The organism is Saccharopolyspora endophytica (genome assembly GCF_018070075.1).
Lineage (GTDB): Bacteria > Actinomycetota > Actinomycetes > Mycobacteriales > Pseudonocardiaceae > Saccharopolyspora > Saccharopolyspora endophytica.
Map to the genome: position 1 here is coordinate 227,972 of NZ_JAGPXE010000011.1, position 48,530 is coordinate 276,501.

General features: G+C 70.0%; 31 protein-coding genes and 1 pseudogene (1 of these 32 cut by a window edge). 9 read left to right on the plus strand and 23 right to left on the minus strand.

Going from position 1 to position 48,530, the window contains the following annotated elements; genetic code table 11:
* From KBO27_RS24380 to KBO27_RS24420, 9 genes and pseudogenes are all read right to left on the minus strand, one after another.
* A protein-coding gene (locus tag KBO27_RS24380) for a type I polyketide synthase (RefSeq protein WP_281420862.1) crosses the window boundary here: on the minus strand, positions 1-2,700 show its 5' portion. It extends 3,591 nt beyond the left edge of the window; only the first 2,700 of its 6,291 coding nucleotides appear in the window; it begins with the start codon at positions 2,698-2,700; the stop codon falls past the left edge of the window.
* Positions 2,697-15,065 carry a type I polyketide synthase gene (locus KBO27_RS24385; protein ID WP_210972213.1) on the minus strand — a complete coding sequence of 4,123 codons (12,369 nt, stop codon included), beginning with the start codon at positions 15,063-15,065 and terminating at the stop codon, positions 2,697-2,699. Before KBO27_RS24385 ends, KBO27_RS24380 begins: the two co-directional genes overlap by 4 nt.
* Positions 15,066-15,159: 94 nt before the next feature.
* Positions 15,160-16,365: a cytochrome P450 gene (locus tag KBO27_RS24390; protein WP_210972214.1), complete on the minus strand. Its 1,206-nt coding sequence runs from the start codon at positions 16,363-16,365 to the stop codon at positions 15,160-15,162.
* Complete coding sequence (locus KBO27_RS24395) at positions 16,358-18,613, minus strand: pyridoxal-phosphate dependent enzyme (protein ID WP_210972215.1); 2,256 nt, start codon at positions 18,611-18,613, stop codon at positions 16,358-16,360. Before KBO27_RS24395 ends, KBO27_RS24390 begins: the two co-directional genes overlap by 8 nt.
* Positions 18,603-19,538: a GHMP family kinase ATP-binding protein gene (locus KBO27_RS24400; protein ID WP_210972216.1), complete on the minus strand. Its 936-nt coding sequence runs from the start codon at positions 19,536-19,538 to the stop codon at positions 18,603-18,605. The genes KBO27_RS24395 and KBO27_RS24400 overlap by 11 nt, the downstream gene beginning before the upstream one ends.
* Positions 19,535-20,992, minus strand: coding sequence for a lyase family protein (locus KBO27_RS24405; RefSeq protein WP_210972217.1), 1,458 nt, complete (start codon positions 20,990-20,992; stop codon positions 19,535-19,537). Before KBO27_RS24405 ends, KBO27_RS24400 begins: the two co-directional genes overlap by 4 nt.
* Positions 20,989-22,578 carry a condensation domain-containing protein gene (locus KBO27_RS34695; protein WP_210972218.1) on the minus strand — a complete coding sequence of 530 codons (1,590 nt, stop codon included), beginning with the start codon at positions 22,576-22,578 and terminating at the stop codon, positions 20,989-20,991. The genes KBO27_RS24405 and KBO27_RS34695 overlap by 4 nt, the downstream gene beginning before the upstream one ends.
* Positions 22,550-23,354 (minus strand): annotated as a pseudogene (locus KBO27_RS34865) (thioesterase II family protein). The gene KBO27_RS34695 and the pseudogene KBO27_RS34865 overlap by 29 nt, the downstream one beginning before the upstream one ends.
* A 29-nt stretch (positions 23,355-23,383) precedes the next feature.
* Positions 23,384-24,550, minus strand: coding sequence for a glycine amidinotransferase (locus KBO27_RS24420; protein WP_210972219.1), 1,167 nt, complete (start codon positions 24,548-24,550; stop codon positions 23,384-23,386).
* 171 nt (positions 24,551-24,721) lie between these two features.
* Between KBO27_RS24420 and KBO27_RS24425 the strand changes: the two genes are divergently transcribed.
* Together KBO27_RS24425 and KBO27_RS24430 are read left to right on the plus strand one after the other, a co-directional pair.
* Entirely contained in the window at positions 24,722-25,753 is a 1,032-nt protein-coding gene (locus tag KBO27_RS24425) for a methyltransferase (protein ID WP_210972220.1), read from the plus strand.
* 309 nt (positions 25,754-26,062) lie between these two features.
* A complete protein-coding gene (locus KBO27_RS24430) occupies positions 26,063-26,986 on the plus strand; it encodes a sulfotransferase domain-containing protein (protein WP_210972221.1) in 924 nt (307 codons plus the stop codon).
* A 222-nt stretch (positions 26,987-27,208) separates the two neighbouring features.
* Here the strand turns inward: KBO27_RS24430 and KBO27_RS24435 are convergent, their stop codons facing one another.
* Together KBO27_RS24435 and KBO27_RS24440 are read right to left on the minus strand one after the other, a co-directional pair.
* Positions 27,209-27,415 (minus strand): MbtH family protein, encoded by a 207-nt coding sequence (locus KBO27_RS24435; RefSeq protein ID WP_210972222.1) that lies wholly within the window; start codon positions 27,413-27,415, stop codon positions 27,209-27,211.
* 464 nt (positions 27,416-27,879) lie between these two features.
* Positions 27,880-28,167: a DUF3040 domain-containing protein gene (locus KBO27_RS24440; RefSeq protein ID WP_210972223.1), complete on the minus strand. Its 288-nt coding sequence runs from the start codon at positions 28,165-28,167 to the stop codon at positions 27,880-27,882.
* A gap of 418 nt (positions 28,168-28,585) precedes the next feature.
* Here KBO27_RS24440 and KBO27_RS24445 point away from each other — a divergent pair, with 418 nt between their 5' ends.
* From KBO27_RS24445 to nhaA, 3 genes are all read left to right on the plus strand, one after another.
* Complete coding sequence (locus KBO27_RS24445; RefSeq protein WP_307870588.1) at positions 28,586-29,737, plus strand: PucR family transcriptional regulator; 1,152 nt, start codon at positions 28,586-28,588, stop codon at positions 29,735-29,737.
* Between the two features lie 75 nt (positions 29,738-29,812).
* Positions 29,813-31,012, plus strand: a complete 1,200-nt coding sequence (locus tag KBO27_RS24450; protein ID WP_210972224.1) for a site-2 protease family protein — start codon at positions 29,813-29,815, stop codon at positions 31,010-31,012.
* Positions 31,013-31,180: 168 nt separating this feature from the next.
* The gene (gene nhaA, locus KBO27_RS24455) at positions 31,181-32,434 is read left to right on the plus strand and encodes a Na+/H+ antiporter NhaA (RefSeq protein WP_210972225.1); all 1,254 of its coding nucleotides are present in this window, start codon (positions 31,181-31,183) and stop codon (positions 32,432-32,434) included.
* A gap of 371 nt (positions 32,435-32,805) precedes the next feature.
* Here the strand turns inward: nhaA and KBO27_RS24460 are convergent, their stop codons facing one another.
* The 4 genes from KBO27_RS24460 to KBO27_RS24475 form a co-directional block, all read right to left on the minus strand.
* Positions 32,806-33,801, minus strand: a complete 996-nt coding sequence (locus tag KBO27_RS24460) for a TerC/Alx family metal homeostasis membrane protein (protein WP_210972226.1) — start codon at positions 33,799-33,801, stop codon at positions 32,806-32,808.
* A 296-nt stretch (positions 33,802-34,097) separates the two neighbouring features.
* A complete protein-coding gene (locus KBO27_RS24465; RefSeq protein WP_210972227.1) occupies positions 34,098-35,390 on the minus strand; it encodes an Nramp family divalent metal transporter in 1,293 nt (430 codons plus the stop codon).
* 270 nt (positions 35,391-35,660) lie between these two features.
* A complete protein-coding gene (locus KBO27_RS24470) occupies positions 35,661-36,098 on the minus strand; it encodes an FHA domain-containing protein (RefSeq protein WP_210972228.1) in 438 nt (145 codons plus the stop codon).
* A 193-nt stretch (positions 36,099-36,291) separates the two neighbouring features.
* Positions 36,292-36,900 (minus strand): hypothetical protein, encoded by a 609-nt coding sequence (locus tag KBO27_RS24475; RefSeq protein WP_210972229.1) that lies wholly within the window; start codon positions 36,898-36,900, stop codon positions 36,292-36,294.
* Positions 36,901-37,382: 482 nt separating this feature from the next.
* Between KBO27_RS24475 and KBO27_RS24480 the strand changes: the two genes are divergently transcribed.
* Positions 37,383-39,305: an acyl-CoA dehydrogenase family protein gene (locus KBO27_RS24480; RefSeq protein ID WP_210972230.1), complete on the plus strand. Its 1,923-nt coding sequence runs from the start codon at positions 37,383-37,385 to the stop codon at positions 39,303-39,305.
* Between the two features lie 82 nt (positions 39,306-39,387).
* Here KBO27_RS24480 and KBO27_RS24485 read toward each other — a convergent pair whose 3' ends face one another.
* Positions 39,388-40,632 (minus strand): sensor domain-containing diguanylate cyclase, encoded by a 1,245-nt coding sequence (locus KBO27_RS24485; protein ID WP_210972231.1) that lies wholly within the window; start codon positions 40,630-40,632, stop codon positions 39,388-39,390.
* Entirely contained in the window at positions 40,633-40,854 is a 222-nt protein-coding gene (locus KBO27_RS24490) for an alpha/beta fold hydrolase (RefSeq protein ID WP_307870589.1), read from the minus strand. It lies immediately after the preceding gene.
* Positions 40,855-41,000: 146 nt separating this feature from the next.
* Here KBO27_RS24490 and KBO27_RS24495 point away from each other — a divergent pair, with 146 nt between their 5' ends.
* Together KBO27_RS24495 and KBO27_RS24500 are read left to right on the plus strand one after the other, a co-directional pair.
* Positions 41,001-41,507 carry a MarR family winged helix-turn-helix transcriptional regulator gene (locus KBO27_RS24495; RefSeq protein WP_210972232.1) on the plus strand — a complete coding sequence of 169 codons (507 nt, stop codon included), beginning with the start codon at positions 41,001-41,003 and terminating at the stop codon, positions 41,505-41,507.
* A 137-nt stretch (positions 41,508-41,644) separates the two neighbouring features.
* Positions 41,645-42,406 carry a class I SAM-dependent methyltransferase gene (locus KBO27_RS24500; RefSeq protein WP_210972233.1) on the plus strand — a complete coding sequence of 254 codons (762 nt, stop codon included), beginning with the start codon at positions 41,645-41,647 and terminating at the stop codon, positions 42,404-42,406.
* Positions 42,407-42,718: 312 nt separating this feature from the next.
* Here the strand turns inward: KBO27_RS24500 and KBO27_RS24505 are convergent, their stop codons facing one another.
* The 5 genes from KBO27_RS24505 to KBO27_RS33935 all read right to left on the minus strand — a co-directional run bounded on the left by KBO27_RS24505 (position 42,719) and on the right by KBO27_RS33935 (position 47,018).
* Positions 42,719-43,237 (minus strand): hypothetical protein, encoded by a 519-nt coding sequence (locus tag KBO27_RS24505; protein ID WP_210972234.1) that lies wholly within the window; start codon positions 43,235-43,237, stop codon positions 42,719-42,721.
* A 34-nt stretch (positions 43,238-43,271) separates the two neighbouring features.
* Positions 43,272-44,003, minus strand: coding sequence for a DUF2267 domain-containing protein (locus tag KBO27_RS24510; protein WP_246537909.1), 732 nt, complete (start codon positions 44,001-44,003; stop codon positions 43,272-43,274).
* 252 nt (positions 44,004-44,255) lie between these two features.
* Entirely contained in the window at positions 44,256-44,738 is a 483-nt protein-coding gene (locus tag KBO27_RS24515; RefSeq protein ID WP_210972235.1) for a DUF4383 domain-containing protein, read from the minus strand.
* A gap of 579 nt (positions 44,739-45,317) precedes the next feature.
* Positions 45,318-46,211 (minus strand): oxygenase MpaB family protein, encoded by an 894-nt coding sequence (locus KBO27_RS24520; RefSeq protein WP_307870590.1) that lies wholly within the window; start codon positions 46,209-46,211, stop codon positions 45,318-45,320.
* 132 nt (positions 46,212-46,343) lie between these two features.
* Complete coding sequence (locus KBO27_RS33935) at positions 46,344-47,018, minus strand: YbhB/YbcL family Raf kinase inhibitor-like protein (protein WP_246537910.1); 675 nt, start codon at positions 47,016-47,018, stop codon at positions 46,344-46,346.
* Between the two features lie 353 nt (positions 47,019-47,371).
* Here KBO27_RS33935 and KBO27_RS24530 point away from each other — a divergent pair, with 353 nt between their 5' ends.
* Positions 47,372-47,824, plus strand: a complete 453-nt coding sequence (locus KBO27_RS24530; RefSeq protein ID WP_246537911.1) for a hypothetical protein — start codon at positions 47,372-47,374, stop codon at positions 47,822-47,824.
* A gap of 363 nt (positions 47,825-48,187) precedes the next feature.
* On the opposite strand, the gene KBO27_RS24535 is transcribed toward KBO27_RS24530, so the two are convergent.
* The coding region (locus tag KBO27_RS24535) for a DUF6766 family protein (protein WP_210972236.1) at positions 48,188-48,530 on the minus strand (343 nt) is incomplete at its 5' end.

Here is a 48,530-nt window from a genome sequence, read left to right on the forward strand (position 1 = left end):
CTGGTCGTGGAGCGACAGGCGTCCGGTGAACAGGTGTCCGTCCGTGCTCGGCAGCACGACGCCGCTGCCGAGCAGGGCGTGCCCGGTGGTCGCCATCCCGTGCGCGGCGGCGTCGCCGACACCGCGATGCCGAAGCCAGAAGCGGCTTCGCTGGAAGGCGTAGGTCGGCAGCTCGACCCGGCGGGCGCCCACGCCCTCGTAGGCCCACTCGACCGGTGCTCCGGCGACGAAGGCCTCCGCCACCGACCGCAGCACGCGCTCGTGGCCGCCCTCATCACGACGAAGAGTGCCCACCACTGAGACCTGGACGTCCCCGGCGGCCTCCTCGATCCCCGGCGTCAACACCGGATGCGGGCTCACCTCCACGAAGTGCCGGAAGCCCAACCTCACCAAACCTCGGACGGCCTCCTCGAAGCGCACCGGGCTCCGCAGATTCCGATACCAGTACTCGGCATCCGGAACCTGCTCACCCAGCCACGAACCCGTGACCGTCGAGAAGAACGGAACCACCGCACGCAGCGCCTCGACCGGAGCGAGATCGGAAAGGACGCATTCCTCCAACGCCTCCACCTGCGCCGAGTGCGACGCGTAGTCCACCGCTACCCACTGGAACCGCACGCCCTCCGCACCACAACGCTCCTCCAGCGCCGCCAGCGCCTCCGGGGTACCCGACACGACGGTCGTCGTGGGCCCGTTCATCGCCGCGACCGACACGTCCGCGAGATCCCCGAGAAGCCGACCCACCTCCTCCGCGGAAGCCCGAACGGCAGCCATACCGCCACGGCCCGACAACCCGGACGCCACAGCACGGCTGCGCAACGCCACGATCCGGGCCCCGTCCTCCAACGACAACCCACCGGCCACGACAGCAGCCGCGATCTCGCCCTGGGAGTGCCCCACCACCGCTGCGGGCTCCACGCCGTAGGAGCGCCACACCTCGGCCAGCGACACCATCACGGCCCACAACACCGGCTGAACAACCTCAACCCGCTCAAGCGCAACCGGGTCGGTCAGCACATCCAGCAGCTGGAAATCCACAGAGGACTCCAGGGCGACCGCGCACTCCCCCATGCGCGCGGCGAACACCGGCGACGACTCCAACAGCTCGACCGCCATCCCGACCCATTGCGAACCCTGCCCGGGGAAGACGAACACCACGCGCTCGTCCGAGGAGACAGCGGTTCCGCGGACGACGGCCGGGTCGCGCAAGCCCTCGAGCGCTGCGCGCCGCTCGGCGGTGCTCGTGCCGAGGACGACCGCACGGTGGTCGAAGCGGGCACGAGTGGTCGCCAGCGCGTGCCCCAGTTCCGCGGGTGACGCGCCGTCGAGCAGCGGCAGCAGTCGCCGGGCCTGTTCCCGCAGCGCCGCATCGGATGTGGCCGACACCGGCAACGGCACGACCTCCCCGTCCGGGACGGCACCGCTGGGCACCACCTCCTCGTCCGGCCCCTGTTCCAGGACGACGTGGGCGTTCGTGCCGCTGACGCCGAACGAGGAGACACCCGCGCGCCGGGGGCTCCCGGTGTCCGGCCAGTCGCGCGACCGCGCCAGGAGCCGCAGAGCACCGGAGGACCAGTCGACGTGCGTCGTGGGTTCGTCGGCGTGCAACGTCCGCGGGAGTCGCGCGTGCCGCAAGGCGAGCACGGCCTTGATGATCCCGGCCACGCCGGCGGCGGCCTGGGTGTGCCCGATGTTGGACTTCACCGATCCCAGCCACAGCGGCCGAGCCGCGTCCCGCCCCTGGCCGTAGGTCGCCAGCAACGCGCCCGCCTCGATCGGATCACCCAGCTTCGTCCCCGTTCCGTGCGCCTCCACCACGTCCACGTCCCCGGCATCCAGACCCGCGTCCGAGAGAGCGGCGCGAATGACCCGCTGCTGAGCGACACCGTTCGGCGCTGTCAGACCGTTCGACGCCCCGTCCTGGTTGACGGCGCTTCCGCGCACGACCGCCAGCACCCGGTGCCCGTTGCGCCGGGCGTCCGACAGCCGCTCGACGACGAGCACGCCCACGCCCTCGGCGAAGCCGGCCCCGTCGGCGTTCGCGGCGAACGCCTTGCTGCGACCATCGGGAGCGAGCCCTCCTTGGTGGGTGAACTCGGTGAAGATCCCCGGTGTGGACATGACGGTGACGCCGCCGGTGAGGGCGAGGTCGCATTCGCCCTGCTGCAGCGATCGGGCGGCGAGGTGCAGGGCGACCAGCGACGAGGAGCACGCGGTGTCGACGGTGATGGCCGGTCCTTCGGCGCCGAGCACGTAGGCGACCCGGCCGGACAGCACGCTGCCGATGTTGCCCGTGCCCGCGTAGCCGACGGCCTCATCGGGAGCGCCAGGCCCCATGGCGAGGTAGTCGCCACCGTTGCTGCCGGTGAAGACCGCCGCGCGGGTGCCGCGCAGCGTCGTCGGGTCGATTCCCGCGTCCTCCAACGCTTCCCACGACGTCTCCAGCAGCTGCCGTTGTTGCGGGTCCATCGCGAGGGCCTCGCGCGGGGAGATGCCGAAGAAGTCGGCGTCGAAGTCACCCGCGTCGTGCAGGAAGCCGCCCTCCCGTGCGCACGAGGTTCCGGGGCCCTCACCGCTCCAGAGGCGCTTGGTGTCCCAGCCGCGATCCTCCGGGAACGGGGTGATGGCGTCACCGCCCGCTTGCAGCAGACGCCACAGGTCCTCCGGAGAGGCCACGTCGCCGGGGAATCGGCAGCTCATGCCGACGATGACGACGGGGTCGTCGTCGACCACGGTGCTCGGCGTGGACGCTGCTTCCGGGGCGTCGCCGAGGAGTTCGCCGTGCAGGTACGTGGCCAGGCGTTGGGGTGGTCGAAGACGATGGTGGACGGCAGGCGCAGCCCGGTGACCCTGGTGAGCTGGTTGCGCAGTTCGACGGCGCTGACGGAGTCGAACCCCAGCTCCCGGTAGGAGGTCGCGGGGTCGACCGAGTCGGGACCCGCGTGGCCGAGCACACCGGCCACCTGCTCGCGGACGAGCGTCAGGAGCGCGGCCTGCTGCTCGGCTCGGCCGCCCATCGCGGCCAGCCGCCCGGCCGGTGTGGTGGCGCGGACAGCCGGTGCGTCGGCCTCGGCGAGCCGGCGCACGTCGGGCAGGTCCGCGAGGAACGGGCTGGGCCGCGTGGCGGTGTAGGCGACGTGGAACCGGTCCCACTCGACGTCCGCGACGACGACGGCCGGGTCCCCGTCACCGGTGACCGCCCTCAGCGCGGTGGCCGCGAGCTCGGGGGCCATGACGGGCAGACCGTGGCGGCGGGCCATCGCACCGATGCCGTCCTCGGTGGCCATGCCGCGCTCGTCCCAGATGCCCCACGCGATCGAGGTGGCCGGCAGTCCGAGCGCGTGCCGCTGCTCGGCGAGGGCGTCCAGGTACGCGTTGCCGGGAGCGTAGTTGCCCTGCCCGGTCGCGCCGAAAGTGCCGGCGACGGAGGAGAACAGCACGAAAGCCTCCAGGTCGCGGGTCAGTTCGTGCAGGTGCCAAGCGCCGTCGGCCTTGACGCGCAGGACGCGATCGAGCTGGTCGGGGGTGAGGTCCTGGACGAGGCCGTCGTCGAGGACGGCGGCGGTGTGCACCACGGCCGTCGGCGAGATGCCGTCGAGCAGCCGGGCGAGGTCGGCGCGGTCGCCGACGTCGCAGGCCGCGATGGTCACGCGCACGTCGGCGGCCTCCAGCTCGGCGCGCAGCTCGGCGGCCCCCGGCGCGTCGGGGCCGCGGCGGCTGGCCAGCACGAGGTGTTCGGCACCGGTGCGGGCCAGGTGGCGCGCCACGGCGGCACCGAGTCCCCCGGTACCCCCGGTGATGAGCACGGTGCCGCGCGGACGCCACGCCGGGCGCGAACCGGACGTGCGGGCGAGTCGCCGCACGTGGGCGCCGGTCGAGCGGAGCGCGACCTGGTCTTCGCCGGTCGTGCCGGAGAGGACTCCCGCGAGCAGGCCACCGGTGCGGGTGTCCGGCTGGGCGGGCAGGTCGACGAGGCCGCCGAACCGCTCGGGGTGTTCCAGCGCGACGATCCTGCCGAGTCCCCAGACCATGTGCTGCGCCGCCGCGTCGTCGCGGTGAGACCTGGCGTCCTCGTCGGTGGCCGTGACCGCTTCCCGGGTCAGGCACCACAGCGGCGCGTCGATCCCGGCGTCGAGGAGGGCTTGGAACAACGCGACGGTCGCGGTGAGGCCGGCGCGCGAGACGCCGCCTTCGGTCGCCGGGTGGTCGGCGGCGGAGAGCAGGGACAGCACTCCCGCGTACGGCCGGTGGTCCAGTCGACGGGCGATGTCCCCCCGCGTCTCGGTCACCGGGACGTCGAGGGTGACGACGTCACCGCCGTGGTCTCGAATCGCGTCCGCGACAGCGTGACCGGCGGAGCCGGTGGGCACCACCAGCAGCCAGGTCCCGCTCAGGACCGGGGCTCCGGGCATGGTCGCGGGGACCCAGCGCGCGCGGTAGCGCCAGGAGGCCACCTCGGCCGCCGACGTCCGATCGCGGTTCCAGGCGCGCAGCGCGGGCAGGACCGGGAGGAGGGACGCGCCGTCGACGTCCAGGGTCTCCGCCAGGATCGAGACGTCGTCGTGGTCCACGGCCGCCCAGAAACCGCTGTCGTCGGTGCTCTTCCGGGACACGGCGGGGGCGTCCCACCAGTAGCGTTCGTGCTGGAAGGCGTAGGTGGGGAGGTCGACGAGGCGATTGTCGGTTCCCGCGAACGCCGGCGCCCAGTCCACGGGCACGCCGCGGACGAACGCCTCCCCCAGCGACGTCAGCAGTTGCCGCTGATCCCCGGCGTCGCGCAGCAGCGAACCCACGACGGCCGCCTCGTGGCCCGCCACCTCCAGGGTGTGCTCGATGTCCCCGGTCAGAACGGCGTGGGGGCTGCACTCGATGAACGCGCCGATTCCTTCGGCAGCGAGAGCCCGCACGGCTTCCTCGAAGCGGACGGGGTGACGGAGGTTGCGCGCCCAGTAGGCCGCGTCCGGCACCTCCTGCCCCAGCCGGCCACCGGTCACCGTGGAGAAGAACGGAACGTCCGCGGGCCGCGCCTCGATCGGGTCGAGGTCGGCGAGGATCCGGTCCCGCAACGCGTCCACTTGCGCCGAGTGCGACGCGTAGTCCACCGCGACCCGCCGGAACCGCACGTCTTCCGCACCGCATCGGGCTTCCAGCGCGTCGAGTCCCGCCGGCGTACCGGACGCGACCGTCGTCTCGGGCCCGTTCATCGCCGCGATCGACACCTCGGCCAGATCAGCGACGAGCCGATGCGCGCGTGCCGCCGACACGCGCACGACGGCCATGCCGCCGTGTCCCGCCAACTCGGCGGCGATGGCGCGGCTGCGCAACGCGACCGCGCGCGCTCCGTCCTCCAGCGAGAGAGAACCCGCCACGACGGCCGCCGCGATCTCGCCTTGGGAATGCCCCACCACCGCTGCGGGCCGGACGCCGTAGGACTCCCACACCGCGGCCAACGACACCATCACCGCCCACAACGCGGGCTGGACCAGCTCCACCCGCTCCAGCGCCTCCGCGTTGCCCAGGATCCGCAGCAGCGGGACGTCCACGTGGGGCTTCAGCGCCGCGGCGCACTCCCGCATCCGCGAGGCGAAGACCGGCGACTCGGCCAGCAGTTCCACCGCCATGCCCGGCCACTGCGATCCCTGTCCCGGGAACACCAGCGCCACCCGCGGCTCGCCACCTTCGCCGCGCACCTCGCCGCTGACACCGGCACCGTCGGCCAGCGCCCGCACCCCGTCGAGGAGTTCGTCTCGGCCGGAGCCCGCCACCACCGCGCGATGCTCGTGCACCGCGCGACGGAGCAAGGACGCTCCGATGTCCATCATGGACTCAGTCGGGTGCGCCTGCACGTAGCCCGCGAGGCGCTCGGCTTGCCCGCGCAACGCCGCCGCATCACGGCCCGAGATCACCCACGGCACCGCCGAAGTCGCACCACGCCCTGCCGGTTCCTCGGCAGCGGGAGCCTGCTCGATGATCACGTGCGCGTTCGTCCCGCTGATGCCGAACGACGACACCCCCGCACGCAGCGGACGATCTGCGAGCCACTCCCGCGATTCCGCCAAGAGCCGCACGCCGCCGGAAGACCAGTCGACGTGCGGCGTGGGCTCATCGGCGTGCAGCGAAGCGGGCAGCACACCGCGCCGCATCGCCTGCACCATCTTGATGACACCGGCGACACCGGCGGCGGCTTGGGTGTGCCCGATGTTGGACTTCACCGACCCCAACCACAACGGCCGCTGCGAGCTCCGCTGCACGCCGTAGGTGGACAGCAGGGCATCCGCCTCGATCGGGTCGCCGAGGGTCGTGCCGGTGCCGTGCGCCTCGACCGCGTCCACCTCGTCCGGAGCCAACCCCGCGTTCGCCAGCGCCGCCCGGATCACCCGCTGCTGCGAGGGACCGCTCGGCGCGGTGAGGCCGTTCGACGCCCCGTCCTGGTTCACCGCGCTACCGCGCACCACGGCCAGGACCCGATGCCCCTTGCACCGGGCGTCCGACAACCGCTCCAGCGCCAGGACGCCCGCGCCGTCGGAGAAGCCCGTGCCGTCGGCGGCCGCCGAGAACGGCTTGCACCGGCCGTCCGGCGCCAGACCGCGCTGACGTCCGAAGTGGACGAAGGCGCTCGGGGTCGCCATCACGGTCACGCCACCCGCCAGCGCCACGTCGCACTCGCCGGACCGCAGCGCCTGTGCTGCCAAGTGCAACGCCACCAGCGACGACGAGCACGCCGTGTCGACGGTGACCGCCGGGCCCTCGAAACCGAAGGCGTAGGCCACCCGGCCGGACAGCACGCTGCCGGTGTTGCCCGTCAGCATGAGGCTTTCCACGTGCTCGGGAGCCCGGTCCAGGGGCGGGGCGTAATCGTGGTAGACCTGGCCCGCGAACACGCCGGTGGCCGAACCGCGCAGACCCGACGGGTCGAGACCGGCGTGTTCCAACGCCTCCCACGACGTCTCCAGCAGCAACCGCTGCTGCGGATCCATCGCCAACGCCTCCCGCGGCGAGATCCCGAAGAACCCGGCGTCGAAATCGCCCGCGCCGTGGAGGAAACCGCCCTCGCGGGTGTAGGAGGTGCGGGGGTGGTCGGGGTCCGGGTGGTAGAGCGCGTCGAGATCCCAACCGCGGTCGGTGGGGAACGGGCCGATGCCGACGCCGCCGGTGAACACCAGCTCCCACAACGATTCCGGGTCCGTCACACCGCCCGGGAAGCGACAGGCCATCCCGACGATCGCCACCGGGTCGTCGGCCGGTTCGGCCGGGTCGGCAGCTGCTGCCGCCTGCGCGGCCTCCTCCACAACGGGCTCCGCGCGCACCGGCTCGTCCGTTGCCTCGGTGAGCCGGTCCACCAGGTACGTGGCGAGCGCGGTGGGCGTGGGGTGGTCGAAGAGCAGCCCCGCGGGGAGCCGCTCGCCGGTCTCGGTGTTGAGGCGGTTGCGCAGCTCGACCGAGCCGAGCGAATCGAAACCGATGTCCTGGAACGGCCGGGTGGCGTGAATCCGCTCCGGTGAATCGAACCGGAGGACGGCCGCGGCCTGCGTTAACACCAGATCGAGCGCGAGACCGTGCCGCTCACCGGGTGGGAGGGCTTCCACACGGTCGGGGAAGGAGGAACTTCCCTCCGTCACCGGCAGCGGAACGATCCGGCGCAGCAACGGCGGCACGCCGTCCCGCGCCGCACGCTCGCGGACCGAGCGCACGTCCAGCTTCGCCGGGACCAGCTGCGGCCTCGGGTCGGCAACCGCGCTGTCGAACAGGGCGAGCGCCTCGTCCTCCGGCAGCGGCACCACGCCGAGCCGCGCCAGTCGCGCCCGGTCGGTGTCGTCGAGGCCCGAGGCCATGCCACCGCCCTGGTCGTCCTGCTCCCACACGCCCCAGGCGAGGGCCTGCCCCGGGAGACCGAGGTGGGCGCGGTGGGCCGCCAGCGCGTCCAGGAAGGCGTTGCCCGCGGCGTAGTTCGCCTGCCCGGAGGTGCCGAGCACCCCGGAGACCGAGGACAGCAGGACGAACGCGGTCAGCGGCTCCTCGCGGGTGAGCTCGTGCAGGTTCCACGCGGCGTCCACCTTCGGCCGCAGCACCGTGGCGAGCTGGTCGGCGGTCAAGGACGTGACAGCTCCGTCGGCGAGCGTGCCCGCGGCGTGCACCACGGCGGTGACGGGAACCCCGGCGGTCGTGAGAGCGGCGGCGAGGGCGTCGCGGTCGGCCGGGTCGCAGGCGAGGTTCGTCACCGCGCAGCCCGCTTCGGTGAGTTCCTCGGTGAGTTCGCGGGTCGCGTCGGCACCGCGTCGGCTGAGGCACAGCAGCCTGCGCACGCCGTGCTCGTGGACCAGGCGCCTGGCGAGCAGACCGCAGATCCGCCCGGAAGCACCGGTGAGCAGGACCGCGCCGTCCGAGCCGAAGGGGGTGGCGGCCTCGGCTGCGGTGGCGCGGGTGAGCCGGGGCGCGTGCGCGCGACCGGCGCGGAGTGCGAGCTGCGGTTCACCTCCAGCGGTCGTGGAAGGCAGCAGCCGCAACGATTCCCGGTGCCGGTCGGTGTCGACGAGCACGAACCGACCGGGTGTTTCGGTCTGCGCGGTGCGCAGCAGACCCCAGACGGTGGCCGCGGCGATGTCGGTCACGGCCTCCGGCCCGGTGGCGCCCTCGGTGACGACGAGGAGGCGCGCAGCGGTCAGCCGGTCGTCGAGGAGCAGGGCGTGGGCGGTGTCCAGCGCCGTCGTCGCGTGCGCGTGCGCAGCCGTCACCGGGTCGCCGTCCGTGCGCGGCACGAGCCAGACGAGGACGTCGGGAACGGCTCCGGCGTCGAGGGCGACGCGCAACTCGCCGACGTCCCGGTACGTGGCGGTACCGCTGGGAAGGCCGAGGTCGAGCGGACTTCCGTCACCGCTGAGCAATGCCCAGCGGCCGGTGGGCGGCGAGTCGCTCATCGACAGCTCGTCCCACTCCACGGCGAACAGCGACCGGGCGGCGCCGGTCGGACCGCCGAGCCGGGTGGCGTCCGCAGGCCGCGTGGTGAGGGCACCGATCGCGGCCACCGGGCGCCCGTTCGCGTCGGCGAGGTCGAGGGTGACGTCGTCCTGTCCGGTGCGCGCGATGCGAGCGCGCAGGGAACGGGTGCCCGTGGTGTGCAGGGCGACGTCACCGAACGCGTAGGGCAGGCGCAGCTCGTCACCCAGCACGGCGTGCAGGGCCGAGTCGAGGAGGGCCGGGTGGATCGCGTAGCCGGCGCCCTCGTGCTCCGGCAGGGCGAGTTCCGCTTCGGCGTAGACGGTCCCGTCGGTGTCCGTCCACATGCGACCGAGTCCGCGGAAAGCGGGCCCGTAGGTGTAACCGGTGTCGGCCAGGTCCGCGTAGAGGGCGCCCGTGTCGACCGGAGTCGCTCCGGGAGGTGGCCAGCTGGTGGCCCAGTCCGAGGCGGGCGGGGTGGCGGGAGCCGGGCCGAGCGTCGCGGTGGCATGCAGCGTCCACGCCGCGTCCTCGGTGGCGGGACGTGCGTGGAGGGTGGCCGTGGCACGGCCCGGCCCCTCGGACGCGGCCACCGTGATCTGGAGGTCCGTGGCCCCGCCGTCCGCGGGCAGCACCAAGGGGGTGTGCAGGACCAGTTCGTCGACGTGCGGGGCGCCGTAGCGGTCTCCCCCCTGCACGGCCAGTTCGAGCAGTGCCGTCGCGGGCAGCAGGGCGACGTCGCCGACGGTGTGATCGTAGAGCCATGCGTGGTTCTGCGCGTCGATCCGCCCGGTCAGCAGCAGAGAACCGCCGTCGGCGGTGTGCACGGCGGCACCGAGCAGCGGGTGCCGGGCGGGGGTGAGGCCCGCGGCCGACACGTCGAGGGTCCCGGCGTCCGCGTCGAGCCAGTAGCTCTGCCGCTGGAAGGCGTAGGTGGGCAGGTCGACGGTGCGGGCTCCGAGGTCCGCGAAAGCCGTGCTCCAGTCCACAGCGACGCCGCGGGTGAAGGCCTCGCCCAGCGACGTCAGCAATTGCCGCTGGTCACCGGCGTCGCGCAGCAGCGAACCCACGACGACCGCGTCCCGGCCGGCCGACTCCGCGGTGTGCTCGACGTCCTCGGTCAGGACGGTGTGCGGGCTGCATTCGACGAACGTGCCGAAATCTTCGGCGGAAAGGGAGCGCACGGCTTCTTCGAACCGCACCGGGTTGCGGAGATTCCGGTACCAGTACGCCGCATCCGGGACCTGCTCCCCCAGCCACGAGCCCGTCACCGTCGAGAAGAACGGGACCGCCGCAGGCCGAGCCCCGATCGGAGCGAGGTCGGTGAGGATCTGTTCCTCCAGCGCCTCCACCTGCGAAGAGTGCGACGCGTAATCCACCGGAATCCACCGGAACCGCACGCCTTCCGCACCACATCGGGCTTCCAGCTCTTCCAGTCCCTGCCGCGTACCCGACACGACCGTGGTCGCGGGCCCGTTCATCGCCGCGACCGACACGTCCGCGAGATCCCCGAGGAGCCGACCCACCTCCTCGGAAGAAGCCCGAACGGCTGCCATACCGCCACGGCCCGACAACTCAGCGGCGACGGCGCGGCTGCGCAACGCCACGACCCGCGCGCCGTCCTCCAGCGACAACCCGCCCGCCACGACAGCAGCCGCGATCTCACCCTGCGAATGCCCGACCACCGCCGCGGGCCGGACCCCGTACGACTCCCACACCGCGGCCAACGACACCATCACGGCCCACAACACGGGCTGAACGACCTCAACCCGCTCCAGTGCGTCCGCATCACCCAAGACATCGAGCAACCTGAAATCCACAAAGGACTCCAGAGCTACCGCGCACTCCCCCATTCGCGCAGCGAACACCGGCGACTCGACGAGCAAATCCGCCGCCATCCCCACCCACTGCGAACCCTGCCCCGGGAACACGAAAACCGCCCGTGATTCGGCGGTTCCGGCCGCCCCCGCCCCAGCGCCGCGAGCGACCGCCCGAACGGATTCGAGCAACTCGCCATGATCAGCGCCCACCACCACCGCGCGGTGCTCGTGCGCCGCACGACCGGCCAGAGCGGCTCCGATGTCCACGATGGACGTCTCGGGCCGCGCGTCGACGAATTCCGCCAGGCGCCGCGCCTGGTCGCACAACGCCGCGCTGTCGCGTCCCGACAGCACCCACGGCACCGCCGAGGACTCGCCACGTACCGGCTCCACGACGAACGGAGCTTCCTCCACGATCACGTGGGCGTTCGTCCCGCTGATCCCGAACGACGACACGCCCGCGCGTCGCGGACGGCCCTCGTCCAGCCAATCCCGGGATTCCGCGAGCAGTGCGAGGCCGCTCGACGCCCACTCCACACGCGGCGTCGGCTCGTGCGAGTGCAACGTCGCGGGCAACGTCTCGTGCCGCATCGCCTGCACCATCTTGATGACACCGGCGACACCGGCGGCGGCTTGGGCGTGCCCGATGTTGGACTTCAGCGACCCCAACCACAACGGGTGCCCTGGTCGCCGCTGCCGCCCGTACGCCTCCGCCAGCGCCTGCGCCTCGATCGGATCGCCCAGCCGCGTACCGGTACCGTGCGCCTCGACCGCGTCCACGTCCTCCGCCGACAGCCCCGCGCTCGCCAACGCCGCCCGGATCACCCGCTGCTGCGAGGAGCCGTTCGGCGCCGTCAGGCCGTTCGACGCGCCGTCCTGGTTCACCGCGCTTCCCCGCAGGACGGCCAGGACCCGGTGTCCGTTGCGCTGCGCGTCCGACAACCGCTCCAGTGCCAGCACGCCGACGCCTTCGGCCCACGACGTGCCGTCGGCGTCCGCCGAGAACGGCTTGCAGCGACCGTCCGCCGCCAAACCGCCTTGCCGGCCGAATTCGACGAACATGCCGGGGGTGGCCATGACCGTCACGCCACCCGCCAGCGCCACATCGCACTCGCCCGAGCGCAACGCCTGCCCTGCCAAGTGCAACGCCACCAGCGACGACGAACACGCCGTGTCCACCGTCACCGCCGGACCCTCAAGACCCAGCGAATACGCCACCCGGCCCGACAGCACGCTCGGGGTGCCACCGGTGAGGAGGTATCCGGTGAGGTGGTCGGGCGCGCGGTGCGCGCGAGGACCGTAATCCTGCGTGGTGGCACCGACGTAGACGCCGGTGGCCGAACCGCGCAGACCCGACGGATTGAGACCCGCGTGTTCCAACGCCTCCCACGACGTCTCCAGCAGCAACCGCTGCTGCGGATCCATCGCCAACGCCTCCCGCGGCGAGATCCCGAAGAACCCGGCGTCGAAATCGCCCGCGCTGTGGAGGAATCCGCCGACCTGCGCGTGGCCACCGGACGCGAGGTCCCAGCCGCGGTTGGTGGGCGGCTCCCCGATCGCGTCCTCGCCGGAGGCCACGAAGTCCCACAGCGCGTCCGGCGAGTCGATGCCGCCCGGATAGCGGCAGGCCATGCCGACGATCGCCAACGGTTCGTCCGTCACCTGCCGTTCACGGATGTCCGGGGTCGTCTCGGTGCCGGTGAGCAGATCGCGCAGGTGCTCGGCCAGCGCCGCGGGCGTCGGGTGGCCGAAGACCGCTCCCGCGGTGAGGGAGAGCCCGGTGCGGGCGGCGAGCTTCGCCGCGAGTTCCTCGGTCATCAGCGAGCTGAAACCGAGTTCCCTGAACGTCGAGGTCACGTCGACGGGGGCGGTTTCCCGCGTGACGAGAGCCGCCTGCTCCCGCACGAGTGCGAGCAGCTCGGGAATCTCGGCGCTGGGAGCTGCCGCCGAGCCGCTCGCGGGCGCCGGGGCGTCCTCGGCCGGACCGTCCACGTCGAGCCAGAAGCGCCGGCGCTGGAACGGGTACGTCGGCAGATCCACCTGCCGCCCGCTCCCCAGCAGGGGCTCCCAGTCGACGTCGTCTCCCCGGATCCACAGCGACGCGAGCGCCTGGATCAGCGTGGTGAGGGACGTCGCCGGGCCGATCTCCAGGAACGCCGGGACGGCGGAGCCCGCCGCAGATGGAGCGGTCCAGTGAGCGTTGTCCCGCAACGACTCCGGCTCGACGACCCGTCCGGTGCCAGGAGTGGTCACGGGCACCAGGGCTTCGGCGAACTCGACCGACACGAGCACCCGGCCGAACGCTTCCGGTTCCGTCGACCAGGCACGCGCCAGCACCAACCGCGCCGCGTCCCGCAACGACCACACGCCGGCCACGTGGGCGGCGAGCAGTTCCCCCGCCGAGTACCCGCTGACCGCCGACGGGACCACGCCCCACGAAGACGCCAACCGCCACGCCGCGACGCCGAACGCGAACGACTCCGCGTCGGCCCGGAGGGGCTCCGCGTTCCCGGGGCCTTCCTCGATCGCTCGCCACACCCGCGCGCCGAAGTCCCCTCGCACCACCCCGGAGCGCTCCCGCGCCTCTTCCGGCAGCCCGGCCTCGTCGGCGATCTCCGCGGCCACGTCGTCGAAGACCGCGCACACCTCGGACAGCGCCTCGGCGAAGGCGGGGAAACGAGCCAGTCCCTCTCCGCGTTCCGGCCCCGCACCCGAGAACACCACGGTGACGTCGTCCGGCACATCGGTCAGGACATCGGGTGCGGTACCTCCGTCAGCCAGCGCACGCGCCCCGGCGACGAGGTCGTCCCGTGAACCCGACACGATCGCGGCACGGTGTTCGAAGGCGGTGCGGGTGGAGACCAGCGACGAGGCGATCTCCGCGGGGTCGTGCTCGACCCCGCTGTCCGCGAGCCTCGACGCGACGTCCCGCAGGGCCTCCTCGCTCCGTCCGGACAGCAGCCATGGCACGACGGGCGGACTCGATGGGGACTGCTCGGGTTCCGGATCGGGCCGCCAGTCGCTCAGCACGACGTGGCAGTTGGTACCGCCCATGCCGAACGAGCTCACACCCGCCACGAGCGGCCCGTCGGACAACGGGCCGAGACGCCGCTGGACGCGGAGGTTGAGCTCCTCCAACGGGATCCGCGGGTGCGGGGTGTCGAAGTTCAGGCTGGCGGGCAGTTGCCGATGTGCCAGGGCGAGCACGGTCTTGATGAACCCGGCGATTCCGGCCGCGCCGCTGAGGTGACCGATGTTGGTCTTCACCGAACCCACTGCCAAGGGCCGGTGGGCGGGACGGCGGCTGCCGATGACCTCCCCGAGAGCGGCGGCCTCGACGGGGTCCCCGGTGGGGGTCCCGGTGCCGTGCAGTTCGACGTAGTCGACGGCGTCCGGGGCGATGCCCGCCTGCCGGTAGGCGCGGCTGAGGGTCTCGGCCTGCGCGGCGGCGGTCGGTGTCGTGAGGGTGTCGCCGTCCGGGTCGTTGGTGGTGGCGCTGCCCCGTACCAGGGCCAGGACTCGGTCGCCGTCGGCGAGGGCGGTGCGCAGGCGCTTGAGCACGACGGCGCCGCCGCCCTCGCCCGGCACGTAGCCGTCGGCCCGCTCGTCGAAGGTGAAGCAGCGCCCCTGCGGGGACAGGGCTCCCAGCCGGGAGGCGAGCAGCACGCTCTGCGGCAGCAGGTGCAGGTTGACCCCGCACACGAGCGCGATGTCGGACTCCTCGGCGCGCAGGCTCCCGCAGGCCAAGTGCAACGCCACCAGCGAAGAGGACTGGGAGGAGTCGACGGTGATGCTGGGGCCGCGCGCCCCGAGGAAGGCGGCGATCCGGTTGGCGATGACGCCGCGCTGCACACCCGTCAGGGCGTGCTCGGTGGCGAGCGCGTGGGCGTGCGAGGAGATCAGCTGGGCGTAGTCGTCGTTCGAGACGCCGACGAACGTGCCGAGGCGGGTGCCGCGCACCCGGCCCGGTGCGATGCGAGCGTTCTCCAGCGCCTCCCACCCGAGTTCCAGCGCGAGGCGCTGCTGCGGATCGACGTACGGCGCTTCCCTCGGGGAGATGCCGAAGAACGCGGCGTCGAATTCCTCGGGGTGCTCCAGGAACGCACCCCAGCGGGGCGCTCCCTCGGCGGCGGGGCCGGACCAGCGACCGGCCGGCACCTCGGAGACGCTGCTCCCGCCCTCGGCGAGCAACCGCCACAACCGCTGCGGGTCCTCGGCACCGGGGAATCGGCACGAGATCCCGACGACGGCCATAGTCGTGTCCGGGTCGACGGGCTGCCCTGCGGCGAACCCGGCATCTTCCGCAGCCATATCCATCGCGACCCATTTCTCGCGTCCAGTGATCACCGACCCTCATCGTTGGTCTTCCGGCCGTTCAGAACATCCGGCGATGCCGCCGTTACGCTCACACGTCCCAGGTCACGGGCAGGCTCTTCACGCCGTAGATGTCGGCGCTCTCCGGGCGCAGCGAGACCTCCTCGGCCGGTACCGCCAGCTGCAGCGTGGGGAAGCGGTCGAGCAGCGCGCGGAACGCGACCCGCATCTCCACGCGAGCCAGCTGCGAACCCAGGCACTGGTGGATGCCGTAGCCGAAAGCCACGTGCCCCGCGGCCTCGCGGTGGAAGTCGAGCACGTGCGGCTCGGTGAAACGCTCCGGATCACGGTTGGCGGTGTTGTACGAGAGGATCACCGGCGAACCGGCCTTGACCGTCTGCCCGCCCAGCTCGACGTCTTCCAGTGCCGTTCGCATGAAGGTCATGGCGACGGTCAGGTAGCGCAGCAGTTCCTCCACGGCCCGATCGGTGACCGAAGGGTCGTCGCGCAGCTCGGCCAGCTGTTCCGGGTGCTGCAGGAGCGCGAAGGAACCGAGGCCCAGCATGTTCGTCGTGGTGTCGAGCCCGGCCGCCAGCAGCAGCAGGGCCATCCCCTTCAGTTCCTCGTCGTCCAGATCGCTGTCCATGAGATCGCCGAGGATGTCGTCGGTGGGGTTCGCGCGCTTGGCGGCCACCAGTTCGGCGATGTGCTCCATCGTCGCCGCGTAGCCCAGGATCAGGCTCTCCTCGTCGCCCTCACCGTTGAGGAACGAGTCGACCTGCTGCTGGAAGGTGTTGCGGTCCGCTTCCGGCACACCGAGGAGCTCGGAGATGACCGTGGCGGGAATGGGTTTCGCGAACGCCGTCACCAGATCCACCCCGGGCCCGGCCTTCTCCATGGCGTCCAAGTGGGTGGCGGTGATCTCCTCCACGCGTTCGGTGAGCAGCCGCATCCGGCGCACCGTGAACTTGCCCATGAGCGCTTTTCGGTAACGGCGGTGCTGGGCGCCGTCCATGAAGAGGAACTCGCCCGGCGAGGCGGGCGGGATCTCGACGTCCCCGTAGTCGAGGGTCGGATGGCGCATGAGGTCCTTGCGGGCGCTGAACCGCACATCGGCCAGCACGGACCTGACCAGGTCGTACCCGGTGATCAGCCAGCCAGGCCGTCCGCCGGGGAACTCGTAGGGGATGATCGGGCCGTGCTCGCGGGCCTCCAGCAGTTCCGCCGCCGGGTCGAAGGGGCAGCCCGGCGCACGGGGCGGCGCCGGCGTGCTGACGGTGTACGTGAACTCATCCATGGTGGTCGTTCCTCATCTGGCGGTCGTCGGTGTCCGGTGTGGTCTCCACGCGCAGTAGCGCCGCGGCTTCTTCCAGTGACGTGGCCACTTCCTGTGCCGTGTCCCCGACCGCGATGACGTGGCCGAGCCGGTCGTAGGCGTCCCTCGGCGGCCGGACGGCGCGGCCGGACGCTCCGGTGACGTGCACGGTCACCACACCGGGAACCCGTGCGGCGTCGTCGGTGCCGGCGACCGCCGTCAACCGGCCCGCCTCTCCCGCGGTGAGGAAGCGCAGGCCCGCGTGCCGGTGGCGCTGCGCTTCGAGGTTCACGGGAAGTCCCGCGGTCGCGCGGATCTGCTGTTCCAGCAGGTCGATTCCGGTCGCGGTGCGGATGAGCTCGGGGATCATGCCACCGGCGAGCCGCCCGTTGATCTCGATGACGACCGGCCCCGACGCCGCCAGCCGCGTCTCGACGTGGGCCGGGCCGTGCCCGAACCCGACGGCTTTGAGCGCCTGCCGGGCGACTTCCGCCAGCTCTTCCCGCTGCGCCGGAGCGAGGGTTGCCGGGAACAGGTGCCCCGTCTCGACGAAGTGGGGCAACGGGGTCGTGGTCCGCTGCGTGACCCCCACGCACACGGCTTCGCCGCCGGTGCAGAACATCTCCACGCTGAACTCGGGACCTTCCACGAACTCCTCGACGAGGACCCGTCCAGGACTCCGCTGTCCTCGCGCGTTCTCGGTGACGGCCAGCACGCGTGCCGCGTGCTCCTCAGCGGTCGCCTCGTCGGCGCACCACAGCACGTTCTGCGAGCCGGATCCGTCGACCGGTTTGACGACGCAGGGCACGCCGACCGCCGCCACCGCCTCGCCGACCCCCGCGGTGTCCTCGGCGACGGTGAACGCGGGCTGTGGCACGTCCGCGTCCCGCAGGGCCGTCCTGGTGAGCTCCTTGTTCCGGCAAGCGGCGGCCGCCTCGGCCGACTTGCCGGGCACGCCTAGTGCCTCGGCGAGGCGGGCCGCGTGCCCCAGGTAGAAGTCGCTGGTCGTGGTGACGCCGCCGACCGCGCGCGAGCCGATCGCGGCCAGCACGGCCGCCTCGTCCTCGGTGTCGCAGGTGATGACCTCGCAGCCGGTCGCCGCCAGCTCGCCGTAACGGCCGGGGTCGCGGGTCACCAGGACGGGCGCGAAGCCGAGCCGGGTCGCGGTGCGCAGCGCGAGCATGCCCGTGCCGGTGGTGTTCGACTCCACGAACACCATCGTTCGGCGCCCATCGCGCGGGATCGACGCGTACGACCAACCGGTCACGGTCGTGCCGAACGGCACCCGCGCGGGCTCCACCGCGATCGGTCCGGCGGGTTCGTGCCGGTAGACGGTGTCGGCGTAGCGGTCACCGCGGTCCGGCATGATGCCGACCAGTCGCGTGCCGGGCTCGGCGTGGGCGGCCAGGTGGGTCAGCACGCGGTAGACCGAGCCGGACGTGTTGCCCGCGAAGATCTGCTGCTCCCGCGCGAGGCGCCGGGTTGCGTCGAACGCCTCGTCGTCGGAGAGCCAGTGCACCTCGTCGAAGAGCCGGTAGTCGAGGTTGTCGGGGAACAGGCTGTTGCCGAGGCCGCTCTGCTTGCGCGTCGCCAGATCGGGCTGGCCGAACAGGACGCTGCCGACGCAATCCACCCCGACGACCTTGAGCTCCGGGAAGCGTTCGAGCAGCGCCGCGGACGTGCCGCACAGCGACCCACCGCTGCCGACGGAGCCGACCAGGACGTCCAGCGTCCCCAGGTCGGTGACCAGCTCGTCGGCCAGGCTCCGGTAAGCGGCGGGGTTCTCGGGATTGCCGTACTGGCGCGGCCAGTACGCACCGGGCAGCTCGCGCAGGAGGTCCGCGAGGCGTTCCAGCCGGGCGCCCTGCCATCCTTCGGACGTCATCGCCTCGACGGTGTGGACCGTGCAGCCCATCGCCGCCAGCTTGGCGCGGGTGACGGGATCGATGCGCGGATCGGTGACGATGTGCACGGGATGCCCGAGACGGGTCCCGACCAGTGCGAGGCCCAGCGCCATGGTGCCCGACGAGCTCTCCACGATGGGAGCGCCTTCCGCCAGCGCTCCCGTGCGGCGCGCTTCGAGGATCATGCGGCGGGCGACCCGGTCCTTCATGGCGTACGGGTTCTGCAGCTCCAGCTTGGCGTAGACCTCCACGCCCTCCGCTGCGTCCGCCTGCAGCCGGACCACCGGCGTGTTGCCGATGGCGTCGACGAGGGTGTCATAACGCATGCGTGCTCCCAGGGACGGTGCCGAACGGGACGGGGGCGGACCGGTAGACGGACGTGGTGCCGGGCAGTCGTGCGCAGGCGGCGCGCGCCGCGGTGAGCGCGTCGGCGTGGCCGGGGTCGCCGGCGTCCAGCAGGAGCCCGGCCATGGTCCCGCTGTGGGTGCACACGACACCGGCGGCGCCGAGTTCGCCCGCGATCCGGATCAGGGCGTCGAGGTTGCGCTTGGGCAGCCACCGCTGGTTGAGCACGGCGCTGCGGGTGGCGACGGCGCCGACGGCGGCCAGGTCCTGAGCACCCACGGCGGTGGTGAGGTCGTCGGCGAGACGCGCGTATTCGACGGCCAGCGCCGGTGAGACCCGCCGGCCGCGCCGGTTGTGGGCGACGGTGTCCACCAGGCCGCCCTCGTCCACGGCGACGACGGTCGCGGGTGGCACGCTGCCGAGCCGGGTGCGGAGCCGGACCCTCCGGTGGTCGAACAGCACGACACCGGGGTGCATGACACCGTCGGTCGGCTCGATCGGACGCAGCCAGTCCTCGACGCCCGAGGGCGAGACGTCCAGTCCGAGGACGCCGCCGACGGCCCGTGCCGTGGCGACCAGATCGGCGGAGGAGCTGGCGAGGCCCTTGCCGACGAGCAGGTCGCTGTCGAGGATCAGGGTGCCGCCACCGGCCGCGTCGCCGGTGGCGAGCATGGCGCGGACCAGCCCCAGCGACTTCGTCCGGTTCGCGGGGTACACGCGCGGCGGGCCGCCCCGGTCGTAGCGGAACCACGCGCGGGTGCCGTGGGTGATGGGGAACGTGGCCAGGAAATCGGTGCCGTCGGGCAGGACGCCCTGGAGGAGCTCGCCGAACGTGCCGCAGGCCGCGGCGGCGCCCTCGTTCAGGTCGACGCCCGCGCGGCGGGCGGCGAGTGCCGGTTCCGTCATGCCGACCTCCTCCTGCGCGCCGCGTTGTCGGCCCACGCCGCGTCGAGGGCGTCGAGTTCCTCGCTCTGCTCGGCGAGCAGTTCCCGCACCCGTTGGGGATGCGCGGAACCTGCCGACTGCTTCGCGCGCAGCCCGAGATCGACGTCGAACGCCTCCGCCAGCAGGGCTCCGAGGTCCTCGCCGCCGTCGAGGACGTGGCCGGACTCGGCGGCGGCAGCGCACAGCAGGGCGGCATCCGGCTCGCCGGGGCGAAGTCCCCGCTCCACTGAGGTCTTGACGTAGCGGCCGGCGATGATCTGGGCGGTGCGCCACGGCACGCCGCAGGTGAGGGTGAGCCGGTTGGCGAGTGTGAACCCGCCGAGGTGATCGTCGGCGCACGCGGTGCGCATGCGATCGGTCCGGAAGCTCGCCCCGGCGATGACCGCGTGGGCGAGGCGCAGCGCCGAGCGCATGGCGTCCACCTGGACCCGCAGCTGGCCGCCGACCTCCTTCGAGACCTCGACGGTGTTGCTGTACGGCGTGTTGCGCTGGCCGGCGACGATGTCGGCCGCACGACCCGCGACCTGCGCGCAGCGGCCCCGGATCCGTTCCAGGACGGGGAAGTTGCGCTTCTGCGGCATCGCGGCGGAGATGCCGGCCAGCTCGTCGGGCAGGTCGAGGAAACCGCGGTCGCTGCCGCCCCAGTCCATGAGGTCGGTGGTGAAGCGGCTGAGCGCGACCGCGTGCTGCGCGAGATCCGCCGCGATCGACGTGGCCCAGGATCGGGAAGCGACGGCCACCAACGCGTGCGGCTGAGCGCGCGCGAACCCCAGCAGGCCCGCCATGCGGTCGCGGTCCCACGGCAGTTCCTGCCCGGCCATCGTGCCGGAACCGAGCGGGCAGGCGTCGCACTCGTCGTAGGTGCGCAGCATGCGGCGCAGCGCGGCGACCGTCTCAGCGGCGAGCGCCGCCAGGTGGAAGCCGGGGCTGACGATCTGCGCTGCCTGGCCGTGGGTGTATCCCGGCATGGGCGTGTCGGTGTAGCGACCGGCGAGCGCGACCACGGTCCGCGCGAACGCGAGCAGGTCGTCGGCGACGGCGGCGAGGGATTCGCGGGCGGCCATCAGCTGAGCGCACGCCTGGAGGTCGTTGCGGCTGCGGTCGACGTGCCAGGCCGGGAAGGGCGCCACGGGGCCGTCTTGCACGTGGCGTTCCACGGCGAAGGAGATGTCGGACATGTTCTGCGCGGGGTCGGCCCGCACCGCGTCCGGGCTCAGCGCGTCGAGCCGGGCGGCGAGAGCGGCGGCCCCGTCGGCGTCGACCAGGTCCATCCGGACGTACTCCAGCAGCAGGACCTTCTCGATCGCGACGTAGTGGCCGAGCAGGTGCTCGGCTTCGTAGGCGAACTGCGGAGCGAGCACCTCCTCGTGCCAGACCTCGCTGGGGACGCCGTCGATCCGGCCGGTCACCTTCATGCCGTTCCCCCTTGATGTTCGCGGCGCAGTGCGGTGGCGAGCCCGGCCACCGTCGGGTCGGCGAAGAAGGTCCGCAGCGACACTTCGGCGCGGTAGGCGGCCGTGAGCGTCGCGAGCATCTTCAAGGCCTGCAACGAATGTCCTCCGAGGCTGAAGAAATCCTGGTGCACATCGGTGACTTCGGTACCGAGGAGGTCCCGCCACACCGCGGCCACCTCCCGCTCGCACGCCGTCGACGGGGCGACCGCGGCGACCGGAGCGGCGCGCCTCGGCCCGACGCCGGTGACGGCGCGGCTCGGACCGAGCTGCGACAGGCGGGTGTCCGGGGCGTCGAGCGCCGTGGCGAGCAGGCGGAGGTAGTCCGACAGCAGCGCCTCGACGGTGGCGCGGTCGAACAGGGCGACGTCGTAGACGACTCGGACCAGGTCGTCGGTGAGGTCCAGCAGCAGGTCCTCCTCGCACGAGGAGACGGGAGCACCGAGAACGCCGCCGGGATCGTGGTTGAAGGCGAGCTGGTACAGCGGTGGCACGCCGGGTGGTCGCGGTCCGGCCACCAGCTCGACCAGGGTCTGGAACGGCATGTCGTAGGCCTCGTCGGCCTCGACCGCGGCGGCCACCCGGCCCACGAGCGCGGTCACGCCCGGATCGCCCGCGACGTCGACGCGCAACACCCGCATGTTGACCAGGGCACCGACCATCGGCAGCGTCGCCGCCTCGGCGCGCCCCGCCACGGGAAGGCCGAGCACGATGTCGTCGGAACCGGAGAGGTGGTGCAGCAGAGCGACGTACCCGGCGAGCAGCAGCACCACCGGGCGGGTTCCGTGGTGCCGGGCGGCGTCGGCCAGGGAAGTGCGGACGTCAGCGGGCAGCGCGGCGCGCACCTCGGCGCCGCGGAACGTGCGCGTCGACGGCCGGGGCCGGTCCAGGGCAACGGTGTGGACGGGTGGCAGGCCCGCGAGGCGTTCGCGCCAGTGGGCCGCGAGTTCCGCGCGCCGCGCGGGTGTGAGGCGGGCGCGCTCGCGCCGGGCGTGTTCGCCGTAGGTGCACGGCAGGTGCGGAAGCCTGGGTTCGCGCCCCTCCTGCTTGGCGGCGCAGATCTCGGTGAGTTCGGCGCGCACGTTGAAGCTGGACGCGGTGTCGTAGACGGCGTGGTGAGCGGCGAAGAGCACCGACCAGGCCCCCTCCCCCAGTTCCACGACCGCCGCGCGCCACAGCGGCGGGCGCTCCAGGTCGAACGGCCTGCGCGCCAACGCCTCCCGCAACGCGCGGATCCTCTCGACCTGGTCGGCGTAGCCGACTCCGCTCAGGTCGACCTGTTCGACCGGCGATTCCACCCGGTCACGCACGTCCTGCGTCAACCGTCCGTCGACGACGCGGAGCCCGGTGCGCAACGACTCGTGGCGCGCGGCCAGCAGCGCCAGCGCCGCGACGAGATCGCCCGCGACGAGATCCGCGTGCACCGGGAACTCGTCCACCACGCAGTACGTCGGCGGATCGTGGGTGAGCCGAGCGGCGAACCAGGCGCGCTCCTGCGCGTAGGAGGCCGGTGGCGGCCGGTCACCGCCGAGGGCGGATCGGTCCCGCACGGTCGTCCTCTCCTCCCGGTGCGCCGAGCCCTCGTGCGGCGCGCAGCGCGGTGCCGACGAGCTCCGCGATCCGCGGTTCGTGGTCGTTGAGGAAGAAGTGGCCGCCCTCGAAGACCTGGAGCTCGAAGGCTCCCGTGGTGTGCTCGCGCCAGTGCTCGGCATCGGCGATCCCGACGTGGTCGTCGCCGTCGCCGGTCAGCGCCACGACGTCGCAGTCCACGACGGCACCGGGCCCGGCATCGTAGGTCTCGGCGGCCCCGTAGTCCGCGCGCAGCGAAGGCAGTGCCAGCCTGACCAGTTCGGGCTCGTCGAGGACCAGGCTGTCCGTGCCCGCCAGCCGCCGCACCTCCGCGATCAGGCCGTCGTCGTCGAGGAAGCGGATCCCGCGGTCGACGCCCCGTCCGGGGGCACCGCGCCCGGAGAGGACCAGGGCGTGCGGCGCGCCGGCGCGACAGGGCCAGTTCGAAGGCGACGGCGGCGCCCATGCTGTGCCCGAACAGGACGAAGGGGCGTCCCGCGATCAACCGGTCCAGCTCCGGCGCGGCCCCGCTCGCGAGCTCCTGCACGCTCCGCAGGCACGGCTCGCGCAGCCGGTCCTGCCTGCCCGGGTACTGCGCGGCGAAGACGTCGGCTTCCCCGGAAAGCCGCTGCGACAAGGAGAAGTAGCCGGCCGCGGCCCCTCCCGCGTGCGGCAGGCAGACCAGCGCGACCTCGGCGTCCGGACGCGGGTGGAAGCGGCGGAACCACGAACCGGCGGGGGTGCTGGGTGATGCCATGTCGGGGTCGGTGTCCCTTCGTCCTCGGGTCAGCTGAGGTAGTCCTCGGGCCCGCCGTCGCGGACCGTGTCGAGGGTGAAGCAGTGGAAGCCGCCGCCGAACAACCGCCGATGCCGGTGGCGCACCGGGACGACGGTGAACTTCGCGTCCTCCAAGACCCGGACCAGTTCCGGGCTGGCCTCGTTGACCAGCACGGTCTCCTCGTCGACGGACAGCACGTTGAGGTCGATGAAGGGGCTCGTCAGGATGAGCGCGTCGGAGTCGTAGCGGGGGAAGTTGTTCTCCTGCGGTGTGGGCGCGACGATCCGGTCCCAGCGGCGCAGCGGGTCGGGCAGCTTGTCGGCCACCGCGTCGGAGCGGACCAGCAGCAGGCCGGGGCGCAGCGCGAGCACCATGCTGTCGATGTGGCTGTCGCTGAGCTCGTGCACCCGGTGGACGCGGAAACGTCCTTCGAGGTGGCGCTCCAGCCAGGTGACGCCGAGCGCGTGGTTCTCGGTGGAGATGTTGGCGACGATGTCGTTGCCGAGCCTCAGGCACTGCGCGGCGTCGAACATCATCTCCAGTCCCACGTCCCACGGTGAGGAACGCGGGTCCTCGATGGGTTCGGTGGGCCCGCCGACGGTCGCGGTGCGCGCGTACGACAGGTCGAAGGACGCGTCGGTCATCATCGGACGCGGCATGACGGTCCAGCGCGCGCCGTCGCGGAAGTAGTCGCGGAACAGCGGCTTGAGGAACTGCGTCTCGAAGTAGCGGGAGCGGATCATCGGCGAGGTCTCGATGATCTCATCACCGAGGATGAGGGTGTTGTCGCGGAGGTTCAGCGGCGGGACGACGGAAGCCGACCACGCCGGTGTCGCGACCTCCCCGGTGTCGGCGGACAGCGGGAGCGGCCGGTGCACGGTGACACCGAGGGAGCGCAGGGTGTCGGCGAGTCCCTCCAGGTCTTCGTTCAGCTCGTCGACGTAGCGCCGAGCCACCGGCGTGCGTTGCCTGCCCGCTTCGCCGCCGCCAGCGGTCAGCCGGGGGTAGTACCACTCGGAACGGCCGGCTCCCCCCTGTTCGGCGTTGTCGTGCACGAGGTTGTCGTGGAAGAAGAGATCGAAGGAGAGTTCCCTCTCGTGCGAAACGTAATTCTCCGCGGATCCGACGACGACTTCCCGCAAGGGTGACCACTCGTCAAAGCTGTTCAAATGCACGCAGGACACCGCCTATTGATCGGGGGTGACCCGATAATCCGCGAACCCCCTGACCACCGCACCGGCGTTCACCGCCGTTACGGTCGCGAAAGCGCCACCGCACCGATTTTTCCTGATATGAAATCGGAGGTCTTTTCGAACATCACGATCGCGCGGGGAGTGCGGAGACTCATGCAGAACTTCCACCAGGACGACCCGGTTCTCGACCGGTTCCATTTCCTCGTCAACGCACCGGCGTTGTTCAACGCCGTCACCACCGCCGCCGAGATCGGGATCTTCGCCTTCCTGTCCGAGAAACCGGGTGCCGAAGCCGACGAGATCCGCGCGTTCAGCGAACTGCCCGCGCACCAGCTGCGCGTCCTGCTGCAGGCGGTGTGCTCCACCGGGCTGCTGGAACGCAGGGACGGCGGCTACCACAACTCCACCGTCGCCGAGGAGTTGCTGGCCTCGGACGGACCGGACAGCTGGCGGCACATCCTGACCGGCTGGAAGGAGGTGTACTACCCGGCGTTCGTCCACATGACGGGCGCGCTGCGGGCCGGGACCAACACCGCCCTCGACACGCACCCCGGCGACGAACCGACCCTCTACCAGCGGCTGGCGCACGATCCGCAGCTGGAGGAGGTCTTCCACCGCGCGATGACCGCGTTCACGCTCCGCTCGGTGGACGCGCTGGTCGACCAACCCGTGTTCGCCGACATCCGGCACGTCCTCGACGTGGGCGGCGGCGACGGCAGCACGTCGGCGCGGCTGGTCGCGCGCTACCCGGGATTGCGGTCGACGGTGTTCGACATGCCGAGCGTCTCGCGGCTCGCGGAGGACACGCAGGCGGATCGGGTCGACCTGCTCGCGGGCGACATCTTCACCGACCCGTTCCCCGAGGGGCCGGACGCGGTTCTGTTCAGCCACGTCCTCGAGATCTTCGACGGCGACGACATCCTGCGGCTGCTCCGCAAGGCCCACGCGTCGTTGCCCTCGGGCGGCAAGGTGTTGCTCTACGGCTACAACGTGTCGGACGACGAGACGGACGGGATCTTCGGCGCCCGGCTGGGTCTGTACTTCAACGTCCTCGTCAGCGGCCGGGGCATGGCCTACCCGGCACGTGACTACGAACGCTGGCTCGGCCAGGCCGGCTTCGAGCAGGTCGGCACGACCAGCGGCCTCCCCTACGAGCACGGGCTGACCACAGCCGTCAAACCGTAACGACCGGGCCAGTGCGTGTTGAGGAATTGCTCTGCTTGGCGGTGCGGGTAGCAGAACCTGGTCGGCTCCGTGGACTCCGTGCGCCGCTCCTGATGTATGCCGATACACGGCGTCCCGGCGTACTCGCCACGAAGCCGATCAGAACCTGCGGCGGTGCCGGCTGAGTCCCACACCTGAAACAGCAGGGGCTCCGACGCATTCATCAGCAGGGCTTAGTGCGACGGTAACGGTGGCCATCTCGGATGTGCGCGCACGACGACGGCGGGAGGCTGGAGGAGATCTGCCTTCGTCCGTTGAGGATGCCCCACCATGACTCTTCCAGGCCTGCCCCCGAACGAGCGTCGCCGTTACCGTTCGCCGCAACAGGACAGCGCTCGCTGGGACGACTTCCCGCTGCGCGATGGTGACATCGTCATCAGCGCACCGGCGAAGTCCGGCACGACGTGGGTGCAGATGATGTGCGCACTGCTCATCTTCCAGGAGCCCGAGCTGCCGCAACCCCTGTCGACGCTGTCCCCGTGGCTGGACCAGCTGTTCGTCTCGCAGGAGGAGATGTACGCGAAGCTGGCCGAGCAGGACCACCGCCGCGTCATCAAGACGCACGTCCCGCTCGACGGCCTTCCGCTCGATCCGCGCGTCAGCTACATCGTGGTCGCCCGGCATCCCCTCGACCGGGCGCTGTCGCTGTACCACCAGGCCACCAACATCCATGCGGAGTGGTTGCGCGCCTTCCAGAACGAACCGGACGAGCAGTCTTCGCACCGCCCCCCGCTGACGCTTCCTCCCGTGCGCGAGTGGCTGCTCAACTGGTGCACTCCCGGGGCGTCCGACGAGGAGAACCGGGACATCGCCGCGGCCGAACTCCACCATCCCCTCGACGCCTGGAACCGGCGCGCGGAGCCGAACGTGCGGCTGATGCACTACGACGACCTCGCCGCCGACCTGGAGGGCCAGATGGCATCGCTGGCGGAATGGCTCGGCATCCCGCTGGACGAGGCGAACCGCCCCGAGCTGGTGAAGGCCGCGACCTTCGACGAGATGAAGGCCCGCGCGGACTGGGTGGCACCGGACAAGGAGGTTCTGGTGAACCCGTCGGACTTCTTCCACGGAGGGCGCTCCGGCGCCGGACGCGACGTCCTGACCGAGGACGATCTGGAGGCGTACCGGAAGCGGGTCAGCGCGCTGGCTCCGCAGCCGTTCCTGGACTGGCTGAGCCCCGAACCACCCGCTTGAGGTGCCTTTCCGGCCAGCCACCACCGGCGGGCTACGCGGATACTCGATCCGCGTAGCCCGCCGGTCGCTCCTTCACCCTCGGCAAGAACGGGGGAACCTCGACGTCACCGAAGCGCTTGGCGAAGACCCCTACGGGTCAGGTTCTCCTGGCCGGGGAAGAACAGCACGAGGTGAACATGAGCGCGCAGCCACGGGCCGGCCGCTCGTCCGTGGTCTCGTTGGTCAGCCGCCCATGGCCTCGACCAAGCTCGCGGGACGCAGGTCCGTCCAGTTCTCCTCGACGTAGGCCATGCAGGCCGCGCGCGTGTCCTGGTCGTGAGCGATGCGCCACCCGTCGGGCACATCGGCGAACGCGGGCCACAGCGAGTGCTGCCCCTCATCGTTGATCAGCACCAGGAACGTGGCATCGGGATCATCGAACGGGTTCACCCCGCTCACCGCCTTTCTGAGTCCTCTGCACACCGGTTCACCGCAGACCCCGTCATCGTCGTACCGACCGCCCCACCAGGAATCCGTGACCACCGCCGTTACAACATCTCGGGCGACCGAAGCGACCCGCCCTCCTCACCGGCGACCAACCCGGGTTCGTTCCAGCAGCCCCGGCTGCATCCGATGTTCGGAGGGATGCAGCCGGTGATGACCAGTCGCGCAGGTACACGGCACCGGCGACAAGCCCTCGATGATCTTGCCAAGATCAAAAACAGCCACTCCACAACTCCGCAGTGAAGGTGTCCATGAGCGGCATGCTTGACCACGAGAAGCGGGACAAGAACAGAAAAATGAGGGCTCCCACAGGATCTGACCTGCGGAAACCCGTACGACGCTCAGCCACGCCGACACCCGGGTCTTGCGTTGGCGCTCCAACACAGGCCGATCTTGCCGGCAGTGAGCAGCTAGTGGTCTCGCTCGTGGCCGTCACGGGACTCGTCTTGCCGCCGCCACACGCTGAGCGCGGTTGCGCCGAGCGTGCAGGCAAGTCCGAGGAAAATCAATGCTGGGACGGCCAGGACGATGCCGAAGACTACGATCACGATGCCGGTCGCGATCAATGTTCTCAGGAATCGCCGCTGCGTGGACGAAGGCATCGGCCCGGTGGCCACGCGTTCGGCGAACGCGGGATCGTCGGAGACGAACCAGTCTTCGATCTCCCTCAACCGTCGCCGTTCGTCTCGGCTCAACATGACGCGCCTCCGATGCAGCCCGTTTCAACGCTGGTAGCGACCGCTGCAATCGCTGCAGTAGTGCGGACCGAACGACCAGGCAGTACCGCGCCAACCGTCTCGATAGCTGCGCCGCCAGATGCCCGGCCACACATCGCCGTGCACCATCACGTCGCTCTGGGCCCTGCCGCAGCCATCACAGATGAGACGAATTGTGGAAACGTTGCCCGATCGGTCCGACCCGTTCCGATCGGTGTCCGGTACGGCGGTCATGATCACCCCTTTCGCCAATCTGCTCCCTGTCGAACTCGGTTCTCGGGGTGCTTGTAGTGCATCGTCCAAAATGCTGACACTGCACGTTTCCGCCCACAATGGTGTCCTCTGACGACTATCTGCGGTGCTTCATTGCAGGGCTCGTGCAACGTGTTGGAGGAAAAACGTGGCCACCGAAGCGCGGGATCGAGGCCCGGACCTTTCCATGATCACCAAATCGGCCGGCCAGATGGCCGGGGTGTCCACGCGGTATCTCGATGGCTATCCGGAGATGCTCGCCGCCGTTCTGAGCAGCGGACGCCGGCTCACCGGCGACGAGCTGGCCAGTCGCCGCGAGGCGGGGAGGCAGGCGGCCGAGCGTGGAGTTGCTCTCCGATCGCTGCTCGATCTTTACCTCGGCAGCACGCGGATGGTGTGGGGAGAGCTGGCCACGCCCGGAATCGCTGCCGCAACCGTTCTCGTCGAAGCGTGTTTCCAAGCTGCCTCGGACGCCGTCGTCGCACTCGCGGAGGGATACGACACCGCCCACCACATCGCCCTGCGGCAGGAAGAAGCGGGCCGCCGTGAGTTCATCGACGACCTGTTCTCCGAACGCAGCGATCTCGGCCGGCTCGCCGAACGCGCTCAACGCTTCGGCCTGCGCCTCGCGGAGGCGCACATCGTCACCGTCGCGAAAGCCGATGAGCCGTTCGGCGAAGCGACACCTGCGAGTCGAACGGTCAGTGCAACCATGACAAGTCGCTTCCGAGAGCACGATCTCCTGATCATCACGAAGGACGAACGCCTGGTCTGCATCGCTCCCAGCTCGCTGCCCGAAGCCTCCACCGAGTTCGCACAGCAGGTCACCTCGACCGGCCCTCGGAATTGCCGAGTGGGCGTGGGACGGGCCCACCGCGGCCCGCGAGGCGTGCTGCGTTCGTTCGGCGAAGCCTGCCGGAGCATCGACCTCGCAGAGCGATTGCGCCACGCCGACCGCGTGGTCGAGGCCACGGACTTCCTCGTCTTCGAAGTCCTGCTCCGGGATCGGGCCGCCATGAGCGATCTCATCGCCACGGTCCTCGGGCCACTGCACAACACCCGAGGCGGTGCTGCACCCCTGGTCGAAACGCTCGATGCCTACTTCTCGCACGGCACCGTCCCCGGCGCTGCCCGAGCACTGCACTTGAGCGCTCGTGCGGTGGTCTACCGACTTGAGCGCGTCAGCAAGCTGACCGGCTACTCGGCTACCGATCCCGGCCAGCGCTTCACGCTGGAGGCCGCCGTGCTCGGGGCACGGTTGCTGGACTGGCCCGCGCACCCGCTGGCCCCCAGCGGATGACGCACTGCCACCTCCGGCTCGCAGTCGGGCACACTGGGACTCAGACCGGGCGGCAGCTTGGTTCGGAGCGCAGCCATGAACGCAACGATCCCCTTGGGGCGCATCGCCGGGGTGCGGGTAGGACTGCACTGGAGCGTGGCGGGCATCGTCGCGCTGGTCGCGGTCGGTCTCGCCTCCGTTCAACTCCCCGCGGCCTTCCCCGGACATTCACCAGTCGGCTACACCCTCGCGGGGTTGGCCGCCGCCACGCTCTTGCTGGGCTCTCTGCTGACCCACGAACTCGCGCACGCGCTCGTCGCCCGCAGGAACGCCGTGGACGTCGACGGCATCACCCTCTGGCTACTGGGCGGAGTCGCACAGCTGCGCGGGGAGGCACGCACACCAGGCGCGGACTTGCGCATCGCCGGGATCGGGCCGATGACCAGCGGTGCGCTGGCCTTGGTGTTCGGCCTGCTGGGGTGGCTGGTGCACCTCGCAGATGCTCACGTGCTGGTCGTGGCGGTCCTGGGCTACCTGGCGCTGCTGAACGTCGTGCTGGCGGTGTTCAACCTCCTTCCTGCAGCGCCCCTGGACGGTGGCCGGGTGCTGCGAGCGGTGCTGTGGTGGTGGCGTGGTGACCGGTATCAAGCTGCGCTGTGGTCGGCACGCGCTGGGCTCGGGCTGGGCGGCCTGCTGGTGCTCGGCGGCGTCGTCCAGCTGTTTCGGCAATCAACCGAGGGACTGTGGACCATCCTCCTCGGCCTATTCCTGCTGGCCATGGCCGGCGCGGAAACACACCAGGCCCGCATCGCCTCAGCGTTGGCCGGCACGCTCGTCGGCGAGGTCATGTCCCGCCCGGTCGAAACCGCCTCCGGGCACTCGACCGTGGAAGGGGTCCTGCGCGGATCGGCCCCGCCGCGGCACCACCAGATGCCGATCTTGGGCCCCTCCGGAGCGGCCGAAGGGGTGATCAGCCTTCGCCGGTTGCGCGCGGTCCCTGACGCCGAGCGTTCGACGACGACGCTGCGCGAGATCGCGGAGCCGATGGAACGAGTTCCCACCGCCCGACCCGACGAGCCGCTCTCAGCACTGCTGGCCCGCCTCAGCGCGACCACTGACGGGCACGTCCTGGTCCTGTCCGGCAGAGCTTTGGTCGGAATCATCGCTCCGTCGGACATCAACCGCGCCGCTGCTGAACGCGGCCTGCCCGCTGCCCTGCCCGGAGTCGCACCCGGCCCGGAAACAACAGAACCACCTCCGAACTGGTGGTACCCGGGGCAACAAGGCCCGCGGTGACAACACCAGCACGGCAAGAAGGTGGTTGGGTGCTCGTCCGCGGCCCTCCGGTGGGCGCCCGAAGGGCACCAGACGGATGCAGGACGGTTCACGTAGAATCTCACGGCAGGTGTGCCGGGAAGTCTGGTCGGCGAGGTCAACGCAGGACGCCGATCAGTTGGGTTATTCATGAACGCCGAGCGCACGTCCACTCGCACATTGCTCGCCCGCATCTCGGGCCCCGAGGCCCGCACCCTGGCGCAGGTCCTGCGGACGGAGACGGTAGGCGGCAGCCTGCTCTTGCTCGCCGCGGGGATCGCCTTGATCTGGGCCAACACGCCCTGGCACGACACCTACGAGGCAGCACGGTCCTTCGTGCCGTGGCCCGGTGGCGCCGCCCTGGGTCTCGACCTGGACATCGCGCACTGGGCCTCGGACGGACTCCTGGCGATCTTCTTCTTCGTCATCGGCTTGGAGCTCAAACGCGAATTCGTCTCGGGCGAGTTGCGCGACCCCCGGACTGCCGCCGTGCCAATCGTGGCAGCGGTATGCGGAATGATCGCACCGGCGCTGGTCTTCCTCGCCCTCAACATCGGCACGAACGGAGCAGCGCTTCGGGGCTGGGCCATCCCCACGGCCACCGACATCGCCTTCGCGCTCGCAGTACTGGCAGTCCTCTCCTCACACCTGCCGACCTCGTTGCGCGCTTTTCTGCTCACCCTCGCCGTGGTCGACGACCTGCTGGCGATCACCGTCATCGCGCTGTTCTACACCGACAGCTTCCACCCGGGCATGCTCGCGGCCGCGCTGGTGCCCCTCGCCCTGTTCGGGCTGCTGGTCCAGCTGCGCAAGACCTGGTGGTGGGCCCTGGTACCACTGGGGCTGCTGGCGTGGTTCTTCGTCCACGCCTCCGGCGTTCACGCAACCATCGCCGGAGTCCTGCTCGGATTCACCGTCCCCGTCCTGGCCCGTGACGACGAACCGAAGGGCATTGCCGAGCGCCTCGAGCACAAGTGGCGGCCCATCTCGGCCGGGATCGCCGTCCCGCTGTTCGCGCTGTTCGCCGCAGGGGTATCGCTCAGCGGTGACCGGTTGAGCTCCGCCCTCACCGATTCGGTCGCTCTCGGCGTGGTCGCCGGGCTCGTCCTGGGCAAGCTCATCGGCATCTTCGGGTCGACGTTCGTCCTGGCCAAGTTCACTCGCGCAAGCCTGGACCCGGGCATGTCGTGGTGGGACCTCGCCGGCGTCGCCCTGCTCGCCGGCATCGGCTTCACCGTCTCGTTGCTGATCGGTGAACTCGCCTTCGACACCGGTGATCCGCGCACCGACCACGTCAAGACCGCGGTCCTCGCGGGCTCATTGCTCGCCGCCCTGCTCGCATCGATCATCCTGAGCGCCCGCAACAAGGTGTATCAGCGCCTGGAGAAGACGGCCGGCGACTGAGAGATCCCAGTCGCCGCTCCCGGCTGCGGTCAGGGGCGTCGACCCGTCATCGCCGCGAGGGTCGTCATCGACCTGGTCGACGCCCACATCTGGGACGCCTCCACGATCGTCGCGCTCGACTGCGCCACGACCGAGCACGAAGGTCGCGAGGTGTGCCGAGCAGATCTGAACGCCTTGGTGCTCCGAGGCATCAACGCACCTCGCCGCGTTGGCCTTGCCGGTTGTCGGACACGCCTCCCCGTTGCCGCGTGGTCAGCTGTGGTGGGGTCCACGCGGCGGCCGGGCGGAGGACAGCACCGCGCAGGTGATCACGAGCGCGGTCAGCACCATCCCGGTGGCGATGAGCTCCAGCACGGACGTGGTGAGCATGGTCAGCTCCCGGGTTTGACGTCTTGAGAACGGCGGGCGTAGAGGCTGGTCGCGGTGACTGTCGCGAGGACGAGCACGATGACCACCAGCGAGATCGGCGTGGGGATCTCCGGAACTGCGGGCCACACCCCGTGCGCCCAGTGCAGCACCAGCTTGAGACCGATGAAGCCGAGGATGATCGCCAAGCCGTGGTTGAGGTGGGTGAGCTTGGCCAGCGCGGTGTGCAGGACGAAGTACAGGGCGCGCAGCCCGAGCAGAGCGAAGGCGTTGGTGGCGAACACCAGGTACGGGTCCTCGGTGATGCCGTAGACGGCCGGCACCGAGTCCACGGCGAACACCACATCGGTGGCAAACACCGCCACCACCACGACGGCGAACGGCGTCAACGCCCGCTGTCCCGCCTCGCGCACCGTGATCCGTGGCCCGCGGTAGTCGTCGGTGACAGGCATCAGCCGTCGCAGGAAGCGCACCGACCTCAGCTGCGAGACGTCGCGGTCGAACGCGGTCCCGGCCAGGGCCTCGCGCAGGATCTTGACCGCCGTGACGAACAGGATCGCGCCGAACAGCAGGAAGGCCCAGGTGCCCGCCTGCAGCAGAGCAGCACCCAAGGCGATGAAGATCCCACGCAACACCAGTGCCCCGACGATGCCGTACAACAGCACGCGCTGCTGCAGGGCAGGTGGGACGGCGAACCCGGCCAACAGCATCATGAAGACGAACAAGTTGTCGACCGACAAGGATTTCTCGACCACGTACCCGGTGAAGAACTCCAGAGCCGGAGTCCCGCCGTACCAGGCCCACAGCACCAGAGTGAACAGCAGAGGTAGGACGACGTAGAACACCGACCAGCCGAGAGCCTCTCGGAGTCGGACCTCATGGGGTTTGCGGGTGATGGCGAAATCAAGGGCGAGCAGCCCCAAGAGGACGGCGATGCTGATCGCCCACATCCAGGCAGAACCCACGGACGGATCAGCAGACGCGATCACATGACTGGGCATGACAACTCCCGAACAGCGCGTGGCGGTTCGGGGTCTCCTTCGCCCTGCTGTCCGAGCGGCCTGCCGGGGACATCGAAGATGCCCGTGCTGACCAGCAGTACCCGCGGAAGTACTCCCCCCTCGCCAGTATTGCCCCTGAACGACGAGCTGTAAAAAGGATCAGCCCGGTAACCGGGGACCACTCTGAACCACGTGGTCGATCCGCACCGCTCAGGCTCCTCAGTCAGACGCCTTCACGCTTGGAAGCCGTCGCCTCCAACGCGGGGAGGCCACGGCACGAGCCCGTGTAGCAGGTGTTACTCGAACAATTCGATGATCTCGTTGACTGCGACACCGACGAACAGCAGCAGGCAGAGCCCGAGCAGGCCGTTCGACAACCACCGGGACCGGTGCGCTGCCGGCATCATCGTCTTCGAGTTCAGCAGCACCAGCAGTGTGCCCGCCAGGAACGGCATGAAGAAGGCCCCCAGCACCCCGTAGACGACGGTCAGCTGGAACGGCTTGCCCAGCAGCAGCAACAACATCGGCGGGAAGGTCACCCACAGCAGGTAGACCCGGTAGGGCGTGCTGTGCATCCCGGCCTTGTGGTCGTAGTCCTCCGAGGTCTCCGGCGGAGCGTCCTTCGGCAACCGCCAGGTGCGCCACCAGTCGGCGAACAGCAGGCTCACGCCGTTCCACACCCCGATGATCGAGCTGAAGGCGACCGCGAAGAACCCGACCAGGAAGGGGATGCGCGCCCACTGCCCATAATCCGCGGCCAACGTCTCGCCGAGCGTCAAAAGACCTTTGTCGCCTTCGGTCAGGTCGTGACCGAGCAGGATTTCCGCACCGACCACCAGCATCGCCACCACGAAGATGCCGGTGGTGAGGTACCCGACCGCGTTGTCGGTCCGCATGAACGGGATCCAACGCGGCGCGCGCCAACCCTTCGCGAAGGTCCAGTACCCGTAGGCGGCCATCGTGATGGTGCCCCCGACGCCACCCATCAGACCCAACGCGTAGGCCACGGAGCCTTCCGGCAGCCTCGGCACCAGGCCCGCACCGAGTTCCACCAGGTTCGGGCCGACCAGGATCGCGGTGCCCACCACGGTCACGAACATGACGCCGACCAGCACCGTCATGAGCTTTTCCAACACCGCGTAGCGGCCGAACCAGACCAGCACCAGACCCGCCAAGCCGCAGAGGACCGCCCAGCCGCTGACCGGCAGCACCGGGAACAGCGCGTTCAGCGGCAGCGCTGAAGCCGACATCGCGGTGGCCCCGTAGACGAAGCCCCACACCACGGCGTAGATGCCGAAGTAGGTGACCGCCCAGCGCCCGAGCGTCCGCCAGCCCGCGAGCATCGTGCGATGGGACGCCAGGTGCCAACGGCCGACCGCCTCCCCGAGCGCCAGCTTGAACACGGTGCCCAGGATCACCGCCCAGAACAGCGCATACCCGTAGCGAGAACCCGCGACCAGGGTTGCCACCAGGTCACCAGCCCCCACTCCGGTGGCCGCGGCCATGATGCCCGGTCCGACTTGCTTGAACCTGGCGCCCCACGTCGGCCTGGGCTCGCCGACGCCTGAGGAGTCCGCGTCAGAAGTCATACCGAGCAACGTAACCCGACATGGCGGACATCAACATCGAGCTCGACCGAACTGAAACCTCGAAGAAACGACCATCCGGTCGCCGTGACCAACCGTGATCGCCGGGGACCTCCAGGAACTGCTGCGGGAGCGGATCCCCGCGGTCGGAGCCCACGGGGAAGCGCGCCTGGAGGGCGAGTACCACCGCGTGGGGTCGGTCCTGGCCGCGGCCCGGCGAGCGGCCACCGACCTGAGCACCCGGCGATCTGCCCATGATCGCCGGCGATCGGGTCAGCGCTGAGCGTTCACCGCTGGACCGGCGTGGAAGGTGAACCGGGCCGTGCCGACCCAGATCTCGTCACCCTCGGAGAGTTCCACGCACTCCACCGGGCGCCTGTTGACGAAGGTGCCGTTGAGCGAACCACCGTCGACCAGGACGCAACGGCCGTTCCGCACCTCCAACTCGGCGTGATACCGGGACGCCGTCACATCATCGACCACGATGTCGCAATCGCGGTGCCGCCCGATCACGGTCACGGGCAGCGAGAGCACGATCTCAACACCCTTGTCGGGTCCACGGCTGACGACCAGCCGCATGCCCTCCCCCGCCGGACGCGGCGAGGGGATCAGCGCCGTCAAGGGTGCGGTGGCGGAAGGCCCGCGCCCGGTCACCGCGTTCTGCAACGTGGCCTCGCCGGACAGCCCGGCGATCTCTGCGCTCTGCCCCATCAGCGTTCTCCTCGCTGTGCTGCTGCGGTGCGGAAGCGGTCCTCACACCGAGGACCAGCACAAGCATGCAGTCCACAGCCCCCCACCGACCGGGCCTTTCGACCCTTCTCCTCCCCGCTCTCCGCAAGTAGCCTCCGCCCGTCCACTCGAAGGAAAGCCTCCGAAGGCACGGGGGCTCTCACCTCAGAACGTTTCAGGCGTGACTGAAAGCATCGGTGATCGTCCGGCGGTTCTTGTGCCGGCGCTCGTAATGGACCAGGTCCGTCCGCTCCTCAGCGGGCAACTCCCGCGCTTTCGGAAGGATCTCGTCCAACGTCATCTCGTCGTAGCCCGGCCAGGGTTGCTCCTCGCACAGCTTGTCGATGCGCCCGATGACCGTCACCCGGTCCTGGTTGCGCGTTTCGTAGCCGCGGACCTTTCGCAGTTCGAACTGGGTCAATCCCGGCAACTTGTGAACGACCCCGTCCGCCGTGAGTGTGTCGTAGTGCGCAATCGGAAGGTCTGCCTCACCGATGAAAGCCCCCACGACCGCCCCCTCAGCCTCGGCGGCCCCGGGGACCCGGCGCGCGGCTTGGTCCAGCTCGCGGGCTCCCACTTCGAGCTCCTGCTGAGCCCCGCCCATGACGGCCTTCCCGCGTTCCGCGAGGGCCTCGTAAGCGCCGCCGAGCCGATACACCACCTGATCGCGTTCCCGCCACGCATGACCAACCCAGCCGGGCGCATCACGCAGCACCCCCACCATCCACGCAGTCGCGCCAACCGTTGCATACAGCGACCGTTGAGTCTCCTGAATCAGGTCCACCGCGCCCCTCGCATTCTCGTCACGCACACGCCGGTGCAGAGCTTCGTACGACCACTGGGTTCCCAGCCGACAACGGCGAATGCCCGGCTGCGAGCCCGCGTCACCACTTCGCGCTATACGGTTCACGCCATCGCGGACTGTTCTGTGCCGCTCGCCCACATCCGGCCGGTCGCCGCGCCCTCACCGAGCATCGGATCCCAGCCCGATCTTGGAATGCAGCGCTCTTATCCGGAAGTAGTTCCACCCAGATGAGGAAATACCTGCATCGTTAACCAATACCCACTCGACGGAGTGGGCGGTCTACACGCTCGGTAGCCATTGCGGCCGAGATGACACCGGAGCAGTAGTCCTCGGAGCGTCGATGATCTGATGATCGAGACCTCTTCGAGTTTTTGTCGCATTCGCGAAGTATCGCGTGTTGCCCGCCGGCAGTACTGTCTTGTCCGACACCAGCCCCAGCCCCAGTGCGTTGGGAGTCGACGATGACCAAGGTGGAAGACGTTCACGAGGACGAGATGCGGGTCAACGCCGAGCAGGCTCGGCAAGTCGCTGAACAGGCCCGCGAATCCCGTTGGGACCGCGAGAGTTTCGGAAAGGAGCTGTTCCTCGGAAGGCTGCGAATCGACCTGATCGACCCGCTTCCCGCGGGTGAGATCTCGGTCGAGGGAGAGGCGTTCCTCGAACGGCTGCGCGTGTTCTGCGAGACGAAGGTCGACGGACAGAAGATCGAGCGCGACGCGTGGATTCCGGACGAGGTGATCAACGGGCTGAAGGACCTCGGCGCCTTCGGCATCAAGATCCCCCGCGCCTACGGCGGTCTCGGCCTGCCCGCGGTGTACTACCACCGCGCGCTGATGCTGGTCGGCACGGCCAATCCTTCGATCGGCGCCCTGCTCTCGGCACATCAGTCCATCGGCGTGCCGCAGCCGGTCAAGATGTTCGGGACCGAGCAGCAGAAGCAGGAATTCCTGCCGCGCTGCGTTCGCGAGATCACCGCGTTCCTGCTCACCGAACCCGACGTCGGCAGCGACCCGGCGCGGCTGGCCACCAGGGCGGTCCCGAACTCGGACGGCAGCAGTTACACGCTCAACGGCGTCAAGCTCTGGACGACCAACGGCGTGCTGGCAGACCTGCTCGTGGTGATGGCGCGAGTACCCGAGTCGGAGGGACATCGGGGTGGTATCACGGCGTTCGTCGTCGAGGCGGACGCCGAGGGCATCACCGTCGAGAACCGGAACACCTTCCTCGGCCTGCGCGGCATCGAGAACGGCGTGACCCGGCTGCACGACGTGGTCGTACCCGCCACCAACCGGATCGGCCGCGAGGGCGATGGACTCAAGATCGCCCTCAAGACGCTCAACACCGGACGGCTTTCGTTGCCCGCGCTGTGCACGGCGGCATCGAAGTGGTCCCTGCGCATCGCACGCGAGTGGTCCTCCCAACGCGTCCAATGGGGTCGGCCGATCGGTGAGCACGAGGCCATCGCCGGCAAGATCTCGTTCATCGCCGCCACGACGTTCGCCTTGGAGGCCGTGCTCGACGTGTCCGGTCGACTGGCCGACGCCGACCGGCACGACATCCGCATCGAAGCCGCACTGGCCAAGCTCTTCAGCACCGAACTGTCCTGGCAGGTCGTTGATGAGCTCGTGCAGATCCGCGGTGGCCGCGGCTACGAAACAGCGGAGTCGCTGGCCGCACGCGGCGAACGCGGAGTGCCCGCCGAGCAGATGCTCCGGGACATGCGGATCAACCGGATCTTCGAGGGATCCAGCGAGATCATGCGGTTGCTGATCGCCCGCGAGGCGGTCGACGCGCACCTGTCGGTGGCCGGAGACATCATCGATCCCAAGGCCGACCTGCAGCACAAGGCGCGCGCCGCGGCCCGCGCAGGTGCCTTCTACGCACGGTGGCTACCAAGCCTGCTGACCGGCAAGGGCCAGGTGCCGTCCGGCTTCGGTGAACACGGGCCGCTCGCCGAACACCTGCGCTTCGTCGAACGCGCGAGCCGGCGCCTCGCCCGGCAGATCTTCTACGGGATGTCGCGCTGGCAGGGCCGACTGGAGCACCGCCAGTTGTTCCTCGGCCGCATCGTCGACATCGGTGCCGAGCTGTACGCGATGAGCGCCAGCTGCGTCTACGCCCGTTCGGACGCCCAGGACGACTCAGCGATCGAGCTGGCCGACGCCTTCTGCAACCAGTCCCGACGGCGCGTCGAGCACCTGTTCGGGCGCCTCTGGCGCAACACCGACGCCGACGACCGGGTGCTCGCCCGCCAGGTGCTCGAAAACCGGCACCAATGGCTGGAGGAGGGCGTTCTCGACGCGTCCATCGACGGCCCGTGGATCGCCGAGGCGCAACCCGGACCATCACAGCGCCAGAACCACCGACGCATCGTCAGCGGCTAGCCCGCCGTGCCGCACCAAAGCGCAGGACTGCGGGCGGTTTCGGCCGCCGAGAAACGGGGCCCGGAATCGCGCCAACGGGGTTTCAGCCGCGGTGGCGGTGCTTGACGCGGTACATGTCCTGATCGGCCCTGCCGATCAAGAAATGTCCCGGGGTCTTGGGATTCTGCGTCGTGGAAAGCCCAACGCTCGCGCACATGCTCAGCGACCGCCCGCACACGACCGCGTCGCTGACGAGCCGCTGGACCACGCGGTCACGCAACGCGTCGGCCTCGGCGAAGTCCGGCACCCGCGCGACGACGACGAATTCATCACCTCCGAAGCGTGCAACGGTGTCCGTCCCCCGCACCGCGCTGATCAACTCCTGCGCGACGGCGATGAGCAATTGGTCGCCCACCGGATGCCCGTACCGGTCGTTGACCGGTTTGAACCGATCCAGGTCGATCATCAGCACAGCCAGCACGCCTCCCCGTTCCCCGAGCTCGGCCAGCTCATGTTCGAGGCGGTCGATCAACAGAGCGCGATTGGCCAGACCGGTCAGCGGATCGTGCAGGGCCATCCTGGTGAGCCGGTCCAGACGTTCCTCGCTCAGCCTCGCTCCCCCGCCCAGCGACTCGTACTGGCCCACCAAGTACACGGGCTGGTCATCGGCTCCGGGCACCACGCTCAGGCGGGTCAAGAGCCAGAACTGATCCCCGTCACGATGGCGGAACCGCACCTCCAAGGTCGCCGAAGTTTCCCGGCCCTCGCGAAGTGCGGTCAGTGCGGAACGGTGCTGAGACTGGTCCTCGGCATCATCGACCAGCCCGGTGCACGGACTGCCGACCAGCTCTTCCCGGTCGTAGCCGACGAGCTCGCACAACTTCTCGTTGACCTCGGTCCATCTCCCGTCCAGATCCAACAGCGCCATTCCGATCGGCGCGTTGCTCACCGTCTGACGCCACAGCAGCAGCAGTTCCCGGTACCTGGTGATGTCGTGGAACTGGCACACGACCAGCGCGGGTGCACCCTCGTCGTCCCTGATCAAGGAGGTCTGCACCAGAACCCAGAGGACGCTGCCATCGGAGTGCAGCAAACGGACCTCGACCGGAAAGCTGTCGAACTCGCCGGCGAGGAGTCGGTCGACGTTCTGCCGCCCCACCGGTTCGTCATCGGGATGGATCACATCGACCGGATCCCGCTTGATCAACTCGTCTCGGTCATAACCGAGCATGCGGCACATAGCGGGATTCACGTCGACATGACGTGCCTGGAGATCGAGCACAGCGATGGGCCCCACGACCTGCCGCCAGATCGCATCGAACGGAAGCGGGGACGCGTCATCACCCATTCAGCAGACCATACGCCGCAGCCAGGCCACCTCGACAACGCTGGCGCCCGAGCGAGCGACGCAGGCGAGCTTCGGGCCGGGTTGCAGCGGGTGATCTCGCACCGTGCTATCCCCGTAACCGCGCAGGTCGGGCGTGATCACCCGGTACCCCGCCGCCACAAGAGCGTCGGTCTGCGGAGCCCACAGCGTGCGATTGAACGGGTGACCGTGGATCAACACCACGGGAGTCGCCCTCCAGGACCAACATCATCGAACGCGAGCGTCGCACCGCCCACCGCGAACCGGCTCACCGGGCCTCCCGTTGATCGTCCGTTCCTGCCGCAGACTACGCCTTTTATCTGCTTGTGCAAGCAGATATTGTCATGGGCGTGGCCGCTTCAGAACAAGGCAACGAGGACGCACGGCTCGCCGCCGATGACATGCAGGACGAACGATGGTGCATGGCGGTACGGCTTCTGGGCCTCGTTGAGAAGGAACTGGACGAGGCTTTGCAGCACGGGCATGGGCTGCCGTTGTCGGACTACCGCGCCTTGTGCGCGCTCAGCAGGTCCGACAGCGACCCTCTGCGGATGGGTGAGCTAGCGGAGCGCATCGGCCTCAAGGACAGCAGCGTCACGCGCCTGGTCGGCCGGCTGGAAACACGGGGGCTGGCACAACGAACCGCCGCGGTCGACGACGGCCGCGCGGTCGCCGCGAGCATCACGCCAGCCGGGCGGCGGCGGTACGAGGAGGCCGCGCAGACCTACCGGGTCGCGCTCGGCGACGCGCTGGCTGGGGCCCGGACGAACTTCTACCTCGCCGATCTCGCCGCCTGGGTCCTCACCGGCGAATCTGCGCTCGGCCACTCCTCGGTGCTCGACACGCCCAAGGGATGACCACGCCCGCAGGCACGTGTCTGGCCGAGCTCGGTCACCGTCAGCGCCGTTGCCCTGGTGACACTCGGCTCGAACGGGCGGAGAGCCCACCCCGCATCGCCTGACCTCATTCGAACGTGATGGAGAGGAAAGTGCCCATGACCGCCGCGATTGATCACTACGATCGCCTGCTCGCCGCGCACTACACCTGGATGCTCGGCGGCGATATCGAGGCACTAGCCACCGCGCAGACCGAACTGCTCCGTGATCTGGGCCTGGCCGTCGCCCCAGACGAGCATGCCGCCGCGGTTGACCTTGGATGTGGCCCTGGACCGCAGACTCTGGCGCTCGCACGCCTCGGCTACAGCTCGGTCGCCGCAGTCGACACCAGCGCCGCCCTGCTCGATGAGCTCCGGCAACATGCCCGCCACGATTCCACCACGACCATCCAGCCGGTTCACGACGACATCCGCGGTGTTCTCCCCCGCATCACCGAGCCCGACTCGACGACGGCCATTGCGTGCATGGGCGACACACTGCCGCATCTCCCCACGCACACCGATGTCCGCGAACTGATCACGGACGTGGCCACATCGCTGCGCCCCGGCGGGAGCTTCGTCGCCACCTACCGCGACCTCACCCACGAACTCCACGGCCCGGACCGCTTCATTCCCGTGCGCAGCAGCCCCGACCGGGTCCTCACCTGCTTCCTCGACTTCATCGACGAAAACACAGCACAGATCCACGACCTCCTGTACACGCAGGACAACAACACGTGGAACCTGCAGGTCAGCAGCTACCCCAAGCTCCGGATCTCCCCCCAATGGCTGGGCGACCAGTGCAACACCGCCGGCCTCCACATCCGCCACCACGAAACAAGCCCTAACGGCATGCGCGTCCTGCACGCGCAGAAACCGTGACGATCGACAGAGCATGCCCAGCAGGTCTCCACCTTCCACACGAGCGAGACCTGCTGGAGCGACACCCGGCTACCCGCATCAGCAGCTACGATCTCGTCTTCGCCCCGCTCACATCGTGTCGGTCACCTGGGCACTGTCCGATGAGACCACCCGGGAACAGATCCTCGACTTGCACCGCCAGGCCGTGCTGGGACACGTTGCAGCACTTCGAAGACAACGTCGCACACACCCGCAAAGGCCCCTGCGGCTACGCCCAGTACGGCGTGCAGCGCATTACCACCTCGGTGGAGCGGATGTGGCACGGGCGAAGATTCACCGTGCGGGTTCGGTGCTGTCCATGCCGGCGCGTGGGTCCGCGCCGCTGAGCAGCTCCGTCGCGTGGTGCATCCGCAGTCCCTCCAGCACTTCGAGTTGGCCCTGAGCGCGTTCGTGCAGCCGCTCGATCGCCGCAGAATCGAGCCTGCTGTCGTGCTGCGCCACGACCAGAAGAGAACGCCACCCACTGGCCTTGCCCTCGACGCCGAGCCGCAACGACTCCAACTCGATCAGCTTCGTCAGGGGCGAGACGGTCAACACCGAGCCGTTGGCCTTCAGCCGGGTCAGGCGCTCGCCGATCCAGGCGGCCCACGCCTTGTGCAACGAAACGTCCACATCGAGGGATGCCATGATCTTCCGCAGCGAACGGCGGTCCTCGTCGATCTCTGCCGTGAGCTCCCGCAGGCTTCGAGCCTCTTCCTCGTTCGTAGCCCCGCGCGTGCGTCGCCGAGCCAGCTCGACGCCCACGACCGCACCCGCGTAGTGGTCGTTGAGGTAGATATCCAAAGACCGCACGAGCGTTCCCCTCTCAGCAGAAGTTGTGTTCCGCTCAACCACCGGAACCGACAGCACGGATCGCCTCATCGATACGCGCGGCCAGCCGCATGTCGAGTTCCGTGACGCTTCCCAGGGAACGCGTGCGCACCTCGAACCGCACGAGTTCGGCGCCCGGGTGCGTCACGTTCACGTGGTGCGACAACTCTTCTTCGGCTGCGCGCACTCTCGCGAGCAACGGCCGCTGGCGGTCCTGCGGCAAGGAAATCTCGCGAGAGATCCCAGCTGTGGAGCCGCGCCAGTTCTCCAACTGGTCCAAGGCCCGCTCGAGCTCGTCCGGATCGAGCGGGCGTGGCTTGTCCTCGGCAGCCGCGGCGTTCAAGTCCGGCGGTGGTCCTTGACCGGGCGCTGCGAACAGCGGTGCGAACTCCTGCGGCAAGCGGTGGCGCAGCGATTCGCCCAAGGCCGGATCGGCGGTGACGATCTCGGAGAGGACCGCTTCCAGCAGGTATCGGGCCCTCTCGGGTGGGCAGGACGCACGGCGCGACATCTCCTGCACGAGATCGGGCGCTGTGCTGCCCTCGGGGGTGGAGCTCTCCCCGACGATGGCGTCGCGGAGCGTGGGCGGCAGCACCGAGGCCACTTGTTCTCGGTCCAGGCCGTCGAGGTGCTGCGCCAGGGCCTCGAGCGCATGGGTGCTCGCCTCGCGAGCCTCCTGCGTCGTCGCAACGCCGGCGCGTCGCATCACACCGTCGGTGAACTCCTGGTACTGGGCCGACACGATCATCCACAACCCAACTGGCCACATCGGATAGGCGTTTCATGCATACAGGTGCCCGACGGGGAGACCCATCAAACGGCTCGACGGTGCCGCACACCGCGCTGTCCCTCCGCTGCGACGACCATTCCGCGTCCCAGTCTGAGCCTGGAGGGCCTGCTGCACCTCCGGAAGCGAGCTGGTTACGGCATGTGGGTGGCTGGTGGAGACCCGATGGCGCTTCGAGATCGCAGGATCGTGGTACCACGCGGCTGAACGGATCTACCGCGGCGTGTCTTCTTCACCGCTCCTGGCCTCGCGAGCCTTCGGGCGATGCATGGTGGTGATCAGTCGCCGCCGGCCCGCCGACCCCGGCACCACGTAAGCGCCGCAGAGGACGATGAAGCCCAGCAACGCGAGCGCGGCGTGCAGGAAGTTCTCCGGCGGGTCGAGGGCGAAGATCGTGCTCGACTCGTTCGCCGTGCTCTGGGCGGTGCCGTAGAGGAAGAGAACCAGGAACACGACCAGTTCAGCTGCCGCGAACCAGCGGATCGTGCGCAACGACCACGTCGAGACCACGGCGAGCACACCGGTGACGAGCAGGAGAACGGCATGCGCCGGATTGAGTTCGAACACCACGAGCGGCTGGTCCTCCGGTGGCACCGTCAGCGCGATCAGTCCCGCGGCCCCGAGCACCATGAGCAGCACGCCCTCCGCAGCGTGGACGAGCCTCCACCCGAGCGGACCAGTGACGCGTTCTGCCAAAACCTGCGCTCCTCTTAGTCTTCGGCCAAGGCATACCCGAGCGCGTGGGCGGCAAACGAAGGCGGGGCGCAGCCGGGCTCGCCATGTCGCCCGGAGCTCGATCACCCGGGGGCATCGACCACGGCGCGGAGGTCGTCCCGGAACTGGCGGCACGCCGCCTCGCGGTCCGCGGCGCGCAGAACCGGGAGGGGTGCACCGTCGCGAGGATGGAATCGGGGTGTGCTCGCCCACGTCGATGCCGTCGGGGAAGTCGAGCGGGATCCCGCGGTGGCGACCAACCGGCCGGGGCACGCGCCACGCACTCTTCGAGTGACACCAGGGACAGGCCGGCTTAGACCGGCAGCCAGTGATACCGCTCGATGAGGCACTCGCGCACGCGGGTCAGGACCGCTCCAGGAGCGCGTGCGGCAGTCACACGGAGCACCCCAGGTGGGTACTCGACGATCACCTCGAATCGGTGCGAATGCGATCTCCGACGATGCTAAGAACACCGCAACACCATGCGACTCGATCTCCTCGCCGTCCCCCGAGGAGACCTCGGCGGTGGCGCGATCGTGGACAGCACCGCCGCGAGCCTGCTCAGCCCCGATCCGGGCCGGCCGCCTGCGCAGGGGCCGTCATCGCCCAGCGGATCGCGCCCACGATGCCGTGCCCGCCGAGGCGGACCGCCGTCGCCTCGGTGACCGGCAGGTAGGGCAGGCGCAGCGGCCACCGCGCCCACACGGGCAGTTCTGCCACCGCCGCGGAGGCCAGGAAGGCGTAGGGGACCCGGGCGACCACCGGCACAGGCGGATCGAGCAGCAGGAAACGAGCGGCCGCCCGAGCTTCGGGTGTGCCCCGCAGTTCCGGGCGGTAGGCCGCGAGCCGTGCGGCCAGCTCGGCGCGGTCGCGCGGTGGATCGACGACGCCGAGCGCGGTGCCGATGCGCGCCATGTCGTCGATGTAGGCGTCACAGGCGTCGTCGTCCAGCGGCACCGCTCCGTAGTGCTGGTGGCATCGCAGGAAGCTGTCCACCTCGGCGACGTGGACCCAGCCCAGCAGGTGCGGGTCGCTGGCCCGGTAGGTCCGACCATCGCGGATCGAGCCGCGCACCTTCCGGTGCACGCGGCGCACGGTGGCCACCGCGTCCTGCGCGTCGGAGGCGGTGCCGAAGGTCGTCACCGCGAGGAAGGTGCTCGTGCGCTGCAAGCGCCCCCACGGATCTCCCCGGTAACCGGAGTGCGCGGCCACGGCCGCCATGGCCAGCGGGTGCAGCGATTGCAGCAGCAGCGCCCGCAGCCCGCCGACGAACATGGCGGCATCGGCGTGCACCCGGCGGATCGGCCGGTCCTCGGAGAACCAGCGCGGGCCCGGCAGGCCGTGGATGCGGGCCCGCTTGGCCGGACCGTCGGAGCCGGCGACGCGTTCGAACAGCGCGGCTCCCCAACGCTGCCGCAGCAACGTCAGCGGGCCCAGCACCTTCTCCGACGTCACGGAACCAGCATGGGCCTCCCACCGGACTGGACGCCAGGGCGCGAGCGGATCGGTGTCGGCGCCCCGGCTGCCCGCCGGAGCAGCGGACTCAGGTGTGGTCGTCGACGACCGGGAGCCGCGCGCGGTGAGGAATCAACGCTGGTACAGCCCGACGATGGTTCCTCGTGCGACTTCGCTGTCGGCCAACGCGCGGTACAGCTCGTCCAGTCCGGATTCAGCGCCGAGGTTCAGCGGCCGGTTGCTGGCGAAGACGTGGAAGAAGTACCGGTGAGCGGCATCGCCGACCGGTGGCATCGGACCGGACCAGCCGTACTCACCGAAGTCGTTGCGCGATTCCACCGCACGCCCGGGTGCTTCGCCGTGGTCGATGCGGTCCACGGAGGGTGGCAGCGACGAAACCAGCCAGTGCAGGAACGTGCCGTTCGGGGCGTCCGGGTCCGCGCACACGACGGCGAGCTCAACGGCGTCGTCGGGCACACCGTCCCACTCCAGCGTCGGCGCGATGTCCTCGCCGTCCTTGCTGCACCAGCGCGGGAGCACGTCGTGGTCGTTGAAGGTGCTGCTGCGGAGGTGTATGCCGCCCCCTTCCCGGTCCCGCTCGCGTCCCTTGCCGCCGGGCTCGCCCGACGGCCTCTCGCCCAGCGGGCCTTCCGCGCGATCGTCCGCCGGCCGTCGCGGAGGGTTGTCCCGCTGGAGCTCGCGCTGGGTGACCCGGTCGGCGGCCTCGTCCGACATGCCCTCGTCGCTGTGCTCCTTGCGGCGCCGGGCGCGCGCGACGTCGTACTGGTGGCTTCCGGGTTCCGGCATGACCGCACTCCCTCTCGACACCCGGTCGAATCGGCCGGGTGGTCGGCGTGAACTCACTCAGCGAGTATCCGCGCGCTCCGGTGGTGAAACGCCCGTCCTCCTGTCCGATGCGGGCATTGCGCGGAGGGGATTCCTCAGTGGCAGTCGAGGCGACACGTCGACGGCCGATTGCGGGACTCGCGCAGTTGTGAGGCACTGGCGGGGGTGCTTCTGTGGAACCTCCGGATGGGAATTCAAGCATGCGTGCGAGGATGTGGCGTCGTCCCCGGCCGAGCCGGCAGCGGACCTCGATGGAGGTCTTCCGGCGGGGGGCTGTGCACGGTCTCGTGGCGGGTACCGTCGGCGTCGCTGCCATGACGCTCAGCGAGAAGCTCGAACAGCGCTTCACCGGCCGCCCGAACTCCCACGTGCCGGGTGCGACGTTGGCAGGCCTGATGGGTACGGCGCGGGAACCAGCAGGGATGAACGTCCTCATGCACCTAGGTCAGGGGATCCTCCTCGGAGCTCTCCGCGGCACCATGGCCCACGCCGGTTTGAGAGGGCCCTTATCCTCCGCCATGTTCGCGGTCGTGCGCCTGACCAACGACCAAACGTTGGAGAACGCGACCGGAGTCGGTGCCCCGCCGTGGACGTGGCCGCGTGATGAACTCGCCGTCGACCTGTTCCACAAGACCGTGTACGCGGTGACCACAGGACTCGTGGCGGACCGACTCGCCGCGCACACCGGCCCGGGACCCGGGCAGCGCCACGCGCAACGCGTACCCGGACGTCACGCCAACGTGGGGCCACCCCCACCCCCGAACTGAGGCCGGCGTCGCCGTGCCCACTGTCCACCGCGGCATCGGCACCGACTCGGCGAAACCGCGCTTGCGCAGCCGGCCCGCTCGTGGCGCGTGGTGAAGACGGGCAACGCCCGGTCGAGCTCCCACGCCGCAACGCGGCCGAAATGATCTCATCTCCTTGCCAGCGGGGGTGTTCCGTCCTACTAGGGACGGCTGCGACCGATCGGGGCGCAGCAGACCGTTCGAGATATCGCCGGCCTATACCGGCCGGAAATGCTCGCCGCGCCGGCGGCGCCCCTCACGTGACTCGACGTGCGAGCGCACCGAACAGAGGGAGAAGGCCCCGGAACACCTCGCGTCCGACCGCCAGCGCGCGGTGCAGTGCGCTCATTCGAAAGTACGACGCTGCGAGAGCACGTCGTCCAGCTTGTCTTCGATACGTTCGAGGTCCTTGGCTTCCGCCTGGAACAACCAGTGCTTGGCGCCCATCAGCAAAATCGCCTGGAAGATGAGCTGCAGCCATTCGGATTGCCAATTCTCGAAGGTCGCCGAGAAAAATTGGTACAGGAAGCTTGCCCACTGGAAGGTTTGGCCGTGCTGGGCGGGAGTGTCCTGATCTTTGTGTGTGGGGCGGTGATCCGACAGGCTGGAAGCGTCCGCTTTCGGCTGGAAGGGGATCATCGTGACCGACGGCGACACGACAGCATCGCAGGATGACGACGAGGACCGG

Coding starts and splice junctions, on each gene's coding strand:
- KBO27_RS24385 (WP_210972213.1), bottom strand. CDS start 15,065: ATGGCTGCGGAAGATGCCGGGTTCGCCGCAGGGCAGCCCGTCGACCCG.
- KBO27_RS24390 (WP_210972214.1), bottom strand. CDS start 16,365: ATGGATGAGTTCACGTACACCGTCAGCACGCCGGCGCCGCCCCGTGCG.
- KBO27_RS24395 (WP_210972215.1), bottom strand. CDS start 18,613: ATGCGTTATGACACCCTCGTCGACGCCATCGGCAACACGCCGGTGGTC.
- KBO27_RS24400 (WP_210972216.1), bottom strand. CDS start 19,538: ATGACGGAACCGGCACTCGCCGCCCGCCGCGCGGGCGTCGACCTGAAC.
- KBO27_RS24405 (WP_210972217.1), bottom strand. CDS start 20,992: ATGAAGGTGACCGGCCGGATCGACGGCGTCCCCAGCGAGGTCTGGCAC.
- KBO27_RS24425 (WP_210972220.1), top strand. CDS start 24,722: ATGCAGAACTTCCACCAGGACGACCCGGTTCTCGACCGGTTCCATTTC.
- KBO27_RS24430 (WP_210972221.1), top strand. CDS start 26,063: ATGACTCTTCCAGGCCTGCCCCCGAACGAGCGTCGCCGTTACCGTTCG.
- KBO27_RS24440 (WP_210972223.1), bottom strand. CDS start 28,167: ATGTTGAGCCGAGACGAACGGCGACGGTTGAGGGAGATCGAAGACTGG.
- KBO27_RS24450 (WP_210972224.1), top strand. CDS start 29,813: ATGAACGCAACGATCCCCTTGGGGCGCATCGCCGGGGTGCGGGTAGGA.
- nhaA (WP_210972225.1), top strand. CDS start 31,181: ATGAACGCCGAGCGCACGTCCACTCGCACATTGCTCGCCCGCATCTCG.
- KBO27_RS24460 (WP_210972226.1), bottom strand. CDS start 33,801: ATGCCCAGTCATGTGATCGCGTCTGCTGATCCGTCCGTGGGTTCTGCC.
- KBO27_RS24465 (WP_210972227.1), bottom strand. CDS start 35,390: ATGACTTCTGACGCGGACTCCTCAGGCGTCGGCGAGCCCAGGCCGACG.
- KBO27_RS24470 (WP_210972228.1), bottom strand. CDS start 36,098: ATGGGGCAGAGCGCAGAGATCGCCGGGCTGTCCGGCGAGGCCACGTTG.
- KBO27_RS24480 (WP_210972230.1), top strand. CDS start 37,383: ATGACCAAGGTGGAAGACGTTCACGAGGACGAGATGCGGGTCAACGCC.
- KBO27_RS24485 (WP_210972231.1), bottom strand. CDS start 40,632: ATGGGTGATGACGCGTCCCCGCTTCCGTTCGATGCGATCTGGCGGCAG.
- KBO27_RS24500 (WP_210972233.1), top strand. CDS start 41,645: ATGACCGCCGCGATTGATCACTACGATCGCCTGCTCGCCGCGCACTAC.
- KBO27_RS24510 (WP_246537909.1), bottom strand. CDS start 44,003: ATGATCGTGTCGGCCCAGTACCAGGAGTTCACCGACGGTGTGATGCGA.
- KBO27_RS33935 (WP_246537910.1), bottom strand. CDS start 47,018: ATGCCGGAACCCGGAAGCCACCAGTACGACGTCGCGCGCGCCCGGCGC.
- KBO27_RS24530 (WP_246537911.1), top strand. CDS start 47,372: ATGACGCTCAGCGAGAAGCTCGAACAGCGCTTCACCGGCCGCCCGAAC.